The sequence below is a fragment of the Exiguobacterium antarcticum DSM 14480 genome, from assembly GCF_000685865.1.
GTDB lineage: Bacteria > Bacillota > Bacilli > Exiguobacteriales > Exiguobacteriaceae > Exiguobacterium_A > Exiguobacterium_A antarcticum.
This window is the reverse complement of record NZ_JMKS01000006.1, coordinates 167839-225509: the sequence shown is the minus strand read 5'-3', so window position 1 is coordinate 225509 and position 57671 is coordinate 167839. Positions and strand designations below refer to the sequence as shown.

Here is a 57671-nt window from a genome sequence, read left to right as displayed (position 1 = left end):
TCCGCTATTTGGGTCTGATTTTATTTTTGTTCCTGCCGCTGTATTACATCCTTGCCCGGTCCGGGTACAAAAATACACGGTATGGGTATCAGAACGATTTATTTGTCTTACGGAAGGAACTCGTCAATCGGGAAACGATTTATGCGCCACGTCTGAAAATCGAAGCCTTTTCGAGTCAAGTGTCGCGGTTTCTGGAAGAGAAGGATATTTTGAAGTTCCAGATCACGCTTCGTGGATCAAGTGTATTCCAGGCGGGGTATTTCACTCAGGCCGAATTCGTCGAAGTTTTAGGTTGGTATCAACAGACGTTTCTTAAACCGATTCCGCCGTCAGCAGGGACAGATCGATCAGACGGCGAATATGTTGAAGAAACTTAGGGACGGAAGGAAGTGTACGTCGTGCGCAGATGGTTAGTCGTCATCTTGATAATCGTACTTGGTGTCGTTGGTCTGATTCTGTATGACGGATACCGGATGCAACAGACTTTAACCGGACAATCGGGTGCCTCCGGCCTGGTATCCGGATTCGAAACAGAGAAGACAAATGATGAAACATCCGATGGACGGTGGTTCGCACGTCAGGACGTCGAGCAAAAGAACTGGACGACGGATGGTCTGACACGTGTCGGGCAGTACCTACCCGCCGTGAAGGCTTCGGAAAAAACGGTCATCGTCGTCCCGGACGACACACGATTTGGATCAACGCTTACGTATCCGCTGATCCGTTTATATCACGAACAACTGGGATATAACGTCTTCGTCCCCGCACGACAGGGAATTGCACCGAGTACAGGGACGTTGAACTACGGATGGATCGATCGATTGGATTTGATCAATTGGACAAATCAGTTGATCGAAGAAACAGGAACACAGCATGTCCTCTATCACGGAGTGGGTGTTGGAGGTGCGACGGCTCTGCTGGCAGCGGGTGAAACGACCGTCCCGAAACAAGTGAAGGTCGTCATTGCGGAAGGGTCCTATGCGCGTCTCGATGACTGGTTCCATGCGCTAGCGAAAGCAAACCTATCCTATCCGGCGGGCCCCTCCCTTGCGGCTGCCAGTATCTTTAATAAGATGCAACAAGATTTCTTTTACGGCGACGTCTCCGTCACCCGTCAGACGAGTCAAATCCGGATACCGGCCCTGTTCATTCATGGCACTGACGATACGATTGTCCCTTCGCGGATGGTTTATGAACTGTACCAAGCGAAACCGGGCATCAAACAATTGTATCCGGTCCGGGGAGCAGGACATGGAGAAACATACTCGACCAATCCGGAAAATTATGAGAAGCGGCTCCGGTTGTTTGTTCAACCGTTTTTAGAAGCACCTTAAGGAACGTGTCACGCCTCGCTGCTTTGATTGCAGTCAGGTGTGGCACGTTTTGGCATTGACCTTATTTTAAGTAGGGGAAATATACCAATTCCGCTTGCGTATGCTACGCTAGTCGCATCTTTCACAAAAAATAACGGGACAGGTGATACTTATGAACGATTTGAGGTGGATCGGGTCGGAAAATACGTTCGTCGACGATATCTCGATCGAATCCATTGGTCCGATCACCGTCGGACGGTTTGGCGGGTGCAGTCGTTCCGGACAAAGTAAAAATGAAGATGGCTGTCTGATTTGGATCGGACAGGACTGGGAGTGGACGATGCTGCTGGATGCACACGATACGGCAGAAAGTGCTTCGTTAGTAGTCGATCAGTTTACAAAACATCGGATCGTAATCGAACAGATTCTGGGGGAGGAACCGGCGACCATGTTTTTTTCATTGGAACGTCTAGTCCTCGACTTACTACAAGAAGAGAGCTTTCGGACAGCGTGTCACGACGTACAAGGAGAGACGGCATGTCTGTTTCTCGTCCGAAAAGGAAAATACGTCTGGTGGTTATCGGTCGGCGATGTCGTCGCCTATCTGTTCCATCCGGATTTAAGGAAACACCGTCAGTTCAAACTGAATGAACGACAATTCTTCGAATGGATCGGTCGCGTCAATACGTTTGACTTGCCTGTCCCGTGTTATACACGAGGCATACGGGAGTTGCGACGAGGGGGCAACCGGATTCTCTTGACGACGGATGGGTTGATCGAATGCCCGGGCACACCGTTCCAAGACTCGGCAAAAGTCGAAGTCGTATTTGAGAGACCTGAGACGGCAGTCGAGAGCCTACTGACGACGATTGAACAACACGGGGTTCGGGATAGTACGACGCTGTTGACATGGGAAGTCGTCATCGATGAGACCGTTACAGAACCAGGCAACGCTAAATAAAAGCATGACCCGTCTTTTCCGTCCGTACTGGAAAGGGGGTCATGCTTTTATTGTGAGTCGGGAAGTTCGTCGGTAGCATGTAGATGGGTCGGTTCCAGTTGAAGCGGATCAGGATCCGCTTCTTTTTCTGAATGCGTCAACGGGAGAGCGATCCCGACGCTGGTTAATAAGGCAATCAACGTGGCATTGGTCAACGTGTGGTGCATCTGACTTCACTCCTTTTTTTAAAAAGAAACCAACCTTTTTCACTATTCTGAATATTCATTTGTGATTCGTCAAGTAATCGTCATCTTCCGAGTATTACTTTTTCCCGTTAAACCGGTATACTTAAACATGAAAAAGGGGGATCTCGCTTGAAACTTACTAAAGCCAACACACGTATTTTAGAATCGCTGTTACCTCGACTGAATCTGAATGTCGAAGAACCGGAACGGACCGACATCGAACGCCGTCTTCAGGCAGACTTGTACGAAGCCCAACGGTCCCAAAAGCCGTTTGAAACCGTCCATGGCCAATCGCCGGAAGAACGTCTGGATCAGATGATTGCAGAAATCCCGGAACTTAAACGGGTAGAAACACAAAAACGATGGACCCGGAACTATGTTTCAACGATTCTGATGTTCATCTTCATTGAAGGGATTGATGGTGTCTTTCAATTCGCGCTTGCGGATTACATCCTCTTTTCGATCATCGCCTTGTTCTTGATCGATGCGATGTCCATCCTGATCACCTCATCCAAAATCCGACTCGTCAAAAAACGGGTCTGGGTCCAATTTCTTGTCAGCTTCCTGTTATTTGCGACCTATAAAGCGGTCCTGATTACGTTCGTGCCGAATCCTGATGTATTGATTCAAGTCAGCGGTCCCGCATCTTATCTGATCGGAGTAAGTGGTTTAGTCGGATTGTATCTGTACTGGTCTAAAAATCCACTTCGAAAACGCGCTTAAGCACTACAAGGAGGGAATCAGATGGAGTTCACGCACTGGAAACGACGGTTGCAAGATCATTTTGAACAGATGGGTTTTGATTTACGGATCGAGCGACTCGCCATGCAAGATATCCTGAAGTTGGAGGCGACACATGGTGCCTTCTTATTTTTCCCGATCACCATCCATTTATATGAGCGAATGGGGTGGCAGATGATTGCGATTGAATCGCATCATCCGGCAGAAGTCGACGATCTGTTTGCGGAAGCCCAAGTCCAGTCCTTATTTCAGATGACGATGATGACGTTTGAGGAAGAAGAACGTGAGCTGATTTTAGGATTTTATAGTAACACCGGCCGGTACTTAACGGACCCTGCATCACCGACAGGACAGCTCGTACGTGTCATCGAAGAGGAGTGGAATGAAGGGGATGCTTTACGGATCCAAACGTTCGAACCATTCCCCGGTCTGTTCGTCGCGCCGTCCTTTGCCCATCAAACCTATGCATTTGCGGCTGATGGGGACAAGTGGCAGGTCTTAGTCGGTCGGACAGGTCGTCCGGCAAGTGATTACCGGTTTGACGGTACGGTGTTAACCCCACACCGCGTGCCGGAAGGGGAACTGTTCACCCGAATCCCGATTGCCGTTCCTCTCGAGCAATACGAGGAGATGAGGAAACAACTGCAGCTGGAACAAACAGAAATTTCGACGTTTTTGGAACAGGCGATGAGAACGATTCGCGAGTACGATCCATCGTTTGGATTCGCTTGGCGGGGGACGGTGACGTTTTTCCATGGCGTGCCCGTCAATCCGTTTGCTCAACGCCTTTGGCTCGAGAATGGACAAAAACGATTCCGGATCATGCAGCAAGGTTCGAGCCGAATTTTGGCCATTGGTGAGACGTCGGCAGAAGCGATCCATTTACTTGATCAAGCCGTCGGAGCCGGTGAACCGGAGGGGACACCTGTCAGTGCCATCGGTCAGTTCATCTTAGGGATTTGGAAACAATTCGAGTCGGATGAAGCGACGTACATGACGGACGTTGACTGCGACGGAATTTCCCAGCAGCAAGTCGAAAATCGGATCCGGCACAGTCTTGCTCGGCGCGAACCGATCGAGTGGCTTACTCAAACGCAAAACAGTAACGATGTCTGTCAGTTTGCCGGGTTGACGTTTACGTTTCCGCACCGACCACCGGGAATCGTCCACATCAAACGGGCTGATGATGTCTCGTCCAGCTAAACCACAAAACGGATACCGTAACGGGTGTCCGTTTTGTGCTGTTTATATCCCAAGCGAAGCAATCAGCTGTCGGATCCGTTCTTCGGATTGTTTAGGTGTCAAAATCAATAACTGATCGCCGCCGATCAGCCGGGTCTGACCACGCGGTGTCAGAATGGCGTCGTCTCTTATGACGGCGACGACCAACAAATCTTGTGGCATCTCAATCTCTTGAAGTGTTTTGCCGTCGATTCGACAAAACGAAGGGACACTGACTTCGACGATTTCAGCATTCGGATTCGCGACGGTCATGAATTGAATCAACGGTTCGATGTCGATCGTCGGTTTGGCGTCGAGCTTCATCAGCTTGACGATCCACGGTAAGGCCGTCCCTTGCAGAAGAGCGGATGTCATGACGGTAAAAAAGACGATGTTGAATAAGGGATAGGCATCCGGTAACCCACTGGATAACGGATAGGTCGCTAATATGATCGGAACGGCACCCCGTAGACCGGCTGCCGTGATGACACTTTGTTCGCGGAAATTGTACCGAAACGGCAACAACGACAACCAAACGGCGAGCGGCCGGGCGATGAGAATCAGCGTCAGGACGATGATTCCGGACACGACTAACATAGAGGGATCAAGTAACTGTTTCGGGAAAACGAGTAAACCAAGCATGATGAACATCCCGACCTCGGCTAAGTGAGACAGACTGCCACTGAAACGGACGAGGATGTCCCGGTAAATCAAATCGTGGTTGCTGAGCCAGATCCCGGTCACGTAGACCGCTAAAAACCCGCTGGCATGAAGACTCGTCGCGACACCGTAAGAGAGCAAGGCACCGCTGATCAAGAGTGTCGGGTACAGGGCCGACGATTGAAGTTGGATCCGGTTCATCAAGGTCGTCAACACCCAACCGATGAGGAGTCCGATCGCTAGTCCGAGTCCCATTTCATAAAACAAGGACAGAACGCCTTGGATCAGGGAAAAAGAAGCCGGGTCTAACGCAAATTCCGTGAAGAGGATCGTCAAGAAGACGGCCATCGGATCATTGGTTCCGGATTCCGCTTCGAGCGTATGTTTGACCTTCTGATCGATCGGTCGACCATTGAGTAAGGAAAAGACGGCGGCGGCATCGGTCGACCCGATCAACGCGCCGATCAACAAGGCGAAGGGCCAACTGAAGTCGAGGAGATAATGGGCGACCAGGGCGATGATTCCGGTCGTCACGAGAACCCCGACCGTCGCCAGCGACAAGGCGGCTGGGAGGACCGTCTTGAAATTCGGCCATTTCGTATTTAATCCCCCATCAAACAGGATGATGACGAGGGCGATCGTACCGAACAACCGGGCTTGTTCAAAGTCAGCAAAATCAATCAGACCGGTGACGTCGGTTCCGGCGAGCATACCGATGAACACAAACAGGATCAGTGTCGGAACATTGAGACGAACAGAAAATTTCGTCGTGACGATGGCAAGTAACAGTAAGATGCCGGCAAGTAACAGGACCGTCCCTTCGTTCACATGCACTCACTTCCTTCTTAGAAAGTTGTCTTTTTCTTAGTATACGTCATTGTTTTGCACCACTTCAGGAAAAAGAATTTGCCGGAATATGTGTACAAATCCGTAAAAAAAGGAAAACAGGTAGCATATGGTTTGATTGATCTAAAATGAGGAGGCACTTTACATGAATATTTGTGTGGTCACAGGAGCAAACTCCGGTATGGGGATGGTGACGATTCAAGCGCTACTGGAACGAGGGGACCGCGTCATCGCGACGGTCCGTTCGGAGAAAAAGGCGACTTTGCTTGTTCAATTATTACGGGAACATGCGGTCTCCCACACGAATCTTGAAATTGAAATCGTTCAACTGGACCAACTCGATTCCGTCCGGCGGTTCGCAGATTTGTTGTATGATCGGATCGGCCGGATTGACCGGCTGATCTTAAACGCAGGAATCATGGTTCCACCGTATCATGTGACACAGGACGGATTCGAATCGCAGTTCCAAGTCAATTATCTCAGTCACTTTTATTTGATTGAACGTCTGTTGCCTTTGATTGAACAAGGACATGACCCTCGCGTCATCTCGATTTCCTCGCTTGCGGGAGAAGGGGGCTTGATTCGGACGGACATCGAACTGGAAACAATCGCACATATCAAAAAAGAACAATACAATCCGATGCGGTCGTACCGGGAATCCAAACTGTTACAGATGGTCCACATGCGGGAGCTGGCCGAGCAATATGGAAATCGTGCGACATTCGTCAGTGTCCATCCAGGTATCGTCAATACAGACTTGTTCTACCGGGGAAAATACGGAAAAGTCTTGAAAACGGTCTTAAAACCCATTGCACAAGTCGGTTACTGGACGGGGAAACTGTATACGCCGGAATATGGTGCGAAGACCGCGCTGTATCTAGCGACGACGGATGATGCGTTAGAAAATGGGGGGTATTACGCCGACTCGGCACCGCGGCTCAGTAACCCGGTCGTAGAAGACGAAATCTATCGCAAACAGACCCGGGACCTGTCCAAACAGTGGGTTGGCTTGACGTAAACCAAAAAAATCTACCGACTCGTGGGAAGTCGGTAGATGAATGGTGTGCAGACTGGGGGTCTGATCACCCTTTGACTATACGATATGCAACTATACAATTTTAAAATATGAAAAAAATCACAAACTGTTGCGTTTTTGTGATTTTTTGGGTCGTTTTGTGCAAATCGGTTTTCTTCTTGTGTCACGTTCGTTAGGATGAAAGAGAATTTTCAATCACAGGAGGAAAACAATGATTCGACAAGCCACCGTAGAAGACGTCCCGCAGATTGCGGTGTTACTGAAAGAAAAGGCCGAATTGCTGAAGGAACGGGGAAGTCGGCAATGGTCCGCGTATCTTGAGGCGGATTTGCCGGCACTCGTGCAACGCGATTTAGCCGCCGGAAGACTGTTTGTATTTGAGCAGGACACGGCATTGATGGGTTCCGTTGCGTTATTACCTTCACTCGAATGGGATCAAACGTTATGGGATGATCGGGAAGGGTTATACATCCACCGGCTCGTCGTCCGAGATGCCGCCAAAGGACGTGGCGTCGGAAAACAACTGTTGCGACACGTCATGGCCGTGGCGACAGCAGAAGAGGAGCGGCTGCGCCTGGATTGTCTGGCGACAAACGAATTTTTGAATGCGTATTACGCTTCGTTTGGATTTACGGCAAAAGGAATCCGTGACGGTTTTTCGACATATGAGCATGAGCAGCTTGCTGTCGCGGATGAAAGGGTCATTTAGATAAGACAAGTGATAGATGCTTTGGTATGGTTAGAGAAAGAATTATTCGAGGAGTGATCAGATGCGACTTCAGATTGGTTTTATCGGTTTCGGAAAAAGTACGACCCGTTATCATCTGCCTTATGTCATGATCGAGGACACCTTTGACGTGACTTGGATCTATAACAGAAAATCAAAACCAGACTTAGAAACAACCTATGCCAAGAAACTTCCGGACGTTCAGTTCACGACGGATCTCGATCAGATGCTAAACGACCAAAATCTGCAAGTCGTCGTCATCAATACACCTCCGGCGACACATTTCAGCTATGCCCTGCGAGCGTTACAGCACGGAAAACATGTCCTTGTCGAAAAACCGTTCACGGTGACAGAACAGGAGACGATTCAATTGTTTGAAGAAGCGCATCAGCAGGGTGTGAAATTATTAGCGTACCAAAATCGCCGTTTTGATAGCGATTTCCAGGTCATCGAACAAGTCATCCGTTCGGGGAAGCTGGGTCGACTCGTCGAGGTCGTTTCCCATTTTGACCTCTACCGACCCGAAGTGGCTCCGGCGATCGCGCAAAAAGAAAATGGGGCACTGTATGGTCTTGGCGTGCACACGATTGATCAGATCGTCGCATTGTTCGGGAAACCGGAACGTGTCGCTTATGACATTCGAACGGTTCGCTTGGCAGGGAACCCAGACGATGCCTTTGCACTTGATTTTTATTACCCTGACCTGAAAGTCAGTGTCCGGACGAGTTACGTCGCTTTAGCCGGTGCACCACGTTGGATGGTCCACGGGACGAATGGAACGTTCATCAAGCAGCATATCGATCGGCAAGAACTTGATCTCAAAGCCAATTATTTCCCTGGAGAAGAAGGGTTTGGTGAAGACTCCGAAGATGATTACGGTCGTTTGTTGTACCATGATCGGCATGGTCACTTGCAGGATGTCCGCATTCCAAGTCCGGTCGGGGATTACGGTAAACTGTATCGTGCTTTTTACGACAGCATCGTAAACGATACCCCATTGCCCGTTTCGGAAGAAGAAACAAAACTGGTCGCTCATTTGATGGAACAAGGGTTTTCTCACCCGTCTCCGTTTATTTTGGAGATTAAAAAATGAATTTTTTTCGATATCAATATAATTACATCTCAGTAATCTGTCTATACAGAGCTGAGATTTTTTGTTATAAAGGAAAAGATATCACAATTTTTCAGAATTTTCTTATGAAGTATTGATTATTATTTCAAAAAGATGGGAAAAAATGTGTATACTAATAGAAATAAGGGGGTTCATCATGAAAAAAATCATTACGTCCTTCATCATCGCGGGTGTGTTGATCGGCTTATTCAGTCCATCACTCATCGCAGAAGCCGCCACGAAGTTGACGGTGACGACGGATGTCTTGCGTGTTCGTGAAAAACCATCGACGACAAGCAAGATTCTTGGAAACATCACGAAAGGTGCCGTCTACACGTCAAACGGAACGTCAGGCAGTTGGTATAAAATCACTTATAAATCAACAACCGGTTACATACACAAAGATTATGTCCGGACATCGACGACATCGAAATATACATCGACAGGAACGCGGTATACGACCGTCGGGACGCTGAACGTCAGAACCGGTCCAAGCACGACATCCAAAACGGTCACACAACTGAATAAAGGCATCAAAGTGGCTTCGTACGGAACAAGCGGCAGCTGGACACGTATTTTATACAACGGCAGCTACCGCTATGTATCGACACAGTATTTGACGAAAACCGCTCCAAGCAGTACGACGAAACAATTAAACGTGCCGTATTACAATCAGTACACATTGGGATATCCATCTGGTTGCGAGTTCGTTTCCTTGAAAATGGCACTCGAATACAAGAAACAAGCAGTCTCTGCCTCTTCTTTATATAACCAGATGCCAAAAAGCATGAAAAACGCGACTTACAAAAACGGAAAATATTACTGGGCAGATCCGGAAAAAATGTTCACGGGAAATCCTGCTGGAACACTGGATTACTACAAAAACTGGGGAATCTATCCAAAAGGAATCTTACCGTTGGCGAAAAAATATCGCAGTGGTGCAGCTGACATCTCCAAACAAGGCGTCAGCAAAATCGAAAGCGAAATCCGCAACGGGAACCCCGTCATCGTTTGGGCGACGGTTGATTTCAAAAACCCATACGGCTACTTCTCATGGATCAAGCCGGACGGTAAAACGTTTACCGGTTACCGGAACTACCACGTCATGTTAGTGACGGGTGTCTCGAGTAGTGCGTTTACTGTGTCGGATCCATACCGTGGCAAATACACGGTCAGCCGTTCACAATTTACATCGGTCTACAACACGACAGGACAATATGCATTATCCGTCCGTTGATCCATCAACAGGCGCAACCACCGGTGAAGCGGCATGCTTCACCGGTTTTTTTCATTGGACATCGACGTTACAGATTTTCCGAAAATGGGAATCAGTTAAAAATGGTGTAAAATAATGACAAGGTTTCAATTCCTTTTGAAAGGACCGGTGAGAAGATGGATGAAACACGTTTGGAACAGCTCGAACAAGAAGTCGAACGGTTAAAGGCGCGTCTCGATCAGTTGGAACAACGATCAGCAGCCGTCCCTGAACCCGCTTCTTCCGTCACCCGTCCGAAAGTCCGACCCGCGTTCGTTAAAAAAGGACGGTCGACGGCCGTTCAGCCAAAGCGGACGCGCGACGAGTGGGAGCAACTGTTGGCGACGGTCTGGTTACCACGGATTGGTGCGATTTTTGCTGCAATCGGAGCGATCTTTCTTTTTTCCTATGCATCACTCGCTGGATGGATCAGTCCCGCGGTCCGGGTCGGAAGCGGTCTCGTGATCGGCTTACTTGTCATGGCATTAGGTGAGTTTCAGTACGAGAAGAAACGGCGGGAGCTTGGAATCGGACTTGTCGCGACCGGAACGATCGTGTCGTTGTCGGCCTTGTTCGCCGGGATGGCACTGTATGCCTTTTATCCACCACTCCTGGCCTTTTTCCTCGAACTGATTGTCCTTGCCGTCGCCTATGGATTGATGCTGTGGATGCGTTCGAGCGCTTTATTGATCCTTGTATCGATTACGGGATTTTTATTACCTTTTCTGCAATTATCCGACGAACCGGATGTATTTTTATTTTTAGTCTATGAAGTCGTGTTGTTTACGGCCTTGTTCGTCGCGGTCGTGCGATTAAAGGCGGTTAAAGCCTATCCCTTTTCGGCGGGAATGTTGTTCCTTGCGTTGTTGTTTAGTTGCATCACCGTCAGCGTAGAAGTACGCCCGGTGCTCGACGAGGTCAGTTTAGTTTGTGCCGCACTTATCGCCTATCTCGGAACGGCCTATGTCGGGCGACGTCTCGCCCTTTCCAAAAATTATCCGAGTTGGCTTGCCGGACTATTCGTCCTGATCAGTCTGTATGTTGTCGAGTGGTCGTTCGTCTATGGTCTGTCGCTCGTATTTGCGGTTGTCGCGTATGTTGTCGCCAACGGGACGAAGGATGCCTGGCAAAACGGAGTGGGGCACCTTGCCCTCGTGTTTACGATTCATCAGCTTCCCGTTGCGGCAGACAGCCTGTCCGATCAATTCCGTTCCATCCTGTATGCCCTTGTCTTAATCGGACTCTGGTTCGTCAAACGTCAGCAAGTGCCATATCAACGATGGATCGGCATCGCCGTCTATCTTCTCTTTATTCTGAAGACACTGGCCGATTACGAAGTCGACCCATGGAATGGCCGATCGTATGCCGTGATGGTGTTTGGTCTTGCTTTGGCGACGGCGGGATTGGTTTATCTCCTCGTTCGGACGCATCAGGAGCACGAATGGACAAAGTATTGGAAAATCGTGTTGACTTGTGCAGCTGCAGGGGTTTTCATCACCTACACGTTAATCGTGATGGAACTGCCGTTTTATGCGAACCTCGATCAGACCGATCGAAGTACAACCTTGTCCGTCGCCTATATCCTGCTTGCATTTGTCCTGGTTGCGATTGGTCGCATCCGGACGTCTGCTGCCTGGCGTTTGTCCGGACTGTTGTTATTATCCGTCAGTGCGCTCAAACTGCTTTTGTTTGATTTATCGTTTTTGTCCTTGATTCAAAAAGCCTTTGTCTTCATCGGTTTTGGAATCGTCGCCTTCATCATTTCGCGAACCTACTTCAAGAAACGTCCATCTTGATGAGATCTAACTTCTTCGCCTCTGACCATGTCCGGTTTGTTGGCGAAGATTTTTTTATTGAAAAACATTGATAACGATTATCATTATCGACTATACTGTGTAATGAACTTACTTAATTATCAGGGGGAACTACTTGTGACACATAAAAAAACACTCGCCATCAGCCTATTATCCTTAACAGCGTTACTTGCTGCTTGTAACGAACAACCGACGAAGACGGCATCACCCGCGACAAAGACGGAGGCAGACCCGTTTGAGCAAGTCGTCGCCGATTACCGGACGTATGCGATCGCTGAACTCGATCAGTTCACGGAAAAAACAGAAGCGTTCACGACAGCGGTCAAAGACGGGGACCTCGAACAGGCAAAAGCACTGTATGCACCGGCACGGATGTATTATGAACGGGCGGAACCGATTGCAGAAGTATTCGGAGATCTTGATCCGAAAATCGATGCACGGGAAGGAGACGTCAAGGCATCGGAGTGGGGCGGGTACCACCGGATCGAACAAGGCCTGTTCGAAAAAGGGACAACAAAAGGATACGAAGCCTATGCCGACCAATTGATGAAAGATGTCCATCTCCTGCGAGCAAAAGTCGAGACGGTCGAGGTGACACCGGAACTGCTCGTCACGGGGGCAACCGACTTGCTGAACGAAGTGTCGACGTCAAAGGTCACGGGGGAAGAAGACCGGTATTCGCATACCGACTTGTATGACTTCGCAGCGAACGTCCAAGGGGCAGAAAAAATCTATCAATTGCTCAACCCGTCCTTAACGAAACAAGATGAAGCTCTCTCAGAGGAAATTGCTGCCCGTTTCAAGGATGTCAATGCCTTATTGGAAGCAAAAAAGAAGGGTGACGGGTATGTCCTTTATACCGAATTATCCAAAGCAGATGTCAAACAATTAAGTCAAGCCATCAACGAGCTAGCAGAACCACTCTCGAAGATGGGCATCGTATTGGAGGGATAAGGATGACTCGAACGGGTTTAGAGGAAGGTGTTACCCGGCGTGACGTTCTGAAAGTCGCTGGCTTAACAGGGATTGGCGCGGCGCTCTACGCAAGCGGGATCGAACGGTTTTTACCACGCGCCTTGACGGCACAAGCGACGGATCAAGTCCCCTTCTACGGAAAGTACCAGGCAGGGATCCTGACGCCTGTTCAGAATCATGTCCAGGTGGTGGCCTTTGATATCCAAACGACGCGGCGTGATGAACTGATCGATCTGTTGCAGCGTTGGACACGGGCCTGTGCCCGGCTGACGGCCGGATTGTCGCTTGGCGAGTCAGACAGCCGGTATGTCCCGCCGGAAGACACAGGAGAAGCAGACGGTCTCTCGGCGAGCCATCTGACCTTTACGTTTGGGTGCGGGATCAGTTTGTTTGCAGACAACCGGTTCGGAATCGCCCATAAACGGCCGGACGCTTTGCGTGAACTGCCCGTGTTTGATTTAGATCAACTCGATGAACGGTGGTCCGGCGGTGATTTGGTCGTGCAGATTTGTGCCGATGACCAACAAGTCGTCTTTCATGCGTTACGGAACTTGACCAGGATCGGTCGGGGGGTCGTCAAGATTCGCTGGACCCAATCCGGATTCCAACGTTCAAAAGCAGCGGATGCGACAGGTGGCACCCCACGAAATCTGTTTGGATTTAAGGACGGGACGGGAAATCCGGATCTGTCTCAAGCAACGGTTCGGGACAAACATTTGTTTTACCAGTGGCGGGATGGATCACCTTGGCTGACAAACGGCAGTTTTCTTGTCGTTCGCCGGATCCAGATGCATCTTGAAGTCTGGGACCGGACGATTTTAAAGGAACAGGAACGGACTTTCGGACGGGAACGGTCGTCTGGTGCACCGCTCGGCTCCAAAAAAGAGTTTGACTCCGTCACACCGAAACAACGTACGGCACACGGAGAAGCCCAACTGCCCAGTGATTCGCATACGGCGGTCGCCCATGGAACAGGCAAAGAACACCTGTTGCGGCGTTCCTATTCCTATCAGGCGGGCATCAATGAGACGACCGGCGCGCTGGATGCCGGTTTGTTATTTCTTTCGTTCCAACGCTCACCGGAACAGTTCAACACGATTCAGAAACGGCTTGCGACATCGGATCGATTGAACGAATACATCACACATCGTGGCAGTGCCTTGTTTGCCTGTTTCGGCGGGATTCAAAAAGGAGGGTATATCGGCGATGCGTTATTTGCTTAACTTTCTGATCGTGTTGCTCTGTTTAGCGGGTACGATGCCGTTTGTCCACGCGGATACGAAAACGGATGACTTGTATGTGTCGATCGGTCAGGCACTGGCTGCGGTCAATGCAAAAGACCGCTCCGCTCTTGATACGTCGATCGCGACGCTTGCGAAACAAGTCGAACAACTGGCTCCCTCTGCCGAAAAAAAGACAATCGAGCAACAACTGGCTCCTTTGCGGCAGGAACAGTCCTTTATGACTGCGGGACAAGCGTTGACAAAGGTGTCGACGGCAGTCCGGGCATTGGAAGAAACCGGACAACCAACAGCTGATCCGACAGCCGAGCAACGCCTGCGTGATTTGTTCAAATGGACGGAACGTTTACGCGAAGCGACGACCGAAACGGAACGGAATCAGCTTCAGTCGGAACTGCTTGCTGCCTGGACGGACCGTGAAGTCGTCGTCCGCGAAAAGAGTATCGGGCATTACGGACAAGTCGAAATGGGACTTTCCGCCATCCGGATTGCTTTAGCGCGCGAGACCGTTGAACAAACGGAACTGAATGGGGCCCTCGAGCAGTTCGATACGAGCATCCGCTCCTTTTTAAAAGGGGATCCGGTGAAAGCAACGAAAAAGACCGGACTGACGGAATTGACCGCATTGTTAGAACAAGCCGATCAAGAGCTCGGCGCACAGGACATCCCGGCGGCGAAACAGACGTTAACGACGTTCATCGAACGCTGGCCAAGCGGGGAAGGGGAAGTCCGGACGCGGAGTAGTGCGCTCTATTCGGCGATCGAAACGGACATCCCGGTGATCGTGTCACGCCTGAGTGAGGAGACGAGTGTCCCAGCTCAAAAACAACTGCGGCAGATCATCGCCTCCTTACAGGTGTTGGAGCAGAAAACGACCTATTCCTTTGTCGACGCGATGTTCGTCATGCTACGAGAAGGGCTGGAAGCATTACTGATCATCAGTGCCCTTGTCGCCTTTACGAGAAAAGCAAAGCTGAACGGAGAACGCTTGATTTGGAGCGGTGCCGTGTTTGGTTTACTGGCAAGCGGGGCACTCGCGATCATCATCCAACACTTCTTTTCGACGGCGTTTGCCGGCATCGGTCGTGAACAAATCGAAGGCTGGACGGGACTTGTCGCTGTCTTGATGATGCTGATCGTCGGTTCATGGTTACATTCGAAGGCGGTCGTCACTTCTCGTCAAAGCCAGCTGGCGACGAGTCTCGCAGGTCGGTCGTTGTTCGCCGTCAGCTTTTTGACGATTTTCCGCGAAGGGGCCGAGACGCTTCTGTTTTATGTCGGAATGGCGCCGGCGATGACAGCCGTTTCCCTGGCGAGTGGCATCCTCTTAGCCATCGGATTGATTGCCCTGGTTTCTGTCGCCGTGATTTATCTCGGGGTCCGCCTCCCGATCAATCGACTGTTCCTGGCGGCAACCTGCCTAATTTATATCATGGCCTTTAAAATCCTGGGGGCAAGCATACATGCCTTGCAATTGACGGGAATCGTCCCGATGCATGTCGTCACCTTCTTGCCGTCAGTTCCGTGGATCGGTTTTTATCCGACTTATGAGACGATGATCCCGCAGATCGGATTGTGTCTCATCATCGGTCTGACCGTCTTTTGGAAACGGCAGGCATCAACCCGGTTACGCAAGGCGGTCTGAACGGTTTTTCAGATTCATGTTTTATTCATTATGTTTCGGGAATAACTTTATATCGAGAGTAGACAGTTGGCTCGCATGAAGGAGAGGAAACAACATGATTGAAACACGAATCGTACGTAACATGACGGCCGTTGATGCCGAAGTGACGAGCTTGAAATCAAGCGGTTATTCGAATAAACAAATTTACATTTTTGCAAAAGACGAAGAGTTAGCGGAACGGATTGCGAATGACACCCAGACGCTTGCTTACCGCGTGACGAAAAAATCATTTTTTGAGACCTTGATGTCGACCGTCCGGAGTAACCGGAAAGACCGGATCGCCCAGTTATCGGAACTCGGGATGACAAAAGATGTCGCGGAAGATCTGGAAGAGGAAGTCCGTCATGGTCGCATCGTCATCGTCGGTTCGAAGTCGGACTTGCTCAACCCGGCATTCGCTGCCTCTTACGTGACGGATGAAGCAACGGATTACGGGGCGGGTGTTCCGAAGCTTGAAGAGGAAGAAACGACGACGACGCTTCCGGCGGATCAAAACGTGAAATTGAATAAAAAATGATTAAAAAAACCGGGGGATTAGACTGACCTAGCAATATGAGACACATATAAAACACCTTGATTAGGCTGCCAGTACACCGTATTTTTTAGGTGTCAGGTAGCCTGATTTTTCTTGGATTCGTTCTTCGTTATAGTAATTTAAGTAATTCATAACTCGTTCATAGACCTCGTGGTCTCTTAGCGAATTGAATTTGACGTACTGGAACTCCTCGGACTTCAAATTTGAGTGGAACGATTCGATGACTGCGTTGTCCCAACAGTTTCCTCTACGAGACATGCTGCTTGTTAGATGGTTCTTCTGGACGAAATCTTGAAAGGCATATGACGTATAGACACTTCCTTGGTCTGAATGAATGATGACCCCCTCGGGGTGGTTTCGATTCTCAAGCGCTATCTTTAACGTATCGATAACGAGAGGCGTCTGTTGGTGCTCGTATAATTTGTAGGCGATGATCTCGTTATTGAATAAGTCCATGATGGTTGAAAGATATTTCGTCGTGCTGCCGTATTGGATATAGGTGATATCCGTCACCCACTTCTGATTCGGTTTACTTGCTGTGAAGTCACGCTCGAGAAGATCAGGTGCCGTTATGATGCGCTCACCTTGAGACTTCCATCTTCGCTTGGGCTTGATCCGACATTGAAGATGGTGTTTTTGCATGATTTTCTGTACGGTATTCCGATTGGCTTTTAATCGATAGATTTGCTGTAATAATGCCTTTATTTTCCGATGTCCATTCCGATACTTCGTCTGTTTACTTAGTTCGATGATGGCATTTTCTAGCACCGAAGGTGCTTCCACAGATCCTTTAATCCAACGGTAATAGTTTGCTCTTGGTACATTCAAAGCGCTAAGAATGGCGGTGATTGTATACTTTCCCCGAAGAAACTCTACAATTTTTATGACTATTTCTTTTTCAACTCTCTTTCGATCTCCATGTACTTTTTTAAGATTTCGTTTTCCATCTTCAGATGAGACAGTTGTCGCTCTCTCTTGTCATCCTCACTCACAGAATCAGGACCATGCCCATAGCTATATTGTTTTCCAATCGGCTGATCAAATCGATAATGTTGGTTAGAACGATACCATTTCATCCATGTTTTGATTTGAGATTCATTTTTGATTCCGTACTTCTCCATGATCTCTTTCGTTGTTAACTCACCACTCAGCTTATCTTTGACTACTGCCCATTTCACTTCACTTGAATATACGTTTTTGCCCATGCAAAAACACCTCCGATGTTAGTACTTTTTAAAAGTGTACCACTCCGAAGGTGTTTTATATTGTCTCAAAATTTTAGGTTAGCCCATTAGGCTGCCAGTACACCGTATTTTTTAGGTGTCAGGTAGCCTGATTTTTCTTGGATTCGTTCTTCGTTATAGTAATTTAAGTAATTCATAACTCGTTCATAGACCTCGTGGTCTCTTAGCGAATTGAATTTGACGTACTGGAACTCCTCGGACTTCAAATTTGAGTGGAACGATTCGATGACTGCGTTGTCCCAACAGTTTCCTCTACGAGACATGCTGCTTGTTAGATGGTTCTTCTGGACGAAATCTTGAAAGGCATATGACGTATAGACACTTCCTTGGTCTGAATGAATGATGACCCCCTCGGGGTGGTTTCGATTCTCAAGCGCTACCTTTAACGTATCGATAACGAGAGGCGTTTGTTGGTGCTCGTATAATTTGTAGGCAATGATCTCGTTATTGAATAAGTCCATGATGGTTGAAAGATATTTCGTCGTGCTGCCGTATTGGATATAGGTGATATCCGTCACCCACTTCTGATTCGGTTTACTTGCTGTGAAGTCACGCTTGAGAAGATCAGGTGCCGTTATGATGCGCTCACCTTGAGACTTCCATCTTCGCTTGGGCTTGATCCGACATTGAAGATGGTGTTTTTGCATGATTTTCTGTACGGTATTCCGATTGACTTTTAATCGATAGATTTGCTGTAATAATGCCTTTATTTTCCGATGGCCATTCCGATACTTCGTCTGTTTACTTAGTTCGATGATGGCTTTTTCTAGCACCGAAGGTGCTTCCACAGATCCTTTAATCCAACGGTAATAGTTTGCTCTTGGTACATTCAAAGCGTTAAGAATGGCGGTGATTGTATACTTTTCCCGAAGAAACTCTACAATTTTTATGACTACTTCTTTTTCAACTCTCTTTCGATCTCCATGTACTTTTTTAAGATTTCGTTTTCCATCTTCAGATGAGACAGTTGTCGTTCTCTCTTGTCATCCTCACTCACAGAATCAGAACCATGCCCATAGGTATATTGTTTTCCAATCGGCTGATCAAATCGATAATGTTGGTTAGAACGATACCATTTCATCCATGTTTTGATTTGAGATTCATTTTTGATTCCGTACTTCTCCATGATCTCTTCGTTGTTAACTCACCACTCAGCTTATCTTTGACTACTGCCCATTTCACTTCACTTGAATATACGTTTTTGCCCATGCAAAAACACCTCCGATGTTAGTACTTTTTAAAAGTGTACCACTCCGAAGGTGTTTTATATTGTCTCAAAATTTTAGGTTAGCCCAGATTGCATGATGCGTCCTCCGGTTTTTACGTGTTTATTCGGATGTCGCACAATTCCTTAAAACGAATTTTTTGATGTAAGCCCGTTGATGTCTGCACTTCGACCATCTCACGTTGATGCAACAAGGCGGAAATGGTTCCAGTCAAGACGGTGGACTTCCCATGGCGCACATACTCGATCGTCATCTGTCGTCCACTACGGATCGCTTCTTCTAATGTCTTCCATAAAGTAACTTTTTGAAAGGGCAGTGATGAAGCCGATTCTCTTTGGTACAGATGTTCCAACTGCAAAATATGATGTCGCGTCGTTCGTTGCCGCCATTTTCGGACGGTTCTTTTTTTCGACTGTAACACGGTCAGGCCTCCTCCGATGGAATCGTCGTCTACTAAACCGTTGCTCCAAAAATATTCCCTGTTTGATTTGGGAATAAACACTGTTTTTACGAAGGGAAAAGCAGCGGAACGAACAGGATGATCCGAGTGGTTTTGAATGTGTCATTTGCGGAAAAAGACTAGAAGTACGCCAGGAACAGAGGAGGAAATGTCTGATGGAACGAAGTACATTAATCGCACTTGAAAAACATATATATGCCATTCACGTCGAGTTGGATGGTCTTGCCCGCATAATCACGAAACAACTGTTGCATCTGAGTCAAGTCGCAGGGTCGGTCGAACACTTTCGACGCATGAGCTTTGACCTCTATAAAAAGCGCGAAACCTTGGACCGGGTTTCTCCCCAAACGTTGTATGAGACGGCCCTCGATTATGAAGATTTTTTAGACGAAGAATTTGACGATGTCCCCGCATCATGGGCACTGTCACAAGATGAAGCGGAAGCCCTGGATCAGTTATGGTGGTTCGAATTTTTCCGGATTCAAGCCGAGATGGAAGACTGGTTAAGTTTATACCTGATTCGCCGGATTCGTGAGGACATTCGGTATGTCCCGCCGGTCATTGAAAAAAATGCCTATGCACTCTCCGATGATGCCCGACAAGTCTTTTGGCGTCTGTTGCAACGCTCTGTCGCGAAACCCTCTTCCAAAATCAAGGCGAACCAGCTGTCTTGCCGGATGGGAATCGCCGAGATTGCGCGTTACGCACGTTTTAACTTGGAGCGGACACGCCTAGCCATCGAGGAACTGACGGCGCGCGGCATCATCTCGATCGAGGAAGAGGATGAAAAGTTGAAGCTTCGTGTCCGCTTACAAGTGATTTAATGATTTAAGGAAATGAACCGTTCGATCATCCGTTCGTCCCGACGAGCGGATGGTCCGATCCAAATCAAATGCCCTGGACTTTTGGACTCCAGGAACTGGGCATGGGCAATCGCACGACGTGCATACAGGGCGTGTTCAAACGGAACGGCCCGGTCGGATTTCGAATGGACGATCAAGACGGGGCACGTGACGGTCTGTAAGATTTGGCGATCGATGTGTTGGGTCAAATCAAACAGGACACCGCGACCGGGACCATTTTGAAGTCCGACTTGATACAACAGTTCTTGATCGGTCCCATTCAATTGGCTTCTTATATCGTCACGTCGGAGCAGGCTGGTCATCTCGACCATCCGGACGGACGCCTCCTCAGGGAATTTGACCAGCTTGTCCTTGACGTAGTTCCACAAGACCCACTGGATGAGTTGCAGGGGTCGTTGGAGTGCCGGCTGAATGAGCCAGGTCTGGTATGGAAGTGAGATTTGATGTGTCATCGCACAGGCCAGGACAAGGGAACGGACGGCGGGATTGTTGCCCGCTAACGCGATTGCCGTCGGTCCTCCAGCCGAGATGCCGTAAACGGTGTAACGGGTGATCTGACGTGACGCCATCCAGCCTCGATAAAACGTAGCCAGTTCTGTTGGAGACGCCGCTAGTTGGAGCGGCGTTTTCCCATATCCGGGTCGGGACGGAACGATGACGCGATACCCTGCCTCGATCAATCGTTCGACGTGATAAACTTCCCGGTAATCGGACTGTGTTCCGTGAATCAGCAGGATGACGGGACCCGTCCCGCTATCGCGGTAATCAAATTGTTGGTCGTTCCAATCGGCGATCTGTCGCATCCAAATTCTCCTATCTCTTAAATATTTCCAAATTATTGTTAATATTGTTTCCTATTTAAGGTATAATCCAATTATAATCAAACATCTTAGAGATAGGAAATGAGGATGCCCCGTGCCAAATGGAAAATTATCCAATCGTGATCGGTTATTGGCGGTTCGAGACATTTTTGAACAACACTCGGACGAAGAAAAGACATTGACCTTAGAAGCATTGAGTACGGAACTTTCAAAACGTGGTTTGATTGAAAAGCTATCCCGAAAATCCTTAAAAGAGGATATCGCCGCTCTCGCTAAATCAGGATTCGACATCATTGCGGAAGAGACTAAAAATGGATTGGCGATTCCGTACCATCTTGTCAGTCGTCCATTTGAGTACCACCATCTCCGTTTGCTCGTCGACGCGATCGCCAGTGCCAAGTTCATTTCTGAAAGTGAGACGGAGACGCTCGTTCGGAATATCCACTCCTTGACGAGCAGACGTCTGGCAGAAACGTTGAAACCCGTCATCCATACGGTCAAGAAACCAAAAGGTGTGATTCCGTTTTCGATTGATACGATTCAAAAAGCCATCATCGAACAGGACATCATCCGTTTTCAGTACCAAGGAAAGTTCAACGAACGGACACGGAAGTTTGAGCTGCGTAAAGACGGCGATTATTATTTCGTGACCCCGGCTCATCTGATTGTCGACAATGGGAACTACTATTTGATTGGCCGTGATGAACGGGTCGATCAAATCCGGACGTACCGGGTCGACCGGATCGTCAACTGCAGTGTATTTGAACCTGCGCAGACACCGGTCGAGGTGGAAGCGACTTACTTAAGCAGTATGTTCAATATGTATGGAGGCGAACAGGAACAATTGACGCTGAAGTTTCATGAACGGGTCATGCCGACCGTAGTGGATCGTTTCGGGACGGATATCCGTTGTCGTCGCCTCGAGGACGACTGGTTCGAAGTGAAGGTCAGTGCACTGTTCTCGCAAGGGTTCATGATGTGGTTGATTCAGTTCGCAGAACAAGCGGAAATCCTTGAACCGGTCGCTTGTCGGGAAGCGTTCAAGAACAAAGTCTTGGAGCTGTCGAAAGTCTACCAGGCACCGGCCGCCGTCAATGGATGAAGGCACAAAAACGTTTGATACGACAAAAAGAGATCTTGTCCGAGACAGGATAAGATCTCTTTTTGTCGTTTTTTGTCGTATATTCATATTTGAATATTTTTAGCGCGTTTTTCCGACTACCATTAAGGATATCTTATTCTTCTCGTAGGAGGGACCTCATGCAACATATGGAAAAACCACGGATGGGAAGCGTGATTGCGGGGTTATCATACCTCTTCTTTATCTGTCTGTCCTATACATCTTGGTATTTATTATCGATTTTTGCCTTTAATTTCATTTTTAGTGCCGAGTTATTAATGTCAATGGATCTTGTCGTGTTCGGTTTCAGTCCGTTGTTTGCGTTAGCTATCACGATGTTTTCGTTGAAGCTGCTCAAACGTCACAGTCGACCAAAATTCGCGCCGTACATATTGATCGTGTATAGCATCTCGACGAGTGTGTTGATTTATTATTCCGTTCTCTATTCGATCCTGCCCCGGATTTAACGATGCTTGCATGGTCCCGTCTTTTGGAATATGCTACGTGTATAGTATTAGCATGCATTGGAGGAGGGATACGATGAATACACAGTATATCCTGGACTGGATGCCACTTGTGCTTCCGGTCGCTGCCATCGTCTTTATTGTCATCATTGCGCGAAAAGCGTCCAAGATTGATTCCAAATAAAACAAGAAGGTGTTCCTTTATGGGAGCACCTTCTTGTTTGTTCAGCGTTCGATTTGTTCACGGACGTATTTTCGAAACAGTTGAATGTCGTAAGCCGGTTCACTGCGGCTGAATTCGATTCCATCAAGAAGCCGCGCATGATACATTGCTTCCGGAAACTCGATGCGGATCAGCCACTCGACTGTTGTTTCGTCGGGGCGTCGTGGAAAGGCTTGTTCGAGTTGCGAGGCGATTTTCAGAAGCGGATGGTGGCTGTGTTTTTTGACCGGCGCGGGCCGGATCTGTGCCGGTACACGCACTGTCTGTTCCGATTCCAGTGCGACGACGCGTCGTTTTCGGATCAGATAAAACGTCAGACAGACGGCGACGAGCGCAAGGATCGCACCGATGAGATTTAGATAAAACCACGTATCCGGATTGACAGTCGCAGGCTGAAGCGCTTGTTGCGGCGCTACATTGGACAAGTCGGTCGGATTACTTTGCGTTTTTTGATCGATTTGTTCTGCGAGCGGTAAGGTCCAGGTGAAGAACGAACCAAAGGCTTCAAGTGCAGGACGTGTCAGATTGGCGACAGAACCAAACAGTGCTTCTTTGATCAAGCGGACAAAAACGACCAACAGCCAGCTCACACCTATAAAAAGGGACAGTCCGGATACGATTCGTCGCCATTCGACGAGATGTTGTTTCAAGAACGGAATCGTCCATAAAAGCCCCAGTACGAGATAGGCACCGATGGGCGGGGTGATGCCGGGCAACAGAAGACACAGCCCTACGAGGACACTGCCGCTGATCGCATACCGGTATGGATGATCGATGGTCTCTAGCCAAGCGCCAAGTGCGGTCACGAGTACTAACAGAATACTGATGGTAGGAGACACTAGGAAAAGACTAATGGCTGCTACGAGTTGGAGAATGATTCGAATCGTTCGCGCCGGGATTGCGGCAAGTAACGGAAACATCAGGACGGCCAACAGCGGTGCGTGTAACAGGCTGACCACGAGAAGCCACCAGAGAATCATCATGCACTCACCCCCTTAGGGCGATGACCGAGATGAATTTCGGCAGTCGTCGAAGGAACGGTCCGCTGAAGACGTTTCGTGAAGTAGCGGCGTTCAAGCGGCAGATCGTATTCTGATATCCGCGCCAAACATTCCATCGTCCGGAGAAATTGTGCTTTTCCTTTACCGGACGGGACATGGTACCATTGTCCATCGCGGTTGACCATCGAAATCCACAGGCTGTACGACGCCCCTTGTTTTTCGAGTTCGCGGATGATCATGGCAGCACGGGACAACAATTTTTCGAAGTCTCCCCGTAAGGCACGTCCGTCGGCAGACAACCCATCGATGATGACGGCATAATCATGGTTACGCATCCGGTCATACTGATAAGAATACAGTTCGCCCGTCTTAGCATACGCAGACCAATAAATGGTTTTGGCGTCTCCTGCATAAGGGACGACGGAATGAAAACTTGACCGGTCGGTAAACGGGCTCGACCGATCAATCGTCTCCCCCGGGATCTGACGTTCATTCCATTCGACGGATGCGGGAGCAAAGTCCGGGAACACATGACCAAGTTGTTGGATCGGAAGCGTGATGTAGAGCGTCATCAGATGAAACGGGTCCGAAATCATGACGTCAAACGATTGAATCCGGATCGTTCCACGCCGTGCCGCCGTAACGTCGATGTGGAAGGGGATCCGGGCATGACGCGGGACGTAGACATGTTGACGCCAAAATTGACTGCTCGCATCCTCGATTCGAACTTGTTCGCCAAGAAGCCCGGAAACCGTCACTTTCCCAAGCGAGAAACGGGTCGGATTGTCCATCTCAAATGGAATGACGAACACGTCATCGCGAAATGCCCGGACCGTTTCGACCAGTCGGACGCTCAAGCGTGCACCGAGGTACTCGAGATACTTGGGGAAAAGGTAACCATAAAGCGTATAGGCGACTAAGAGGCTCGCCAGTAAGATCGAGCCGTATAACGTACAGAGGACAGCGGCGACGCCGGTCCAAAACAACAACATCGGGTGAAAGGATTTAGGTGTGATCAGCTGCATGGTTACACCTCGGTCGGAACGGTCAAGGATTCCAAGGTTTGTTGGACCAGTCGGCCATTGGTCATCTTCAAAGTCGCTTCGAGCGTCAGGACAAGGCGGTGTGCCAGTAACGGCGATGCCAGTTGCTTGATATCTTCGGGGGTGACATAGGTCCGGTCCTGCATCCAGGCACGTGCTTTCGCCGCTTTAAGAAGCGCAAGCGTCGCCCGTGGGCTTGGACCGATTTCAACGTCGCGATGCGCACGGAGGGCATCACAGACGTCGAGAAGGTAATCTTCCACGGTCTCCTCGATCGTGACGGCTAAAACTTCCTCCTTCCACGTGTTGAGTTGTTCAAGCGGGATTTGGAGTGACGTTGGTTGCAGATGTGCACCTTGTAGCAAGGCTTTTTCACTCCGTCGATCGAGCGGGGCAAACGATAATTTAAACAAAAAGCGATCGAGTTGAGCATGGGGAAGAGGGAACGTCCCTTGCCCGTCAAACGGATTTTGTGTCGCAATCACCAAAAAGTGTTGCGGTAACGTATACGAAGTGTCTCCAATCGTCACTTGGGCTTCCCCCATCGCTTCAAGTAAGGCGGACTGTGTCCGCGGCGTCGTCCGGTTGATCTCATCGACGAGAACGATGTTTGCAAACAGGGGACCAAACCGTTGTTCGAACGACCCGGTCAACGGATTGAACAATTCCATTCCGAGCAGATCGGTCGGTAATGTATCGGCTGTGCATTGGACACGTGAAAACTTGGCATCGAGCGTGTTGGCAAGTGATTTGGCAAGGGTCGTCTTTCCGGTACCGGGCCGGTCTTCCAGCAAGACATGACCTTCTGACAATAAACCAATCAAAAGATGATCTATGACATGTTCTTGTCCGAGGACCGATTGCTTTAAGTTCGTTCGTAATTGTTGGAACATGGATAAATCCCCCTTTTTGTTTCGTATTCCTAAAGTTTACGAAAATTCAGATAAAATCGCCAGTAATTTGAGTCGTTTTTTAAATAATTACCATTTCCTGATCGGTGCAAGCAAAATCGATTCAATCGCTCCAATCAAAACGCCCCTGACGATGGATACCGGCAGGGGCGTTCAAATCAATCTTCAAATAATTCATCCATTAAGCCGTCAATTTCTTGTCGGCGGTTGTTCGTTTCATCCCGCAGAATCCGAATTGAGCGGCCACGCCATTCTAACCAGTCCCCGATCGCCGCAGCTTGCGGTAACCGGTCGCGTGCGATTTGGATCGTTTCACGTGTATCGGTTTCACAAATCGCAAGTTCGCCGTCAAACTCTGTCAATGTCATCTTCATAGTGTGTTTCTCCCTTTACTCCGGGCGTAAGTCCGGCCGACTCTTGACGTCAATCTGCATCCCGTTTGAGGTGTACTGGACGGTGCCCATCCGGTCCGTCCGGTCAACCGTGATGCTCTCTGCTGCCAGTGCATTCATGACGGTTGGTCGCGGATGGCGGTAAGCATTGCCTTCGCCAACCGAAATCAAGGCACGTTTAGGATGGACGGCTTGCAGAAAAGGAATCGAAGACGAAGTATCTGCCCCGTGGTGACCAATCTTCAAGATATCTGCCTTTACATCGATTCCGGACGCCAGCAAATCCTGTTCCGTCCGAACCGGTGCGTCTCCCATGAAGAGAAACGTGTTGTCGACGTGGCTCATGCGAACGACGGCACTCCAACTGTTTAAATCACTTGTCCCGTCCTGAAGCGGGGCAAGTATGGCAAGGTTAACCGATTGACTCGGTATCGTCACACCGGCTTTTGCCGTCTTGATCGTCACGCCTTCTCGTTTGACCGCGAGTAAAAAGTCCCGGTAGGTCTCCGTCGTATGATTAATACGGGGCGCGTAGACCTGTTCGACTTCAAACGCATCGAGGACGGTATCGAGCCCGCCGATATGATCGGCATCGGGATGGGTCGCGATGAGCGCGGTCAGACGGGTAACACCCAGTGTTCTCAAGTAGCGGACGACATCATCTCCTTTGCCGTTGTTGCCGCCATCAATCAAAATCGTCTCTGTTTTCGTCTGAATGAACGTGCTGTCGCCCTGACCGACATCAAATCCGTAGACGATCACCTCGCTTGTTGGTGCTGTCTGGTTGCGCTGTTCTTCGTCGCGTGTCATATAAAAAACAACGATCAACCCAAGAACAAGCAGGAGGGTAGCCCCCCATTTCATGACCGCACCTCCCGTTTCTCGAACAGGTATAGCATGCCGTTGCGCGGATGACCGAAACGTGGTCCGACATAACCGCGTTTTTTCAGAGCCGTCCGCATTAAAATCATCATACCGCCGTGTCCGACAAGTAAAACCCGGTCGTGTTCGCCTTGCTCGAACGTCAATTGATTCAGCAGGACGGTAATCCGTTGATTGGCATCTTTGATTTCTGCCTGAATCCGTTTACTGAAGGGGGCGACCAGCCGTCCAATCAAGGCCCACGCGAGAAACGGCAGACGAATCCGGGAGCGGATCGTCGGAAAAGGGACCTCGCGTAATAGGTCGGTTACGATGATGTCTTCCGAATAGACGCTTTTCGCCGTCTGGACGGCGCGCGGCATGCTACTGACATAACAGAGTGTCCAATCGATGTTACCGAGCTCGACCGGTTGGACGTCGATGGTCGAGACATCATATCGTTCAATCCAGGCCTCGATGTCGGCTGCGCTGATCCAACCTTTTGTCGGATAACCTTCCGTTACCCGGTGGTGTCTGACTAATCCAATCTGTTTCATAGCTTGCGACGGTTTCTTGTTTCAAGCAACCGTTCCACCTCTCTTTCTATCTCTCGTCATCATAAAGCGATGCGGATCGCCATGCCACATAGCAAGGCGCCAAGAATACTAAGTAAACTGCCGATGATATAATATTCCGCAAATCGGCGGTCGTCAAACTGTTTGAAGCGGGCGAGTGCCTTCAAGGCGATGATGAAGCCGATTGCTCCCGTCGCATTGACGGCGACGAGACAGACGATGATGGCTCGTTCGACCAGTCCGATGTACCGTCCGACCCCATTGATTTCCGTCGTGTAACTGCGGGCGGAGTCTTCGACCTCATGGGTGACGGAACGCTTCAGACCATCCAATTGTTCCTTCCGGGTGACTTTCCGTTCAAAATGTGATTCGATCAAGCGGGGGGCAAACGGCGCAAGGAGTGGGGCGATTCCTCGTCCAATCAGTTCCGTCGCGACCAGTCCCCAGACCACGATCCATAATATTTGATCCAGTAACGTAAATGATGTGGGCCAGTCGATACCTGTCACATAGAGTACGAGTCCGGTCACGATACCGATATGGAGCAATTGATCGATCCAGAACGCAAGTGCCGGATGCAGGATTCGCTTCAGTGGCGAGCCGTCGAGGAACAGATGTGTCAAAACGATTCCACCGCCGATCAGTGCGGCATCCGTTCCAGTGAGGTGCCCGAGCGCATACAACAGACCAAGAACGATACTGTTACCGATGCTATGTATGCTGATGTGTGCCAGTAATACGCGGAATTGGCGCTGTTTCGACTTGGCCATTCGTTTGCTTTGAAGGGGAAAATCGGCTAACAGATGAACGAGCAGTAAACTTAATAATAAGGTCATCCGATGGCCTCCCAGACTTGCAGTTGTTTCAGGGCATCGACCAGTGCCTTTTCTAAACGTTTACGCTGTTTACGTTGCGAACGGGCAACAAGTTTCGCGACATTCATCCGGGCATCTTTTTCCTGAAAGCCCATCTTCAAGCCAATTTCCTCATAAGTTGCGTCCGGATATTGATCCATCAGCCGATGGAGCTCGATTTGCCGGTCCGTTTTTCCGAAGTACGCGGGATACAACATCTCGATATAACCGTTCAGCAGGGCGGTCGGCAAATACGGGGGGCCGCTGAACGCAATCTGATTGGGGGTCTGTTTGGCGGCTTCCTGGGCTTCGAAAGCAAAAATAACGGCACTCCCGTTGGCTTCATCGGCTTGCGTCGTCGATAATGTCTCGTATTGACCAAAACCAATTCCGATGTAACCTGTAAGCGGTTGATGCAAAAGCATCAGCGCAAGCGGATAACTGACCTGGTATTCGTTGAAGACACCAAGCAAACTGTCACCGGACTTGACCTGAAATGGGACAAGCGCTTCAGGAAATGCTTGATTCAATTGATCTGCCAGCATGCGCAAATCCGTTAATAATTGCTCTTTACTCGGATAGGCCCGTGAATTTTGAATATCGAATGAGACGGCGACCGCTTGCATAAACATCCTCCTTTGTTACCGTTAATACGGTTACTTATTCGATGTTACTGATTTAAAGGTAACAAATCAATTGTTACTGTATATAGAGTAACAGGGGAGCAAACCAAAAACCAAGAACAATCCAAAAAATTTTATTTTTTTCTTTAAGTTGACATAACATATATTATCAATAGTTATTAATTCCTGTCTCATAATCAAGGTAAACTTAAGATAGTGAGACAAAACAAAAAAACACGGGGATTATCCGTGTTTTCGACAATCATAATGATGTGTCCGCTCTAAGCGATGAATCAATCGATCTAAGAAAATATGATGCCGGCGTTCGAGTTGCGTGATTCGTTCAAGCGGCAACCACGCGAAATGGAAAAAATCACCGCAATCCTGACCGTCGCCCGCAACACAATGCGTCCATCTGTTTTCCTGACATTCGATATGGGCATGGTAGAAATACGTGTAATGTACCCGCATCCGTTCAGGATACCGCATTTCTTCTTCACCGACGTATTGAACGGTCGCCAGTGACAAGCCGCTTTCCTCGAGTGTCTCCCGAACAGCCGCTTCTTTCGCGATTTCAGCATCTTCGATCGTCCCAGCAGGAATTTGCCAATCACTTTCTGGAGCTGATTGCGGATGAAAAACAAGGAGTTCCCATCCCTCTGGTTGTTCCCGTGTGATATAGATTGCTACTTTTTCGCGTCTTCTGAATTTCATCGTCATCACCTCTCCAGTTCGGCAGATTGCACAAAAGCAGCCGAGGACATGTCCGTAGCTGCTTGATGAATCTTAAAATATAAGCTAAAGCTCCGAACTGCCCGCTCCACGTCTTTTGTGGTGATCTTGCCTTGACCATTTTCTTTTATTGTAGCGGTTCTTGGCGGTTGTTTCAATTTGTAAACGACTGTTTTCTCGATAATTCGAAGAAAAGTCTGAAAAAGAGACCCGAACAGAGTATGGAGAAAGCTACAAACTTGTAGGAATCAACGACTTTTGACACCGTATGATAAAAAAAGACACCCCTCTTTTAAAATGAGGGGCATCTGACCATCAAATCGTATACCAATCGGTAAGTGAACCAAATTTCTCTTCGTCATACGCAAACGATCCGTTCGACAAGCGGTCCAGATAAGATAAGGATTGGACTTGAATCGTCTTTTCCTGATCTTTTCCGATTAAGACCAACTCTTTTGCTTGGGTGACATCAATCAGAGCCGTGACCTGGTGCGGTTTTGATTTTAAGTCACGTAATAATTGAGCGCCGCGTAATGCACGATTCGAGACTTGGAACTGATCGGCGAGACGCATCTTCTTCAACGCCCCGCGTTGTGTCAACAAGACGATGTTTGGTGCTTGTTTGAAGCCGATCGCACCCGCAACGACATCTTGATCCCGTAAATTGATTGCTTTGACACCCGCTGCCCGGACGCCGACGACGGGGACATCGTCTTCTGTGAACCAAAGCCCGAAACCATGTTGTGTCGTCAGGAAAAGCTGTTCCTGCCCGGTCGAGACTTTGGCATACAAGACTTCATCATCTGCGCGCAAACGGACTCCTTGGAGCGGTTTAGACTTCCGTTGGGCATTGTAATCACTCAGCTTGGAGCGTTTGACCATTCCTTGACGGGTGACGAACAGACAATGCGACGTCTCGTCAAACGTCCGGACGAGATCGACCGATAAGATCCGATCGCCGGGATCAAGCGGGACGAGGTTTGCGACATGTTGCCCGCCGTCTTTCCACTTCGTATCCGGTAACTGGTGAACAGGCAGCAAGAGATAGTTCCCTTGAATCGTCCAGACGATGACATGATCCGTCGTCATCGCTTGCCCTTGATACAACAGGCGATCCTGTTCCTTCATCTCCGGTAAATCATTGGTCGCGCCGAATGACCGCATGGAAGACCGCTTGATATAACCGTTTTTCGAAACGAAGACCATCGTTTCTTCGACGGCGATCATGACTTCCGTCTTCAGTTTCAGTTCTTCGACTTCCGCTTCGACCGTCGAACGTCGGGCGTCGGACACTTGTTCCTTTAAGACCGTCAGTTCCTTGATGATGAGGCGGTTCCGTGTTTTTTCGTCATTGAGGATTTTCTCGAGACGAGCGATTTCTTTTTCAAGTTTTGCCGCTTCTTCCTGTAATTCGACGATGTCGGTGTTCGTCAACCGGTACAGCTGCAACATGACGACCGCTTCTGCCTGCCGATCCGTAAAGTTAAACCGGGCAATCAGATTGTCTTTGGCTTCGGATTTATTCGATGCCGATCGAATCAAAGAAAGGGTCTCGTCGAGGACGGAAATCGCTGTCATCAAGGCGGAAACGACTTCTTGGCGGCGTTTCGCCTGTTCGAGGTCAAACGATGTCCGGCGGATGACGACATCCTTGACGTGACTGAGATAGGCATCGAGAAGTGCTAACACGCCCATCTGACGGGGTGTCCGCTCGTGAATCGCCACCATATTGTAGTTATACGCGACTTGCAGATCGGTTTGCTTCAAATAAAAGTGAAGCACCCCTTCCGCATCCGCCTCTTTTTTCAGTTCGATGACGACACGAAGCCCATCGCGGTCCGTCTCATCGCGGACTTCAGCGACCCCTTCGACTTTTCGATCGAGTCGGAGTTCTTCCATCCGTTTGACGAGATTGGCTTTGTTGACTTCAAATGGCAACTCGGTAATCAGGATCTGTTGGCGACCGCCACGTAACGTCTCGATCGTTGCCCGTGAGCGGATGATGACCTTCCCGCGCCCGGTTTCAAATGCTTTTTTGATGCCGTCCAGTCCTTGGACGACACCACCTGTCGGGAAATCCGGTCCTTGCATATGGGTCAACAAGTCATCGACCGTATGGACCCGTCCTTCGATCCGGCCGATTGCCGCGTCAAGTACCTCTCCTGCATGGTGCGGCGGGATTTCCGTCGCATATCCGGCTGAGATGCCGGTCGACCCGTTCATCAGCAGGTTGGGTAACAACGATGGCAAAACAAGTGGTTCTTCCGTCGTGTCATCAAAGTTGAGCGTATAATCAACGGTTTGTTTGTTGATGCCTTCTAAAATCAGGCTCGAGACTTTTGACAGGCGTGCTTCCGTGTACCGCATGGCAGCCGCGCTGTCGCCGTCGATTGATCCGTTGTTTCCTTGCATATCGACTAACGGATAACGCAATTTCCACTCCTGGCTCAACCGGACCATCGCTTCGTACACCGATGAGTCACCGTGGGGGTGATAGTTACCGATGACGACGCCGACCGTTTTGGCCGATTTCCGGTAAGCACGGTCAAACAGGTTACCTTCCGTATGCATTGCATACAGAATCCGGCGTTGGACTGGCTTTAAGCCGTCACGTGCGTCCGGTAAGGCCCGGTCTTGGATGATATATTTCGAATAACGTCCAAACCGGTCCCCGACGACTTGCTCGAGGGACAGGTTGAGGATGTTTTGCAGGTTAGACATATCAGTTCACACTCTCTTTCGTCACATGTTCATTTTCAATGATCGAGAGGTCTTCCGTCAGCCCAAACGCTACATTGTCTTCAATCCAGCTTCGGCGGTGTCCGACGTTATCGCCCATCAGGACAGATACACGTTTTTCAGCGACAGCTGCATCATCGATCGTGACACGAATCAACGTCCGTGTATCGGGATCCATCGTCGTTTCCCATAATTGCGGAGCGTTCATCTCCCCAAGTCCTTTATACCGCTGGATCATATAGCCTTTACCGAACTTTTTCGTTGTTTTGGCAAGGGTTTCTTCATCCCAGACGTATTCAAACTTCTCTGACTTGCCCTTCCCTTTTGAGACGCGGTAGAGCGGCGGCAAGGCGACGAAGACTTTCCCAGCATCAATCAACGGGCGCATGTAGCGGAAGAAAAACGTCAGTAATAAAACTTGAATATGCGCGCCGTCGGTATCGGCATCGGTCATGATAATGACTTTATCGAAATTGCAGTCCGACAAATCGAAGTCGGCTCCGACGCCACTTCCGATTGCGTGGATGATCATATTGATTTCTTCGTTTTTCATGATGTCGGCAAGCTTCGCTTTTTCCGTGTTCAAGACTTTTCCGCGTAACGGTAAAATCGCCTGGAACGTCCGGTTGCGGCCTTGTTTTGCTGAACCGCCGGCCGAATCTCCCTCGACGAGGAACAATTCATTTTTCTCGGCATTTTTTGACGCGGCTGGCGTCAATTTTCCGTTCAAGATACTCGAACGTTTCTTTTTCTTGCCGTTCCGGGCCTCTTCACGTGCTTTACGTGCCGCTTCCCGGGCCTGTGCGGCGCGGATCGCCTTCTTGATCAAGAGCGTCGCTGTCTGCGGATTCTCCTCGAGGTAGGTCGACAGGCGACGTGTGATGACGGCGTCACAACTCGTCCGCGCTTCCGGCGAACCGAGTTTGGATTTCGTTTGCCCTTCGAATTGCAGGAATTCTTCCGGGATCCGGATCGAGACGATCATCGTCAGCCCTTCGCGGATATCGTTCCCGTCGAGGTTTTTATCTTTTTCTTTCAGGAGCGTGTTTTTCCGAGCGTACTCGTTCATCACCCGGGTCATCGCCGTTTTAGCGCCGACTTCGTGTGTTCCGCCGTCCCGTGTCCGGACGTTGTTGACGAACGACAAGACGTTTTCCGAATAGGCATCCGTGAACTGGAAGGCGATATCGACTTCGATTTCGTTTTCTGTCCCTTCGAACGCAACCGTCGGATGTAATGTGTCTTTGTCGTCATTCAAATAGCCGACGAACTCACTGACCCCTTCTTGGTATTGGAAAGTATCCACTTTTTCCGACCGTTCGTCGGTCAGCGTGATTTTCAATCCTTTTAGAAGGAACGCCGATTCCCGCAAGCGTTCGGCTAGTGTATCGTAATTGTATGTCAGTGTACTGAAAATTTTGGCGTCCGGCTTAAAATAGACGCTCGTTCCTTTTTGACGGGTCGTCCCCGTTTCGAGCAAGGTCGTTTTCGGAATCCCGCCGTCTTCGAATGTCTGCTCAAACTGTTTGCCGTCCCGGAAAATCGTGACTTTCAACTGTGTCGACAGCGCGTTGACGACGGATGCGCCGACACCGTGCAATCCACCGGATGTTTTGTAGCCGCCTTGACCAAATTTCCCGCCGGCATGAAGCACCGTGAAGATGACTTCCGCCGTCGGTTTCCCGGAAGCGTGCATCCCGGTCGGCATGCCGCGTCCGTGGTCACGCACGGTAATTGCATTATCTTTATGGATGATGACATCAATCTGTTCCCCGAATCCAGCCAGTGCCTCATCAATCGCATTATCGACGATCTCATACACCAAATGGTGGAGTCCGCGATGATCGGTCGAGCCGATATACATACCTGGGCGTTTCCGGACTGCTTCGAGTCCTTCTAACACCTGAATGGCATCATCATTATAATTGTTTAAATCTGTCGCCATGTTTTTCACCTCAAATAGAAAAACGCCGATTATTCCAAACGTTCGTTCGTTTTTCTAGTAGTCTGTATCTAATTGTAGGCATCTTCTTGCTATCTGACAAGGATAATCTAACAAACAAGAAAAAAAGACACCTGCCGCAATTGCGTAGATGTCCCCGTTATTTCCCTTTATAAGTATTGATGTTCGATCTTGATGCAACGATTTTCGATATATGGGATGCCGGCACCAAGCGCTAAACTTTCCGCTTCGACACTCGATAGACCCAGTTGGTTCCAAATCATTCCGACGTCTCCATGGGCGACAGCGTCCCTTGCGGCGTCCGCTAAAAATTCCGACCGGCGGAAGACGTCGACGATGTCGATGTGCCCCGGGATGCTGGCGACACTTGGATAGACCTTTTGACCATTCCATTCGTTTAAGGTCGGATTAACGGGAATGACTTCGTATCCGTGCTGAACCAAATAATCTGCGATCCAGTTGGCTGTTTTGCCCGAGTCGCTCGAAATCCCGACGACAGCAATCCGTTTTGCGTCTTTTAATAGTTGACGAGCTTGTTGATCAGAAATCATATCGTATCCCCCTTAGATGTAAATACAAGAATCTCTTAGTCTATATACCCCATTCAAACCGGATTAAGCATAACAAGTGCCGACTTGTAGGTCTAAAAAACGTTTTTTTCAAAAACGTGCTGTACGTCGATGAGACGACCAACTACCTGTCGAAGGAATGTTCACTGCAACTGAGAGCGATTTTGGTTTTCGGACTAAGTTAACATAATATAATTATAGTTTTTTCACCCTAAAAATCCTGATTCGAGTTGAATTGCATCGAGACGTACGATGTCCTATCTAAACAAAATTCGTTGCAACTGAGCGCTCCCTGTCTGACAATTTAACGTTGCGTGAAATAACTATTTCACGCAAACTAGTGTACCGTCTACCAACGTTTGGTATAGTAGTAACAGAGAGGGGATAGAATGATGAGTTTGTTTAAAAACCTGGGAAAAACCGTGAAAACGGCACCCCTTCCCGCCCATACGATTGATCTTCCGGGATATGTCCGAATGCCGGATTTCATACGGTCCTATATCGACCATTTGGCGTCGAAAAATTTCTCGAAGGCGACGATGCGGCGGTATGTCTACGATTTTGATTCATTTTTCCATTTCGTCGCGGAAGCGTCGGGAGAAGCGATTCAGGCGCGGGATATCACGCAGGAAGCGTTTCTTGAAATTGACGGGTCCGGGATTGCCGCTTATGCGGAATACTTAGCTTTAACGAAGCAGAACGCTCCGAGCGTCATCAACCGGAAGCTGTCAGCTTTGCAGTCGTTGTTCCGCCATTTGATCGACATCGGTGTTTTGTCTGACAATCCGGTCGCGAAAATCAATCGTCCGAAACAGGCGAAGCGGGAGCCGGTCTACTTAACGAAACGGGAATGGGACGAACTGATGCAGCTGTTGCCGTCGAACGTCGAAATGAATGCCCGGGAAGCCGCGCATTATGAGCGGGATCGTGTCCGAGATATCACGTTGTTCCAGGTGCTCGGTTACAGCGGGATGCGGCTCAGTGAAATGACGCAATTGACGTGGAGTGCCGTTGATTTTCACGAAGGAACGATTCGGGTCATCGGGAAAGGAAACAAGGAACGGGTCATTCCGCTTGCGAAACCAGTCCGTGTCGCCTTGCGGAAATATGTCGCCCACTACGGCTTGGCGATCCGCGGGGGAGATCCGATTTTTCAAAAGCAAGGGAAAGCGCTCAGTCCGCGGACTGTCCAACATATCTTAAAACGGCACGTCGATCGTTTGCGTCCTGTTTTACCGTTTTTGGAACGGAAACAAATTACGCCCCATAAATTGCGGCATACATTTGCGACCCGTCTTGCAACAGGTGGTGTGGATGTCTTGACGATCCAGCAATTACTCGGGCATGAATCGGTCGCGACGACGCAAGTCTATGCCCATATCGGTGATCAAGAGAAAAAACGGGCGATTGAATTATTTGATGGTGAACGATAATTATATTATGTCACCTATATCCTATTGAAAGGAGTATCCGGATGAATTATGGATTAAGTGAACGAAAAATCAAACAAATGTCGGATACGTATGCTTTCCGTCGCGGCAAACGGTATGTCGCCTCTAAAAAAGTCACGTTGCGAAACTACCAATCCGGTGACTTGCTCGTCGAAGCCGCCGTTCAGGGAGAATCGGTCTTCACTGTCACCGTCCGCGTCAAGGAACACGGCGTCGATGCCGGCTGCAACTGTCCGTCGCTTGCGATGGATCAATCGTTTTGCGGGCATATCGTCGCCGTCTTACTGGCGATGCATCATGTTCAAGTCTACGGTACACCTGCCGGGAATCAATCGGTGCTCCGTCCATTCGCGACGACGCGGCAGACGGAAGACGAGACGGCCGGGGCTTATCTGAATCAGTTGAGTCAAGAACAGCGGGCGACACTCCGATTTGATGTCAGCGGTCCAGCGATTGTGATGGAAAGTATCACAGCGCAACAACGTTTTATCATCAGTTCCGAGTATTTCGACCGCCTCCTGCAAACGCGTGACCGGTTACGGAAGCTTGCCGACGTCTGGCTCAGTCCCCCGCTCAAACAACGACTCGTCAGCGGTTCGCCGACGGTCGAGCTGGCACTGGACCGGGAGCAAGGTGGACTTGAACTGATCGTGACGTTTATCTACCAAGGGGTCCGCATCAATCCGTTACAAGAGACGGACTGGCTCGGACGCGATGTGTCAATCGAAGGAGCGGTCCTCCGCTACGTGAAGGAGAGTGGTTTCTTGGAGCGGAACGGTCGCTATCGGTTAGAGGAAGAAACGGCGGAATATCAATTTCTGAAAGGTTTGCTCGACCCCCGTATCGTTTACGGGGAACTCGTCGTTCAGGTGACGGAAAGTATCCGTCAATCCTTACCAAACGGACCGTTTCATCCGCGGATCGACGTCGAGACGACGGACCGTCTGGATTGGTTGACCTTCCGCTTTTCCATGGACGGGATACCGGAAGTGGAACTGAAACAGGTCTTGCAGTCCCTCACCACCCGTAAGACCTATCACCGATTGCGGAGCGGTCAGTTTGTCTCGTTTGAGACCCGGGCGTTTGAACAGTTGCAACGTGTGTTCCGGCAACTCGAAGCAGCGGAACAAGACAAGCTTGAAGCGATTCTCCGGACGCCGGCCCTGCCGAACCTCAAACATTTGGTCGGAGCCTCCTTCTTGCACGTCCATAAACAATTGACAGAACGGTGGCTCGAACTGAAAAACGGAACAGGTGTTTATCTGACATTCCCGGAGACGCTCGACCACTCCTTGTATCCGTATCAACGGGCAGGGATTCAGTTCATGGCGAATCTCGCCGGACATGACGGACACGGGATTTTAGCCGATGAGATGGGGCTCGGGAAGACGATCCAAGCGATCGGGTATCTCGAGACGCTTCCGCCGGGCCGGATGTTGATTGTCGCACCTGCCTCCCTGCTCCATAATTGGCAGGCGGAACTGGCACGATTTGCACCGGCAAGAACGGTTCACCTGTTGAACGGAGCACGGAAACAACGGTTGACCCGACTCGAGACGTTACCAGCAGACGGGATTTTTCTAATTTCCTACCCGTCCTTACGGGCAGATATCGAGGCCCACCAAACCGTCGAATATGACGTCGCTATTTTTGATGAGGCACAACAGATGAAAAATCCGACGTCCGAGACAGCTGTCCGATTGCGCAAGCTCCGGGCGAAACGCCGCTTTGCGTTGACCGGCACACCGCTCGAAAACCGGACCGATGATCTCTGGTCGATTTTCCGGGTCATCTTCCCCTCCTTGCTGCCGGACTTACAGACGTTTCAAACGTGGTCGCACGACGAGATCAAACGATTCGTTCGACCATTTTTGATGCGACGGACAAAAGCCGAAGTCTTGCAGGATTTACCGCAAAAACAGATTGTCCACCATTATACAGAGCTCGGTCCGACGCAGAAAAAACTTTATGCTTCCTACTTGGCGAAACTGCAACTAGAAACGTTGAGTCATCTTGATGAAACGAAACGCGAGGACCGGATCAAGCTGCTTGCCGGTTTGACCCGGTTGCGGCAGATTTGCTGTGATCCGGCGTTATTTATCGACGGGTATACCGGTGAATCGACGAAACTGGAACGATTGTTGATGTTGATTGAAGAAAAACTAGCAGCCGGACATCGGCTGTTGATTTTTTCCCAGTATACGAAGATGCTCGGACGAATCCAAGAACGGCTGGCGGAGAGGCAGCTTAAGCACTTTTTGCTGACGGGTGAGACGCCGGTGGAAGACCGGGTATTGATGTGTGACCGGTTCAATGCCGGCGAAGTCGACTTATTTTTGATTTCCTTAAAGGCCGGCGGAACCGGTCTGAACCTGGCGACAGCGGATACCGTGATTTTATATGACAGTTGGTGGAATCCGGCCGTCGAACAACAAGCGGCTGACCGGGCCCACCGCTTGGGACAGCAATCGCCGGTTGAAGTAATCAAGTTATTGATGACCGGGACGATCGAGGAAAAGATGGCGGAATTGCAGGACCGAAAGGCAACGATGATCGATGCCGTCTTGTCGGACCAAAAGCCGGATATTTTAACGATTCGTGAACTCGTCCGTCTGCTCGATTCCCCTGTTTCAGTCGATCCATCAGCCGATTAACAACGGAAACAGAAGAAAATCTCAAAAAAATGAAAGACCTTCAAGCCGTTGCCTATCAACAGGTTTGAAGGTCTTTCGACAATCAAATTCATAAAAAGAGGTTTTAACTTTTGAAAAACGGGGGTATATCTACATTAGCACCGTACAACACGGTCGCTTTTCAACATTTTTTCTCAATATCAGCGTAATGACCTGGGAGAGAAATGCTACTTGTTCACTTAGATCTTCATTATCGATGAAATCAATTTGAAATAGCATTCGTAGATTATCTGTACCGGAACATCTTGTTCCACTCCTACATTCATTACCTTTTGAGAGCTATACCAAATTCAAGGGGGAAATGAACATGTCAGTAACATTAAAAGTAGAAGAACGCGAAGTACGCCCACGCTCACTTAGAAAGCAATTACGTCATGAAGGAAAAGCTCTTGGTGTCGTGTATGGTTACAAAGTGGAAAGCACACCGATTTCATTCGATGAAAAAGAATTGGTCAAAGTCGTCCGCGATCACGGTGAAAACGTCTTGGTTGCCCTTCAAATCGGCGGCAAAAAAGTCAACACGTTGATCAACAAGCTCGATATGGACATCTTTACACCAACAATCAAACACGTGGAATTCATCGCAGTTAAAATGGATGAAGAAACAGAAGTCGAAACGGATATCGTCCTTGTCGGCGAATCGGCTGGCGCGAAACTTGGCGGATTCCTTTCACAAACACTCTTTAAAGTAACAGTTGCAGCAACACCAGATAAATTACCGGAACGCATCGAAGTTGATGTAACGGATCTTGCAATCGGAGATTCAATTACAGTTGCTGATCTTCCGGAAGAAAAAGATTTCCGCGTTGTCACAGAAGGTGACATTCAAGTCGCAGCTGTCGTCGAATCGACACTTGAAGCTGACCTTGAAGAAATCGAAGAAGCTGAGGCACAAGCAGCTGAAGCGGATACAGCAGATGATTCAGAAAAAACTTCTGAAGAGCAAGCTGAAGAAAACAAAGAAGACAAAGAGTAATCTTTTCTCCCCTCCCCTCGTGGAGGGTTTTTTTATGTATATTGACAAGTCCGGGCGACAGCCGTACAGTGAAGAAGGTACACATCATTTACACATCCACTAGGGGAGCCCATTTGGCTGAGACGATTTACTTCGGACCCTTTGAACCTGATCTAGTTCATACTAGCGTAGGAAAGTGGAGCGGAATCATCGTGCTCTTTTTCTGCGCCTAGCAGGTTACACGACCGCTCTCTTTTCATAGAGGGCGGTCTTTTTGTGGTTTCTTTGTGGGTGTGCATTCAAAGGAGAAGTGATTATGAACAGTTGGAAAATGAAAGAAATCATCGTCATGATGATGCTTGCGGTCGCCTGTGGTGTCCTTTACTTAGGATGGTCGACGTTATGGTTGCCGATCTCGGCCATCTTCGGACCGGTCGGATCAAACTGGATGTTCGGCATCTGGGTCATCGCCAGTCCCCTAGTCGCCTACATCATTCAAAAACCGGGCGCGGCGTTGATTGCGGAAGTCGTCGCCGCTGCCGTCGAATTGTTTACCGGTAGTCATTTCGGCTTGTCCGCTTTATTAATCGGACTGGCGCAAGGGATTGGAGCGGAAGTTGCCTTTGCCATATTCGGCTACCGGACGTTTAATACGTTCACCTTGATGTTGTCCGGTGTTTTTGCCGCCGTCGGAAGTATGGTCTACAGCATCATCGTGAATGGATTTGCCTACTATACGACGACGACCCTGCTGTTGACGTTTTCCTTACAACTTGTCAGCGGTGCTCTGCTTGGCGGCTTACTCGCGAAAATCATCGTCGACGCCCTCGTCAAGACAGGGACACTGAACGGCTATGCGGTCGGACGGCAACGGAAGCAGAGTGCCGCATGATGCAGTGCGAGCACCTGTCAGTCCACTATCCCGACCAGGATTCACCGGTCTTACACGACTTGTCGATCACGATAGATAAAGGAGAAACGACCTTGCTCGTCGGTCCAAGCGGCAGTGGCAAAACGACCTTTTTACACGTCCTTGCCGGTCTGTTGCCGGACACGATTGAAGCAGATGTCACCGGTCACTGGTTGACCGAGGGAACGATCGGAATTTTGTTCCAACAACCGGACGATCAGTTTTGTATGCAGACGGTCGGGGCAGAAATCGCCTTTAGTCTCGAGAATCGGCAGATTGCCCGCAGTGAGATGGAGGGACGGATCCAGTTGCTGTTAGCGCGGGTCGGACTTGATCTCGCCTTGACGACACCGATTGCCGAACTTTCCGGCGGGATGAAGCAACGGCTCGCTTTGGCCTGTGTCCTTGCCCTTGAACCGGACATCTTATTGCTGGATGAACCGACGGCGCAACTGGACCCGAGTGGTCAACGGACGATGATGCACCTGATTGAAGAATTGCATCATGACCCCGACTTGACGCTCGTTTTGATCGAACATCAGCTCGATCAGTGCGTGACGTTTGCCGACCGGGTACTCGTCTTTGGGGGCGGTCGCTTGTTGCTCGACGGAACGCCGTATGACGTGTTTCATCAACAGCGGGAAGTGATGTTGGCGCTTGGTATCGCGATGCCACTCCTCTATCCATATGGGCTCGAGACATTACCGGAACTGTCCGGACAAGCCTGTCATCTGAAGAAACGTCCGGTTGAACGTCGAGCGGTTGTAACGGAGCGGACATTTGAGCTGACGCGGGTCCGTGTCAAACGGGGGAAACGGACGATTCTTAACGATTTTTCATGGACGACCTTTTCCGGTCAATGGATCATGCTCGTCGGACGCAACGGGGCTGGAAAAAGCACGGTCCTTGAGACACTGGCGAAATTGCTTCCGTCCCAAGGCGATATCCGTTTGTTCGACACCCCGCTTCGGAAATGGGCGGACCGGACGTATTACCAACAAGTTGGATTTGTTTTTCAGCAACCGGACTTCCAGTTCCTCAAACAGACAGTCGCGGACGAACTTGCCATCAGCTGTGCCGCCTTTGATCCGGAACGGGTCCAGACCGCCTTGCGTCATTATCGACTGACCGATGTCGCGGATCAGTCTCCCCTCGCGCTCAGTCTCGGACAAAAAAGACGGTTGAGTGTCGCGACGATGTTACTCGAACGAAAAGCAGTCTTGTTGCTCGATGAACCGACCTTTGGACAAGACGCTGAGACGACGGCACACATCATCGACGTGCTGCATCAAGCCCGGGAGGCAGGAACGACCGTGATCATGGTGACGCACGATATGGAGCTGGTCCAACGTTACGCCGACCGTGTTGTCGTCATCGGCGAGGAGCGTGTCCAGTTTGACGGGACGCCGCTGGAATTGTTTCAGGAAGAAGAACTTTTGGAACGAAACCAACTGTTCCGTCCGGTATCGTTTCTCTATCAACAACTCGAGGAGGTGAAGCACCGTGCAGGAAAACGACACACCGCTCACGCGTATTAATCCGGCAGTCAAGCTCGGAACGCTCCTCTATGTGATGGTGTTGCTGATTACGACGTCGAGTCTGCAAGTGACGCTTGCCTTATCGGTACTTGCTGCCGTCGGGGTCTGCAGTTCCGGTTGGCGTTTGCCGACGCTTCTTCTGCGTTTGGCTCCCTACGGTCTCTTGTTTTTGTTGACGTTTTGGATGATGGCGGCGTTTGGCAAAGGCAGCACCGAACTTTGGACGTTCGGCTGGTTTCGGATTACGGAAGAAAGTCTCGATCATGCCTGGTTGATTGCGACCCGGATGCTCGCTTTTGTCTTCCTGAGCTTGACGTTCGTTGCGACGACCGATCCGACACGGTTCGTCATGAGTCTGATTCATCAGTGTCGCCTGCCGGTTCGTCTGGCCTACGGATTTTTAGCCGGTCTTCGCTTTATTCCGATTTTTCGGCAAGCGATCCGGGCCATTCGTCAAGCCCGACGTGTCCGCCGGCAACGGTCGATCTGGCCCTGGCAAACATTTTTTGATATCAGTCTGCCGCTCTTTACGACGAGCATCATCCGGTCGGAACAGATTGCGATTGCGATGGAAGCGCGTCAGTTCCAAACGAACCGGACGTATTATGTCCGACCAATCGTCACCCGCTTCGATCTGTTATTTTTCGGTCTCGTCAGCAGCATCGCGACGTCGCTTCGTCTTTTTGCCTGATGTAGCGGAAGATTACATCCCGCTACATCAGGGAAATACAATCACAGACGCAAAGAATTCAAAAAAGTAGGTGAACGTCGTGAAACGAATCGTCTTAGTAGGTGCGGGTCATGCGCATTTAGAATGTATCAAACAAGGCAGTCATCCGGATGTCGACTGGATTGTCATCAATCCTTCGCGCTATCAGTATTATTCCGGGATGTTTTCGGGGTTAGCCGACGGAACCTATACGCTCGATGAAACCCGGATTGATGTCAAAGCTTTGTGTGAGCGCTACGGTAAGACGTGGATCGAGGACCGGGTCACTCGGATTGACTCGGCGAATAAACAGGTGATTTGCCAGTCCGGACAGTTCCTGTCGTATGATATCGTGTCGTGCAACATCGGCTCGCGCGACTGGGATGTTGCCGGTGCACCGGCACGGGTGACGATCAAACCGAATTATCAGATTGATCAAGCACTCGAGACGTTCAGGAAAGCGGTCTCCCCTGTCATCATCGGTAGCGGTGCCGCGGCAGTCGAGATGGCGGCGTCGTTTCAGTCGAACGGTACCCCGGTCACCTTGATCCACGAAGAACCGTTGCTCAGTGGTCATCCGGCAGGTATGAAAATTGCGAAACGACTCGATCAACTGGGGGTCAAACGAATCGTCGATCGGTTTGACACGCTGGACGATCAAACGGCTCGCTTGCGGTCCGGTCAGTCGCTCCAGACGGATGCCCTTTTATTTTTAGGCGGTGCCCGTGCGAGCAAACTGTTTCAAGAATCGGATTTGTACTGTGACGCGCGTGGTTTCCTGCTCGTCCATGAGACGTTGCAGGCACTAGAGAATCCGTCGATTTTTGCCGTCGGTGACTGTGCGACGCTGACTGCGTATCCGGACACACCTAAAAACGGGGTGACGGCCGTTCGTCAGGCACCGGTCTTATTGACAAACCTACTTCGGTTCGTGAATCAAGAGCGTCTGGTGACGTTTCGGCCACAACGGCGTTATTTGACGATACTTGCCCTCGGCGGTGAACAAGCGACATTGCTGTACGGGCGTCACCATCAGACCAACCATCTCAGCTGGTGCCTCAAACAATGGATTGACCAGCGATTTATCAAGAAGTATACAAACTAAATCTTGCTGATGAAACGAACAAAACCCCATCTGCTTCTCCCGGAGGAAAAGCAGATGGGGTTTTGTGTCTTTTACAGTTAGACCGTTTGGCTTGATTTGACGTATGAAACAAGTGTTTCCGTGAATTTTTCACGTTCGTCGAGGAACATCCCATGTCCGCTCTCTTCGAATACTTCGAGACGTGAACCCGCGATGTTTTCATGCATGACTTCCGCGAATTCAAACGGGCAGACTTGGTCTTTTTTACCGTGCATGATGAGCGTATCAACCGTAATCTTCGGCAGACCGTCGCGTAAATCTTCATCACGTAAGGCAATCGCCGATTGGATCGTTCCGTGAGATGAAGCGACGACACTCAAGTTATGGAACCATTGTTGAAGCGGTTCCGGATGTTCTTTCGCAAAGAAGATTTCCCCGAATCCTTTCAGCATCGACGGGCGATCTTGTTTCGTATCTCCGATCAATGCATCGACTTCGTCTTTTGTCATCCCGTACGGGTAACCATCGCGTTGTGTGAAGACCGGTGCGGCTGCTCCCGCTAAAATCAGTTTCGAGACGTTGGATTCACCGTGATTCAAGAGGTATTTCAAAGCGATGCCGCCTCCCATCGAGAAACCAAGCAACGTGACATTCGTCAATTTTAATTGCTGAATGACTTCGTTGATGTCGGAAGCCATCGTCGTATAATCATATCCAGTGGCCGGTGCATCTGATTTTCCGTAGCCCCGGTAATCGACGCCGATATAGCGGTATCCTTCTTCAAGAAGGCGGTTTTTTTGGTATTCGAACATGTTATTGTTTGCTGGCCATCCGTGAAGCATGACGACCGGTTGTCCTGAACCGATATCTTCTACATAAATCTTCGTTCCGTCGACTGCCTGAATAAATGTACCCATCTGTAAAAACCCCCGTTGTTTTAATTGATGTAACTTCCGTGCACAATTAGAAGATACCCGGTTATAACAGGAAACTAACATCTTAATTTTAAACTGTTTTCGCAAAGTCTGTCGTTTTTGAAAGGGTTATTGATTTATTTTTAAAATAACACATAATGGAAATAGGTATTATTCAACTAACAGGGCAGGATTGATGAATGGAAATATGCAGAAAAGGCGGTAGGTTCTATGGAGATAAAAACTAAACGATGTACTGTACGTCGGTTTGAAAAAGAAAATCTTGATGATTTTATGCAATATAGAAATGATGAAAACTGGATGCAGTTTCAAGGATTCAAAGGATTGACCAAGCAAATGTATGCTAAAGAATTACTTAGCGAACCCTCTCTTTTAAAAGGTGTACAACTTGCTATAATCAACAATACAACTAATCGATTGATTGGTGATATTTATTTAAAAAGGGATCATTGCACTTTTTGGGTTGGATACACTATAAGTCCTTTTCACGCTAAGCAAGGCTATGCATATGAAGTACTTGCCGCAATTGTAGCCTGGGTCAAGCAAAAAGGTTGTGTCAGAATAAATGCGAGTGTGTCACCTGAAAATCTTCCTTCAATCAACTTACTTAAAAAGCTTAAATTTACTTTTCTATCTTCAGATGAAGGAGAACATATATATATATTGGATTTACAAAAGATGTGAACTAATTCTCAATAATCAATTCGCATAAAAGAAAATAATAATATTTGTGAAGTGATTCACTTAAACTATCGCGGGCTTTAAGTAAAGAAGGACCATCAATAGGTGATCCTTCTTTACTATCCTTAAGAACTCCACTGTGGTTTTATTCGATTTTTGACAGGCTCAACTTCGCAAATTTCTTATAGTTCTTAACTGTGTCCGTACAAAGCAAAAATTTCAGGTTATTTTAGGTCAATTTACTTTCCGATTACGGCATCAATTTCCTCTGCTCTTACCCGACCTGTTCCCACTCTCAGTGCAATGCGTACAAAACTTTATGCCTCCAATAAAACACGGTAGATATATGTATGCCGCTCCTTTTAGCGATTTTAGACAATGTATAACCTCCTACCATCATCTCCATAAATATCAGGATATCTGGACCCTGAAAATGGCGTTTTGGTCATTTCATTGAAGGTTTTATTGCAACCCTTACAGAGACAGCGTTGACGCGTTTTATATTTTCCGTTTCTTTTGGCCGCTGTGCTGCCGCAATGGACGCAAGCCATCCCGCTATTAAACCGGCTTTCACGAATGTGATTTAACAGCTTTGTTATCTTATCTGGTTCTGATATGCTCCCACAAAAGTAGACAGTTGAAATAACAAAACTGTCTACTTTTGAAGGGAGCTTTTTCTATGGCCACATCTAAATTTTTGCTTGATGAAAAAATACACATCATACAGATGTACGATAACGGAACATATACGTTAAAGGAGATTGCGTCGCTCTTCGAGCTTTCACTCGATACGTTGAATACTTGGCGAAGACGATACCGTCACGGTGGTGCCTCAGCTCTAAGTAATAGAACGGGATGGACACGCTATTCAGAAGAACTGAAAACACAGGCCGTACGCGCAGTGCTAGACCGTGAGGAATCACTCAGGAGTGCCACGCTAAGATTCGGCATCTCGAGTAAGAGCGTGCTTCAAAGATGGATTAGCCAGTATACTGGTCATAGTACTCAAGGGAAACCGTTGAAGGAGCGATTCACTATGACCAAAGCAAGAAAAACAACATTCGAAGAGCGCGTCGAGGCAGTTATGGACTGCATACAGAACGGGAAAGACTATCAACACACCATGAAGACCCATCGGGTCTCGTATCAACAAATCTACAGCTGGGTAAGGAAGTTCGAGAAAGACGGGATAGACGCACTGTTGGACCGCCGGGGACGTCGGAAACCGAAGGAAGAATTGACCGCTGGAGAACGTTTCACTATTGAAATGAAACAACTCGAGAAAGAAAATGAGCGTCTGCGAATGGAGAACGCTTTCCTAAAAAAGTTAGAGGAGATCGAGAGGAGGTCACGTTAAGCCAAGTTCGTAATCGAGATAAATACGAGGCGATCCAGTCATTCGCAGCGCAATTCGGTTATCCCATCGTAGCCTTATGTGACCTTGCGGGTATCTCGCGTGCAGCTTACTATAAATGGTTACATCGTGTACCGACGGTACGGGAGACCGAGAACACACGGATCATCGAAGAGATGTGCCAGATTCACTATTCGGTGAACGGAATTTACGGATACCGCCGAATGACACTGAACCTGAAACGTCGCTTTGGCAGAAACGTCAACTCGAAGCGAATCCGTCGCTTGATGGGCGTTGCCCGAATCTACTGTGTCATCCGTCGAAAGCGTCCCAAATATATGCGCCACCTTCCTCAACAGACGACAGAGAATATCCTGAATCGTGATTTCCATGCGGCGGGACCGAATCAGAAATGGGTAACGGATGTCACGGAACTGAAGTATGGCGCATCCCAAAAGGCGTATCTAAGTGCCATTCTAGACCTGTACGACGGATCCATTCGTTCGTTTGTCATCGGTCATTCGAATAACAATCAACTCGTGTTCGATACGCTTGAACGCGCCCTTCAGGGCGCACCAGAAAGCCAACCACTTCTACATAGCGATCGTGGGTTTCAATATACGTCGCATGCTTTCCGTCGAATGACGAAAGCAGCAGGCATTACACAAAGTATGTCTCGTGTCGGTAAATGCATCGATAATGGTCCGATGGAATCGTTCTGGGGCGCATTGAAGTGTGAGAGTTATTATCTACATAAGTTTGAGGAGTTCGACGAACTCTGTCATGCGATTCAGCAATACATTCGATTCTATAACGAAGAACGATACCAAGAACGACTAAACGGCTTGAGTCCGCTGGAATTCAGGGCTCAAGCCGTTTAAAAGATTTTTATTATTTCGCCTGTCTACTTGACGGGGAGCAGTTCATTCTTCGGGGAATAGGTCTTTTTTAAGTGCGTTAAAGGGCTCTATTTGGTCTTTATTTGACAGTTCATATGCCTGTTTATATAGCTTGGTCCATATTGTCCAACGCCTCACTGGATTGGATTATACCAACTTTCTATTTTCAAATTTGAATTTTATTGGAAGTGAAAGGGTGTCCTCATGGTAAAATATTGTTAAAAGAAGGAAGGGGCGATTACCATCAAGAAATCTGTACTCGCAATCAGTTTTGCCAGCAGCCTGTTCCTGACGGGATGCGGGACAGAATCCTTATTACAGTTAGAACGCAATCCGAATTACTGGGAAGCTGTAAACTTTTCGGATGAATTATTTGAACCGGTACCAAAACAACAGTCAGCCTACCTCTTAAAAACATGCGAAAACACAAAAAAGACGGCTCCCCTGCCGAAGCGATACCGAACGCTTGGTGAATATGGACTTTACTTTAACTTACAACAAATCGGCACCTATACCCCGCCGGTTGAATTGCAATACATCGCAACAGGAGATACGTACTACTTAACGTGTCGTTCACCGAAAACGAATCGGCTGACGGCGCACCTGATTCAATTAAAAAAGCATCCTTGGCTGAAACCAACTTCAGGTCAAGAACGTACACCGATCACAGAACCGGCTTTAACCGTCCGTACATATAACAAGGCAGCAAAACGGAAGGAAGAGGTTCTAGGTGTATCAAAGAACGTGCAGCGTCTGTCAATCGAGTTTCCGGTGACAGGGCAGATCGTGTTCTTGGAAAAAGAAGAAGACGGACAACAGAAGCCCCTTTTTGGCTTACCGGCATCGTTTTCCTATCCGGAAATTGAACTGTCATTTGAAAAGACGACGGATGGGCTGCCGTCTATGACCTATGCACTTGTGATCAAGTCAGACCAGTACTTTAATCAAGAAGACATCGTAAACAGGATGGGCAAACAATCCATTGAGTTGACCTATCACCCGCTTCCTGACGTCTTACCGGTGAACAAGACGATTCCGTACGTGACCTTCCAATCAAAAGACACGGAAAAGCCGCTGAATAAGACGATTTCTCTGCGTTATGAGACAACAGTAAAAGATATTCGTGTCCGCGGCTTTAACGGGATTGGAAATGATAACAAGGAAATCCATGGATTTCTGCATCCGAACGACGCTGCACTCAAAGACGGAAACTTCCGGCAATTATCTCTGTTACCGGACAAGCTTGCCAAGCAGGTTTCGAACGATTTAAAGGAAGTAACGCTTGAAAAAACCCAAGGGAAACAGGCGGGCATCCGGTATATGACGTTGATTCAAAACGGGAAAAGCCAATCGTTTGAACTGTACGTAAAAGCACGCGCCAACAAGACCGATATCTATGTCAAAGATACGAAAACGAAAAAAACAGCGAAACTGTCCGGTGAAGTCGCAGCCGACCTCCTGACAGAAGTGGAGGAATAACCATGCGTCAACTGATTCCAATAGTGCTTGGAGCCGTCCTGTTGAGCGGATGCAGTCCGGAGGCAAAACCGATCCAATACACCTACTTACCGGAAGTGTATGATACGTTGAACCTGACTGACTTCAAGAAAGATGATCCGAAGCTTGGTGTTCTCATTAAACAGGTGTGCGCGACGAAACCGGTTGCCGCACCGAAAGAGTATGCAATCGGCAAACAGTATTTCGTTAATCTCGTCAGTCAGTTTCCGGAATCGATGGGCGAGCAGGCCGTCTATCTGAAAACCAAACAGGGTCGTTTTTTGTATTGCCATGATTATGTGTCAAAACCGGGTTATCACAAATTGACACGAAAACAGGACCGTTTTTCATCCAAACACCTGGTCACTCCTAAAAATCAGGTGGAGTTTCAGAAGTTATCTTCCAACATCGAAGAAAGTGTCCGTCTCTCCGGCAGATCCTTGATGAAATCCGCGCGACAGCTGACGGTCCCGACAACCGGCTATCTCGTCGTCCGGGCAACAAATGAACAAACGAAGCAGACGGTCGTCACGAACATCATGGAACTGACACCGTTTGTCGGACCCGTCCCGCTTGTCCTCGAATCAAATATTCAGATTCAAGAACCGTATGAGGTCCAGCTGAACCTGATGGGACAAATCCGTTATCGCGCGTCGATCCATTCGTCGAAAGAGCGAAGTACGATCCAGTTCAAGCAGGCACCGCATACAGACGGCACTTACGGTACGGTCACGGTCAAAGAAAAAACCGGAAAGACTACCCGCTACAAGCTGACCGTCAAGCACGAACAACAACTTCCGCCTAATCTTGACGTGCCGCCGGACGAACTGTACGACGCGGACTATTCTTTACCGCGTTTCGCGCTATTCCATGACCGGCCGCTCGGAAAGTTGAAATTTGTGAAGGGCGATTTAGACATGGCGGAGCCGCTCTCACCCGAAGCCTACATCGAGACGTCACTCGAAGAATCAAAACAGTTGGTCCGACTGATTGAGGACAGTGAAGAGGCAGAGCCAAAAGGACGATTGGCCGAGCGGCAGTATTTGACGTTACTGAATAAAGGGAAAGCACAACAGTTCAAGATTTATCTCGACCGGCGAATCAAAAAAACCGATGTCTATCTCGAAGATGTCCACCGGAAGATCAGCTTTAAGCTGTCTGCTGCAGGACGCGACGTATTGCTTGATACGTACCACATCAAATGATTTAAAATACCAGATGTTCGACAGCGAAGATGACACCGCAAAATAAGATGAAGGCGATCCCTTCGTGTAACCACTCTTCGCGGGTCAACTGTTCCCGCAAAAAAGATGCACAGGCAATCAGCAGTGCAAAAAAATACAGGTAGACAAAACCGCCGGACAGGAAAAAACCGATGATGAAAATCATGCCGAACCAGACCGTTAATCCTGAAACGATGCCTTTACGTGTCGTCATCTTCCCTCACCTCTCGAGGTTCAGTTTTAATCCTTTTACCCGCTTTCCGGTTAATCCATTCTAGACGAAAAAACCGTCTATTCCCCACTCATGGGAAAAGACGGTTTTGTTTAGGCATGCGTATGATCGGCGACGACGGCATATTCCGTCACGGCGTTTGACAGGACCAGCGGTTTGACTTCCGATGTCCCCTCGTCCCGTTTCTTATGGACGCCTTTATAGGCTTGGCTCGCTTGCCAGGCATGGAAATTCGCTTGTTTTTCCCACGTCGTCATGATCGTGACGATATCATGCTCGTCCTGACTAAGATCCATTAAGACCTGCATCCGGATAAATCCTTCCATCTGCTCAATTCCTTTAGTCGTCTGAAAACGTGCCGCGACTTGATCGGCTTTCCCGTTTTGTACACGCAATTGGTTCATCACAATCCACATACTAGATCCCCCTCTTTCTTGACTATATTCAGTATACCGAACGACTAGATCATCTTCCCACTGAGAGGACTTCAATCGAGCGTATTCGACAACCGGCGCAACTGTTCGTTGCCTTGTCGGTCGACAGCCTGAATATCAAAAAAGAGCGAACGGGGAAAGGCTTTCGGCAACGCTTGAATCGTATGGAAATGATCCTTTCGCCCGATATCAAGCGTCCGCTTGATATCTTTTAGTGGCAAAGTTCGCTCATGTTTCCCGACGGACGTGACTTTATACGGATCGAACACTAAGCGTCGCATCGTGTTCGATTTATTTTCACCATAGACGACAAAATAACGTTTTTGATCGACTTCCAGTAACCGTCCCTCAAACCAGTCGATCGGTTGCGGTGCTTGGCGAATCAGATGGACGACACGATAAGTGGAATCCGTTTGTTTTAAGATAAGCAAAAACTGCGCTTCCGACGTCTTGACGAAAGCGATCGTATGCGTGTTACCAAGCGGTTCGATCCAGTAGACTTGTCTGGTCGAGAACGGAATCTTTTCCGGTTGCTGCTCCATGACTTCGACCAGCGCTTGAGGGGTCACGCCGTAAACGACGGGCTGTGCCGTCTGTTTCAATGGTGAGACCAGCACACCAACGAGAAAGGTGACGGTTAAGAACAACCCAATTCGTTTTTTCATGCTGATCCTGAAGACGGAACAAGTTGTTTGACGAGTTTGTACTGCGAGGAACCTGGTGGATAGTCCGCAATCACACCGACCGTCTCGTATCCGTGTTTTTTATAAAAGGCATAGGCCTGAAAAGAAAAGGTCGTCACAAGAACACGGTCGACCCCGGATTGACTCGCCAATGTTTCAATTCGGTGCAACAGTTGGCTGCCAAGACCTTGTGTGCGTAAGGAGTCCGGGAGATAAAGAAATTCTACCTCGAGCCAATCCCAATAGATTTCTCCGTAGATTCCTCCGACAATGTGCTCTTCCTCGAATACCATCACATGAACAGGACGTACTGCAGTATGGCGCTTTTTGGCATGGTGCGGGGATTGTTCATCATTATACGCCCGGATTTTTTCTTGCAGAAATGTTTTGTAGGGAGCGGATTCTTCCGTCCCTTCCCGAATTGTCAGCATCCGCGTTTCCCCCTTTCTCATTTTCCGATTGAAAAACCTTCGAAGTAACGACCGCCTTGCGCATCGAGCCACTGTTCGAGCAAACCGATGACGGCTTGTTTTTCATCCAACCGGAAATACGCTTCAAAGGCGTCTGTCAATCGTTTGGCCTCCACCGGATCGACGATTGACAGACTGCGAATCAGCCATTTGCCCTGCCCTGTCCAGTGACCGGACGTCCGCAAACGGAAATCCGTCGCCTGCTCGAGCAAGCGGGCAGCGATTCCGAGTCCTTCCGACCGCTCCGTCACACCGATGAAATCATCCAGCAGATCGGTCAGGAAGTAACGCGCACGGTCCGTTTCGGCAGCCGACAGAACCGGTGGACCGGCGAGCAGCTCCGTTTCCGCTTGTGCTTTCAGCGGTGCAAGCAGTGCGTGATTCCTCAGGACGAGTCCTTCGGTGACCATCCGTTGTATCGAAGGACGTCCACGTTCCCAGTCCTGCCGGAAGAACTCCCGGATGGTCGTACTTGAATGGATGAACGCTTCAACCGGATACCCATCACTGGTGAACGATTCCCGGTAAGAGTCCGCAACGGATTCGTTGAAGACGATCAGATCTAAATCGGACGTCACGGTCGCTTGTCCCCGGACAAAACTCCCGGCAAGTAACGCAGCGTCACAATCCGGATAGCGGGTCTCGATAACCAAACGGGCACTCTGCTTGGCACGTGACACTTGATCATTCATGGGGCTGGTTGTGTAACATCGTGTTATCGGAAGCAAAAACAGCCAATTCATCGCCCGGTACGGCGACGATCGAGACAAGACCTTTATCCGGTAACGTCATGTCGATGGCCCAGGATTCGTAATATGTATCCGACCCGTTGATGACCAGCGTTTTCCCTGAACTGAACGTAATGAACAGATGCGGAGCAGCTTTTCCGATCCGGACGGCAATGATTCGTTCTGTATGTAATGTCACAATCAGGTGAAGCATCTCTTCTTTTGGCATATGGCGAACGACCCAGTCCTTCGACGATTCGACATTTCCGTAATACAAACGGTCAGTCTCGATCCGGATTGAGATATCTGGAATCGTCGCATCATAGAGATTGATCAGTTCAATGCTGATGAAGCCGGTCAGATGAATCGTCGAAATTTGAGTCCCGGTCAAATAAGTAGAAACGAGCTTACGGGCGATTTGATGATCTTCTTTATTCATAAGTTCCACCTCTTCACGAAATAGTTGACGGTGATGCCGACCTTGGTGTCATGTTTCTTTCTTTTAAATTTACCACATATTAGCAGACGACGGGAGAGGCAACAAAAAAACAGATGACCGTCCCATGAACGTCATCTGTCTTAAAAGGTCAATTCGCTTTTTTCAGGATGTTCAGCAACCACTTCTGCAAGTCTTTGCCGCCTTCATAAAACGAACAATCGCGGAGCTCAATCGTATGTCCGCCTGCTTGAATCAATTCGTTGAACGTATCTCCCAGATCGCGGTTTTCCCACTGGCGTTCATCGTTGAGATACTTGAAACCGAAGTTGCATTCGACATTGAAGATGATATGAAACGGTTCCTTAAACGATTGGACGGCGCGGATCATTTCAACTAAAATCATCCGTTTTGGTGTTGATTTTTTAAATGTATCGATGACAGTCGTCCGGCGTCCGTGAAATTCGACGACCCGGACCGCACGTCCTTCATCGGCTTTGAAATCATAACTCGTCCGGATGGAGACGATGATTTCGCGTTGATCAGTTTGTTGCATATTCTACCACTGCCTTTCTCTCGCTTGAGTATACATCACTCGTGGCATGTCTTGAAGGGTTATTTCACAATCCGTCCCAAGAACGATTGAAACCTCCTATTATTTGGCTTATAATGAAAAATATGATGAAAGGAGCCCGATTGTGAAACCGTTATTTTCCATTATCCTGACGATTTGTTTAATTTTTACGGGCTGTTACTGTACACTCGACGAGCAAACGGAAGGTCCCCACTTCAAGTCTCGTGCCCGAACGATCTCGAAGTACCATACGTTTGACATCGAATTTTCAAAAGGCTTACGACCGGACCAGGTCTCGAACCGGACCGTCACGATCACGGATTCGACCGGGGAACGGATGCAGACGGAACTCGAAGTCATCGATGGCAAGGAACTGCGGATCAAACCGCCCCGCTCCGGTTACCAAAAGGGTCGCCGGTACATCATACATATCCGGGACTCGATCGATGCACGAAAACAAATCAAAAGTAATACGATAAAAGAACGAATCTTCACTGTTGACCGCTGACAGGAAGGTTCGTTCTTTTATCGTTAAGTACGAAACGGGGTCCGGCGCGTGCCCCGTTCAGACCGCCAATCGAAATGTTATTGAGGATAATGCTATGTCCTTGTTCCCGGTATTGTTGATGAGAACATCCAGTTTTCCGTACGTGGTAATCGTTTCGTCAATCAGCTGACGGACTGCCGCTTATCCGTCTTGATGGCATGGGCTGTTTCCCCGCGTCATGTGATTGCCTCAGCGACCTGATTTGCTCCGTCACCATGAATATTAGAAATAACGACTTTGGCCCCTTCGGCCGAAAATATTTCTGCCATTGCCTTGCCCATACCGGAAGCTGCTCCCGTGACGATAATGACTTTTCCTTCTAAACGCATGAATAACTCACCCTTTCCGTTTGAGTTTGTCTTTTCCCTTTTTTTGACTAAACAGTCGACAAGTCAAGACGACTGGACAAAAAAACAGGAACTTTAATAGAAATGGACGACTCAATTTTTCCCAAGACATGGATAGTCCTCTGTCAATGTCATTTTACTTCGATTAAAAAAGCGACGTTCCCGTCTCCTTTTCCCCACCAAGCCGACACATGATACGTGTAGAGACCTTTCTCCGTTGGAACGGTCAGCTGGTTATCTTTCAATCGCACCTTTTTTCGGGTGCCGTCCTGTTGCCACTCCTCAACTTTAATTCGTTTTGGCGTCGGACCATCGTTGTAAGTGACATCGATGATCGCACCCGGTTTGATGACGGTCGGTGTTTGTTTTGCCGTCATTTCGAGTGGCGTCGTATAGATGTAGTCGACGCATTGTCCCCGCAAAAGACTATGCCAACAATAGGAACCACTTGTCGTCTCGAGAGAGGTTCCTTTAACAGTGACCTCCGGTTCCGGTGGTGCACCGCGGAACGGTTCAAAAAATAAAATCAATCCGCCGACTAATAAAAGAATAAGCCAAAATCCTTTTCGCATCGTTTTTGTCCTTTCTGCCTTTGAACTGTCCGTCCGAGGTTTGCTTATGCTTAAAAGAGGTTAATACTTCTAGGGTTGAGTTAAAAAATATGTAGGAGGTTTTTTGAATGATCGAAAACAAAGTCGTCATCATTACAGGAGCATCAAGTGGCATCGGGGAAGCCACTGCCAAGTTACTGGCTAAACAAGGCGCGCAACTGGTCCTCGCAGCACGCCGGGAAGATCGTTTGAAAACCTTGCAACAGGAAATCGAACAACTGGGCGGTAAAGCCGTCTATCAAGTAACGGACGTAACGGATTCAGCACAAGTCGAGCAACTGGCAAAGCTTGCGCAAGACACGTTTGGTGCGGTCGATGTTCTCGTCAACAATGCGGGCTTGATGCCGTTATCGAAACTGAACAAAAATAAACAGGATGAATGGAACAAGATGGTCGACGTCAACATCAAAGGCGTTCTCTATGGCATCGGTGCCGTCTTGCCGTACATGCGCGAGCAGAAACGCGGACACATCATCAATATCTCCTCGATTGCCGGACACGATGTCATGCCATCGAGTGCCGTCTACAGCGGGACGAAGTTTGCGGTCCGTGCCATCACGGAAGGTCTTAGAAAAGAAGAATCGGTTGAGAATAACATCCGGGCGACAATCATTTCACCGGGAGCGGTCGATACCGAATTGAAAGATCACATCACGGACGAAGAAATTAAACAAGGCATCGGTAACTTAAAAGCGATGGACGCAGGTGCGATTGCTCGGGCGATTGCCTACGCCGTCAATGAACCGGACGACGTAGCCGTCAACGAAATCTTAATCCGTCCGACAGCACAACAATAAGTCAAAACGAACACCGCCTGATTCAGGCGGTGTTTTTTTTATGGAGTAATCGTTCCGCAATCAGCTGATAGGACCGGAGCCGTTTGTCCTGATCAAAGGCGTTGTTGATCAACAGAAACTGATCGGTCTGATACCGGTCGGACAAGTCCTGCAGTTCTTTAGCGACGGTCTCCGGTGTTCCGACGATCGACCGCCGGCGGTCGTTTTGAATACGCCGTTGCTGTTCTTCGTTCCACTGTTTCGTTTCAGTCGTCGCAAACGACGGGACAATCGAATGGCCAAGCCGGATTCCTTGAATCCAGGCATCTTGCGTCCGTGCCAATGCTTCCGCCTCGTCCATCGTCTCGGCACAGATGACGAAGACACAGACGATGACGTTGGGTGTCCGTCCGTCGACCGGAACGAATTCATCCCGGTAGGTCTGTAACGTCTCTTTCCACTTGTCCGGATTGATGAAGTGACCAAAGACCAGTCCGTGTCCCCGTTCAGCGGCCAGTGAGGCACTGCGCGGCGACAGTCCGAGCACGGATAACGGGATCCGTTCCTCGACACGCGGCGTCGTCTTGACGATCCGGTACGGATGACGCGACGACAAGGAATCTGTCAAAAAACCTTCAACCTCGTCGAGTAACCGCGGAAATTCAGCAGCCGCGTTATCTGCTCCGTCTGTCAACGCACGCCGGGTCCGTTCACTGCCGCCCGGTGAATTGCCGATTCCGAGTTCAATCCGGTTCGGATAAAACGCAGCCAGTGTCGAAAACGTCTCAGCGATTTTTAACGGACGGTACTGAGGTAATAACACCCCGCCGGACCCGAGTTTGATCCGGGAGGTTGCATCCCCCATCCGGGCGATGA

At 49.0% G+C, this 57671-nt stretch carries 58 protein-coding genes, 2 pseudogenes and 1 riboswitch (2 of these 61 only partly in view); of the genes and pseudogenes, 30 read left to right on the top strand and 30 right to left on the bottom strand.

What is annotated here, in order from left to right:
* From P404_RS0116845 to P404_RS0116835, 3 genes are all read left to right on the top strand, one after another.
* Positions 1-377 carry the end of a PH domain-containing protein gene (locus P404_RS0116845; protein ID WP_026831450.1) on the top strand. It extends 1093 nt beyond the left edge of the window, so the window shows 377 of its 1470 coding nt (coding positions 1094-1470); its start codon lies beyond the left edge, outside the window; its stop codon occupies positions 375-377.
* 21 nt (positions 378-398) lie between these two features.
* A complete protein-coding gene (locus P404_RS0116840; protein ID WP_026831449.1) occupies positions 399-1334 on the top strand; it encodes an alpha/beta hydrolase in 936 nt (311 codons plus the stop codon).
* 151 nt (positions 1335-1485) lie between these two features.
* Positions 1486-2274: a PP2C family serine/threonine-protein phosphatase gene (locus P404_RS0116835; protein WP_014970470.1), complete on the top strand. Its 789-nt coding sequence runs from the start codon at positions 1486-1488 to the stop codon at positions 2272-2274.
* A gap of 47 nt (positions 2275-2321) precedes the next feature.
* Here the strand turns inward: P404_RS0116835 and P404_RS18635 are convergent, their stop codons facing one another.
* Positions 2322-2480 carry a hypothetical protein gene (locus tag P404_RS18635; RefSeq protein ID WP_162833766.1) on the bottom strand — a complete coding sequence of 53 codons (159 nt, stop codon included), beginning with the start codon at positions 2478-2480 and terminating at the stop codon, positions 2322-2324.
* Between the two features lie 147 nt (positions 2481-2627).
* Here P404_RS18635 and P404_RS0116825 point away from each other — a divergent pair, with 147 nt between their 5' ends.
* Together P404_RS0116825 and P404_RS0116820 are read left to right on the top strand one after the other, a co-directional pair.
* On the top strand, positions 2628-3221 hold the full coding sequence (locus P404_RS0116825; RefSeq protein ID WP_026831448.1) for a hypothetical protein: 594 nt from the start codon (positions 2628-2630) through the stop codon (positions 3219-3221).
* Between the two features lie 21 nt (positions 3222-3242).
* Entirely contained in the window at positions 3243-4442 is a 1200-nt protein-coding gene (locus P404_RS0116820; protein WP_026831447.1) for a hypothetical protein, read from the top strand.
* Positions 4443-4484: 42 nt separating this feature from the next.
* Here P404_RS0116820 and P404_RS0116815 read toward each other — a convergent pair whose 3' ends face one another.
* Entirely contained in the window at positions 4485-5948 is a 1464-nt protein-coding gene (locus tag P404_RS0116815) for a potassium/proton antiporter (RefSeq protein WP_026831446.1), read from the bottom strand.
* A gap of 163 nt (positions 5949-6111) precedes the next feature.
* On the opposite strand from P404_RS0116815, the gene P404_RS0116810 reads away from it, so the two are divergent.
* The 9 genes from P404_RS0116810 (at position 6112) to P404_RS0116765 (ending at position 16326) form a co-directional block, all read left to right on the top strand.
* Positions 6112-6984 carry an SDR family NAD(P)-dependent oxidoreductase gene (locus P404_RS0116810; protein WP_014970464.1) on the top strand — a complete coding sequence of 291 codons (873 nt, stop codon included), beginning with the start codon at positions 6112-6114 and terminating at the stop codon, positions 6982-6984.
* Between the two features lie 229 nt (positions 6985-7213).
* Positions 7214-7711 (top strand): GNAT family N-acetyltransferase, encoded by a 498-nt coding sequence (locus P404_RS0116805; RefSeq protein ID WP_026831445.1) that lies wholly within the window; start codon positions 7214-7216, stop codon positions 7709-7711.
* A gap of 61 nt (positions 7712-7772) precedes the next feature.
* Complete coding sequence (locus tag P404_RS0116800; RefSeq protein WP_014970462.1) at positions 7773-8822, top strand: oxidoreductase; 1050 nt, start codon at positions 7773-7775, stop codon at positions 8820-8822.
* A gap of 175 nt (positions 8823-8997) precedes the next feature.
* A complete protein-coding gene (locus P404_RS0116790) occupies positions 8998-10077 on the top strand; it encodes an SH3 domain-containing protein (protein ID WP_026831444.1) in 1080 nt (359 codons plus the stop codon).
* 155 nt (positions 10078-10232) lie between these two features.
* Positions 10233-11891: a DUF2339 domain-containing protein gene (locus P404_RS0116785; RefSeq protein ID WP_026831443.1), complete on the top strand. Its 1659-nt coding sequence runs from the start codon at positions 10233-10235 to the stop codon at positions 11889-11891.
* A gap of 135 nt (positions 11892-12026) precedes the next feature.
* On the top strand, positions 12027-12863 hold the full coding sequence (gene efeO / locus P404_RS0116780) for an iron uptake system protein EfeO (protein WP_026831442.1): 837 nt from the start codon (positions 12027-12029) through the stop codon (positions 12861-12863).
* 2 nt (positions 12864-12865) lie between these two features.
* Positions 12866-14107, top strand: coding sequence for an iron uptake transporter deferrochelatase/peroxidase subunit (gene efeB, locus P404_RS0116775; protein ID WP_014970458.1), 1242 nt, complete (start codon positions 12866-12868; stop codon positions 14105-14107).
* Positions 14091-15770, top strand: coding sequence for an FTR1 family iron permease (locus tag P404_RS0116770; protein ID WP_026831441.1), 1680 nt, complete (start codon positions 14091-14093; stop codon positions 15768-15770). The genes efeB and P404_RS0116770 overlap by 17 nt, the downstream gene beginning before the upstream one ends.
* 94 nt (positions 15771-15864) lie before the next feature.
* On the top strand, positions 15865-16326 hold the full coding sequence (locus P404_RS0116765; protein ID WP_026831440.1) for a YflT domain-containing protein: 462 nt from the start codon (positions 15865-15867) through the stop codon (positions 16324-16326).
* A gap of 60 nt (positions 16327-16386) precedes the next feature.
* On the opposite strand, the gene P404_RS0116760 is transcribed toward P404_RS0116765, so the two are convergent.
* The 3 genes and pseudogenes from P404_RS0116760 to P404_RS0116740 form a co-directional block, all read right to left on the bottom strand.
* Positions 16387-17549, bottom strand: a protein-coding gene (locus tag P404_RS0116760; protein WP_420864603.1) for an IS3 family transposase whose coding sequence is annotated in 2 segments (ribosomal slippage) — positions 16387-17273 and positions 17273-17549 — 1164 coding nt in all. Because the reading frame shifts where the segments join, the coding sequence is not laid out codon by codon here.
* Positions 17550-17635: 86 nt separating this feature from the next.
* Positions 17636-18797: pseudogene (locus tag P404_RS18445) on the bottom strand (IS3 family transposase).
* Positions 18798-18908: 111 nt separating this feature from the next.
* Entirely contained in the window at positions 18909-19235 is a 327-nt protein-coding gene (locus tag P404_RS0116740; RefSeq protein WP_014970455.1) for a YolD-like family protein, read from the bottom strand.
* Between the two features lie 194 nt (positions 19236-19429).
* On the opposite strand from P404_RS0116740, the gene P404_RS0116735 reads away from it, so the two are divergent.
* Complete coding sequence (locus tag P404_RS0116735) at positions 19430-20098, top strand: hypothetical protein (RefSeq protein WP_014970454.1); 669 nt, start codon at positions 19430-19432, stop codon at positions 20096-20098.
* Here the strand turns inward: P404_RS0116735 and P404_RS0116730 are convergent.
* On the bottom strand, positions 20095-20940 hold the full coding sequence (locus tag P404_RS0116730) for an alpha/beta fold hydrolase (protein ID WP_026831436.1): 846 nt from the start codon (positions 20938-20940) through the stop codon (positions 20095-20097). The genes P404_RS0116735 and P404_RS0116730 overlap by 4 nt on opposite strands.
* Before the next feature lie 112 nt (positions 20941-21052).
* Between P404_RS0116730 and P404_RS0116725 the strand changes: the two genes are divergently transcribed.
* Positions 21053-22060: a helix-turn-helix transcriptional regulator gene (locus tag P404_RS0116725; protein ID WP_026831435.1), complete on the top strand. Its 1008-nt coding sequence runs from the start codon at positions 21053-21055 to the stop codon at positions 22058-22060.
* Positions 22061-22218: 158 nt separating this feature from the next.
* Entirely contained in the window at positions 22219-22545 is a 327-nt protein-coding gene (locus P404_RS0116720; RefSeq protein ID WP_014970451.1) for a hypothetical protein, read from the top strand.
* Between the two features lie 222 nt (positions 22546-22767).
* On the opposite strand, the gene P404_RS0116710 is transcribed toward P404_RS0116720, so the two are convergent.
* The 12 genes from P404_RS0116710 to P404_RS0116655 all read right to left on the bottom strand — a co-directional run bounded on the left by P404_RS0116710 (position 22768) and on the right by P404_RS0116655 (position 35010).
* Positions 22768-23748 (bottom strand): hypothetical protein, encoded by a 981-nt coding sequence (locus P404_RS0116710; RefSeq protein ID WP_236624452.1) that lies wholly within the window; start codon positions 23746-23748, stop codon positions 22768-22770.
* Positions 23745-24791: a DUF58 domain-containing protein gene (locus tag P404_RS0116705; RefSeq protein ID WP_026831433.1), complete on the bottom strand. Its 1047-nt coding sequence runs from the start codon at positions 24789-24791 to the stop codon at positions 23745-23747. The genes P404_RS0116710 and P404_RS0116705 overlap by 4 nt, the downstream gene beginning before the upstream one ends.
* Positions 24792-24793: 2 nt before the next feature.
* The gene (locus tag P404_RS0116700; protein WP_026831432.1) at positions 24794-25702 is read right to left on the bottom strand and encodes an AAA family ATPase; all 909 of its coding nucleotides are present in this window, start codon (positions 25700-25702) and stop codon (positions 24794-24796) included.
* A gap of 176 nt (positions 25703-25878) precedes the next feature.
* Positions 25879-26094, bottom strand: coding sequence for a DUF3006 domain-containing protein (locus tag P404_RS0116695; RefSeq protein WP_026831431.1), 216 nt, complete (start codon positions 26092-26094; stop codon positions 25879-25881).
* 15 nt (positions 26095-26109) lie between these two features.
* Positions 26110-26976, bottom strand: coding sequence for a ComEC/Rec2 family competence protein (locus P404_RS0116690; RefSeq protein WP_026831430.1), 867 nt, complete (start codon positions 26974-26976; stop codon positions 26110-26112).
* A complete protein-coding gene (locus P404_RS0116685) occupies positions 26973-27530 on the bottom strand; it encodes a histidine phosphatase family protein (RefSeq protein WP_026831429.1) in 558 nt (185 codons plus the stop codon). The genes P404_RS0116690 and P404_RS0116685 overlap by 4 nt, the downstream gene beginning before the upstream one ends.
* 59 nt (positions 27531-27589) lie before the next feature.
* Positions 27590-28384, bottom strand: coding sequence for a DUF3307 domain-containing protein (locus tag P404_RS0116680; RefSeq protein ID WP_014970444.1), 795 nt, complete (start codon positions 28382-28384; stop codon positions 27590-27592).
* Positions 28381-29028: a hypothetical protein gene (locus P404_RS0116675; RefSeq protein ID WP_026831428.1), complete on the bottom strand. Its 648-nt coding sequence runs from the start codon at positions 29026-29028 to the stop codon at positions 28381-28383. Before P404_RS0116675 ends, P404_RS0116680 begins: the two co-directional genes overlap by 4 nt.
* A 240-nt stretch (positions 29029-29268) precedes the next feature.
* A complete protein-coding gene (locus tag P404_RS0116670) occupies positions 29269-29739 on the bottom strand; it encodes an NUDIX domain-containing protein (RefSeq protein ID WP_236624451.1) in 471 nt (156 codons plus the stop codon).
* 333 nt (positions 29740-30072) lie between these two features.
* Positions 30073-32478: a DNA topoisomerase IV subunit A gene (parC, locus tag P404_RS0116665; RefSeq protein WP_026831426.1), complete on the bottom strand. Its 2406-nt coding sequence runs from the start codon at positions 32476-32478 to the stop codon at positions 30073-30075.
* 1 nt (position 32479) lies between these two features.
* Complete coding sequence (gene parE, locus P404_RS0116660; RefSeq protein ID WP_014970440.1) at positions 32480-34441, bottom strand: DNA topoisomerase IV subunit B; 1962 nt, start codon at positions 34439-34441, stop codon at positions 32480-32482.
* Positions 34442-34608: 167 nt separating this feature from the next.
* Entirely contained in the window at positions 34609-35010 is a 402-nt protein-coding gene (locus P404_RS0116655) for a CoA-binding protein (RefSeq protein WP_026831425.1), read from the bottom strand.
* 410 nt (positions 35011-35420) lie between these two features.
* Between P404_RS0116655 and P404_RS0116650 the strand changes: the two genes are divergently transcribed.
* From P404_RS0116650 to P404_RS0116620, 7 genes are all read left to right on the top strand, one after another.
* Complete coding sequence (locus P404_RS0116650; protein WP_236624450.1) at positions 35421-36461, top strand: tyrosine-type recombinase/integrase; 1041 nt, start codon at positions 35421-35423, stop codon at positions 36459-36461.
* 41 nt (positions 36462-36502) lie between these two features.
* Positions 36503-39133: a DEAD/DEAH box helicase gene (locus P404_RS0116645; RefSeq protein WP_026831423.1), complete on the top strand. Its 2631-nt coding sequence runs from the start codon at positions 36503-36505 to the stop codon at positions 39131-39133.
* Positions 39134-39479: 346 nt separating this feature from the next.
* Positions 39480-40148: a 50S ribosomal protein L25/general stress protein Ctc gene (locus tag P404_RS0116640; protein WP_026831422.1), complete on the top strand. Its 669-nt coding sequence runs from the start codon at positions 39480-39482 to the stop codon at positions 40146-40148.
* 91 nt (positions 40149-40239) lie between these two features.
* Positions 40240-40339: riboswitch (TPP riboswitch) on the top strand.
* 104 nt (positions 40340-40443) lie between these two features.
* Positions 40444-41019, top strand: a complete 576-nt coding sequence (locus P404_RS0116635; protein ID WP_026831421.1) for an ECF transporter S component — start codon at positions 40444-40446, stop codon at positions 41017-41019.
* A complete protein-coding gene (locus P404_RS0116630) occupies positions 41016-42575 on the top strand; it encodes an ABC transporter ATP-binding protein (protein WP_236624449.1) in 1560 nt (519 codons plus the stop codon). The genes P404_RS0116635 and P404_RS0116630 overlap by 4 nt, the downstream gene beginning before the upstream one ends.
* Positions 42541-43266 (top strand): energy-coupling factor transporter transmembrane component T family protein, encoded by a 726-nt coding sequence (locus tag P404_RS0116625; RefSeq protein WP_026831419.1) that lies wholly within the window; start codon positions 42541-42543, stop codon positions 43264-43266. The genes P404_RS0116630 and P404_RS0116625 overlap by 35 nt, the downstream gene beginning before the upstream one ends.
* 79 nt (positions 43267-43345) lie before the next feature.
* A complete protein-coding gene (locus tag P404_RS0116620; RefSeq protein ID WP_026831418.1) occupies positions 43346-44389 on the top strand; it encodes an FAD-dependent oxidoreductase in 1044 nt (347 codons plus the stop codon).
* Between the two features lie 77 nt (positions 44390-44466).
* On the opposite strand, the gene P404_RS0116615 is transcribed toward P404_RS0116620, so the two are convergent.
* On the bottom strand, positions 44467-45285 hold the full coding sequence (locus P404_RS0116615) for an alpha/beta fold hydrolase (RefSeq protein ID WP_026831417.1): 819 nt from the start codon (positions 45283-45285) through the stop codon (positions 44467-44469).
* A gap of 228 nt (positions 45286-45513) precedes the next feature.
* On the opposite strand from P404_RS0116615, the gene P404_RS0116610 reads away from it, so the two are divergent.
* Positions 45514-45987, top strand: coding sequence for a GNAT family N-acetyltransferase (locus P404_RS0116610; protein WP_026828276.1), 474 nt, complete (start codon positions 45514-45516; stop codon positions 45985-45987).
* A 298-nt stretch (positions 45988-46285) separates the two neighbouring features.
* Here P404_RS0116610 and P404_RS18345 read toward each other — a convergent pair.
* Positions 46286-46562: pseudogene (locus P404_RS18345) on the bottom strand (transposase); the annotation flags it as partial.
* A gap of 101 nt (positions 46563-46663) precedes the next feature.
* Here P404_RS18345 and P404_RS18340 point away from each other — a divergent pair.
* The 3 genes from P404_RS18340 to P404_RS0116590 all read left to right on the top strand — a co-directional run bounded on the left by P404_RS18340 (position 46664) and on the right by P404_RS0116590 (position 50939).
* Positions 46664-48219 (top strand): IS3 family transposase gene (locus tag P404_RS18340; protein ID WP_236624308.1). Its coding sequence is split into 2 segments (ribosomal slippage): positions 46664-47303 and positions 47303-48219, totalling 1557 coding nucleotides; the frame shifts between segments, so codons are not numbered across the junction.
* A 546-nt stretch (positions 48220-48765) separates the two neighbouring features.
* Positions 48766-49716: a hypothetical protein gene (locus P404_RS0116595; protein WP_236624448.1), complete on the top strand. Its 951-nt coding sequence runs from the start codon at positions 48766-48768 to the stop codon at positions 49714-49716.
* Positions 49717-49718: 2 nt separating this feature from the next.
* Positions 49719-50939, top strand: a complete 1221-nt coding sequence (locus P404_RS0116590) for a hypothetical protein (protein ID WP_026831415.1) — start codon at positions 49719-49721, stop codon at positions 50937-50939.
* 1 nt (position 50940) lies between these two features.
* Here P404_RS0116590 and P404_RS0116585 read toward each other — a convergent pair whose 3' ends face one another.
* The 7 genes from P404_RS0116585 to P404_RS0116555 form a co-directional block, all read right to left on the bottom strand.
* Positions 50941-51171, bottom strand: coding sequence for a hypothetical protein (locus tag P404_RS0116585; RefSeq protein WP_026831414.1), 231 nt, complete (start codon positions 51169-51171; stop codon positions 50941-50943).
* 110 nt (positions 51172-51281) lie between these two features.
* Positions 51282-51605, bottom strand: a complete 324-nt coding sequence (locus P404_RS0116580) for an antibiotic biosynthesis monooxygenase (RefSeq protein WP_026831413.1) — start codon at positions 51603-51605, stop codon at positions 51282-51284.
* Between the two features lie 71 nt (positions 51606-51676).
* Positions 51677-52288 carry a hypothetical protein gene (locus P404_RS0116575; RefSeq protein ID WP_026831412.1) on the bottom strand — a complete coding sequence of 204 codons (612 nt, stop codon included), beginning with the start codon at positions 52286-52288 and terminating at the stop codon, positions 51677-51679.
* The gene (locus P404_RS0116570) at positions 52285-52737 is read right to left on the bottom strand and encodes a GNAT family N-acetyltransferase (RefSeq protein ID WP_026831411.1); all 453 of its coding nucleotides are present in this window, start codon (positions 52735-52737) and stop codon (positions 52285-52287) included. The genes P404_RS0116575 and P404_RS0116570 overlap by 4 nt, the downstream gene beginning before the upstream one ends.
* A 17-nt stretch (positions 52738-52754) precedes the next feature.
* On the bottom strand, positions 52755-53468 hold the full coding sequence (locus tag P404_RS0116565) for a nucleotidyltransferase domain-containing protein (RefSeq protein WP_026831410.1): 714 nt from the start codon (positions 53466-53468) through the stop codon (positions 52755-52757).
* On the bottom strand, positions 53461-53943 hold the full coding sequence (locus P404_RS0116560; RefSeq protein ID WP_026831409.1) for a hypothetical protein: 483 nt from the start codon (positions 53941-53943) through the stop codon (positions 53461-53463). Before P404_RS0116560 ends, P404_RS0116565 begins: the two co-directional genes overlap by 8 nt.
* Positions 53944-54091: 148 nt before the next feature.
* Positions 54092-54496 carry a hypothetical protein gene (locus tag P404_RS0116555; RefSeq protein WP_026831408.1) on the bottom strand — a complete coding sequence of 135 codons (405 nt, stop codon included), beginning with the start codon at positions 54494-54496 and terminating at the stop codon, positions 54092-54094.
* Between the two features lie 142 nt (positions 54497-54638).
* Between P404_RS0116555 and P404_RS0116550 the strand changes: the two genes are divergently transcribed.
* The gene (locus P404_RS0116550; protein WP_014970421.1) at positions 54639-55022 is read left to right on the top strand and encodes a hypothetical protein; all 384 of its coding nucleotides are present in this window, start codon (positions 54639-54641) and stop codon (positions 55020-55022) included.
* Between the two features lie 215 nt (positions 55023-55237).
* Here the strand turns inward: P404_RS0116550 and P404_RS18880 are convergent, their stop codons facing one another.
* The gene (locus tag P404_RS18880) at positions 55238-55390 is read right to left on the bottom strand and encodes an SDR family NAD(P)-dependent oxidoreductase (RefSeq protein ID WP_236624447.1); all 153 of its coding nucleotides are present in this window, start codon (positions 55388-55390) and stop codon (positions 55238-55240) included.
* A 149-nt stretch (positions 55391-55539) separates the two neighbouring features.
* A complete protein-coding gene (locus P404_RS0116535) occupies positions 55540-55980 on the bottom strand; it encodes a hypothetical protein (RefSeq protein WP_026831407.1) in 441 nt (146 codons plus the stop codon).
* Between the two features lie 107 nt (positions 55981-56087).
* Between P404_RS0116535 and P404_RS0116530 the strand changes: the two genes are divergently transcribed.
* Positions 56088-56816, top strand: coding sequence for an SDR family oxidoreductase (locus tag P404_RS0116530; RefSeq protein WP_014970419.1), 729 nt, complete (start codon positions 56088-56090; stop codon positions 56814-56816).
* Positions 56817-56838: 22 nt separating this feature from the next.
* Here P404_RS0116530 and P404_RS0116525 read toward each other — a convergent pair whose 3' ends face one another.
* Positions 56839-57671, bottom strand: the 3' portion of a protein-coding gene (locus P404_RS0116525; protein ID WP_026831406.1) for an LLM class flavin-dependent oxidoreductase. It continues 172 nt past the right edge of the window; 833 of the gene's 1005 nt are visible here — the last part of the coding sequence; the start codon falls outside the window, past its right edge; the stop codon is at positions 56839-56841.

What these genes read in the sequence shown, in the direction of transcription:
- P404_RS0116835 (WP_014970470.1), top strand. Translation starts at nt 1,486, where the DNA reads ATGAACGATTTGAGGTGGATCGGGTCGGAAAATACGTTCGTCGACGAT.
- P404_RS18635 (WP_162833766.1), bottom strand. Translation starts at nt 2,480, where the DNA reads ATGCACCACACGTTGACCAATGCCACGTTGATTGCCTTATTAACCAGC.
- P404_RS0116820 (WP_026831447.1), top strand. Translation starts at nt 3,243, where the DNA reads ATGGAGTTCACGCACTGGAAACGACGGTTGCAAGATCATTTTGAACAG.
- P404_RS0116810 (WP_014970464.1), top strand. Translation starts at nt 6,112, where the DNA reads ATGAATATTTGTGTGGTCACAGGAGCAAACTCCGGTATGGGGATGGTG.
- P404_RS0116805 (WP_026831445.1), top strand. Translation starts at nt 7,214, where the DNA reads ATGATTCGACAAGCCACCGTAGAAGACGTCCCGCAGATTGCGGTGTTA.
- P404_RS0116800 (WP_014970462.1), top strand. Translation starts at nt 7,773, where the DNA reads ATGCGACTTCAGATTGGTTTTATCGGTTTCGGAAAAAGTACGACCCGT.
- P404_RS0116790 (WP_026831444.1), top strand. Translation starts at nt 8,998, where the DNA reads ATGAAAAAAATCATTACGTCCTTCATCATCGCGGGTGTGTTGATCGGC.
- P404_RS0116785 (WP_026831443.1), top strand. Translation starts at nt 10,233, where the DNA reads ATGGATGAAACACGTTTGGAACAGCTCGAACAAGAAGTCGAACGGTTA.
- efeB (WP_014970458.1), top strand. Translation starts at nt 12,866, where the DNA reads ATGACTCGAACGGGTTTAGAGGAAGGTGTTACCCGGCGTGACGTTCTG.
- P404_RS0116770 (WP_026831441.1), top strand. Translation starts at nt 14,091, where the DNA reads ATGCGTTATTTGCTTAACTTTCTGATCGTGTTGCTCTGTTTAGCGGGT.
- P404_RS0116765 (WP_026831440.1), top strand. Translation starts at nt 15,865, where the DNA reads ATGATTGAAACACGAATCGTACGTAACATGACGGCCGTTGATGCCGAA.
- P404_RS0116735 (WP_014970454.1), top strand. Translation starts at nt 19,430, where the DNA reads ATGGAACGAAGTACATTAATCGCACTTGAAAAACATATATATGCCATT.
- P404_RS0116730 (WP_026831436.1), bottom strand. Translation starts at nt 20,940, where the DNA reads ATGCGACAGATCGCCGATTGGAACGACCAACAATTTGATTACCGCGAT.
- P404_RS0116720 (WP_014970451.1), top strand. Translation starts at nt 22,219, where the DNA reads ATGCAACATATGGAAAAACCACGGATGGGAAGCGTGATTGCGGGGTTA.
- P404_RS0116710 (WP_236624452.1), bottom strand. Translation starts at nt 23,748, where the DNA reads ATGATGATTCTCTGGTGGCTTCTCGTGGTCAGCCTGTTACACGCACCG.
- P404_RS0116705 (WP_026831433.1), bottom strand. Translation starts at nt 24,791, where the DNA reads ATGCAGCTGATCACACCTAAATCCTTTCACCCGATGTTGTTGTTTTGG.
- P404_RS0116700 (WP_026831432.1), bottom strand. Translation starts at nt 25,702, where the DNA reads ATGTTCCAACAATTACGAACGAACTTAAAGCAATCGGTCCTCGGACAA.
- P404_RS0116695 (WP_026831431.1), bottom strand. Translation starts at nt 26,094, where the DNA reads ATGAAGATGACATTGACAGAGTTTGACGGCGAACTTGCGATTTGTGAA.
- P404_RS0116690 (WP_026831430.1), bottom strand. Translation starts at nt 26,976, where the DNA reads ATGAAATGGGGGGCTACCCTCCTGCTTGTTCTTGGGTTGATCGTTGTT.
- P404_RS0116685 (WP_026831429.1), bottom strand. Translation starts at nt 27,530, where the DNA reads ATGAAACAGATTGGATTAGTCAGACACCACCGGGTAACGGAAGGTTAT.
- P404_RS0116680 (WP_014970444.1), bottom strand. Translation starts at nt 28,384, where the DNA reads ATGACCTTATTATTAAGTTTACTGCTCGTTCATCTGTTAGCCGATTTT.
- P404_RS0116675 (WP_026831428.1), bottom strand. Translation starts at nt 29,028, where the DNA reads ATGCAAGCGGTCGCCGTCTCATTCGATATTCAAAATTCACGGGCCTAT.
- P404_RS0116670 (WP_236624451.1), bottom strand. Translation starts at nt 29,739, where the DNA reads ATGAAATTCAGAAGACGCGAAAAAGTAGCAATCTATATCACACGGGAA.
- parC (WP_026831426.1), bottom strand. Translation starts at nt 32,478, where the DNA reads ATGTCTAACCTGCAAAACATCCTCAACCTGTCCCTCGAGCAAGTCGTC.
- parE (WP_014970440.1), bottom strand. Translation starts at nt 34,441, where the DNA reads ATGGCGACAGATTTAAACAATTATAATGATGATGCCATTCAGGTGTTA.
- P404_RS0116655 (WP_026831425.1), bottom strand. Translation starts at nt 35,010, where the DNA reads ATGATTTCTGATCAACAAGCTCGTCAACTATTAAAAGACGCAAAACGG.
- P404_RS0116650 (WP_236624450.1), top strand. Translation starts at nt 35,421, where the DNA reads ATGAGTTTGTTTAAAAACCTGGGAAAAACCGTGAAAACGGCACCCCTT.
- P404_RS0116645 (WP_026831423.1), top strand. Translation starts at nt 36,503, where the DNA reads ATGAATTATGGATTAAGTGAACGAAAAATCAAACAAATGTCGGATACG.
- P404_RS0116640 (WP_026831422.1), top strand. Translation starts at nt 39,480, where the DNA reads ATGTCAGTAACATTAAAAGTAGAAGAACGCGAAGTACGCCCACGCTCA.
- P404_RS0116635 (WP_026831421.1), top strand. Translation starts at nt 40,444, where the DNA reads ATGAACAGTTGGAAAATGAAAGAAATCATCGTCATGATGATGCTTGCG.
- P404_RS0116630 (WP_236624449.1), top strand. Translation starts at nt 41,016, where the DNA reads ATGATGCAGTGCGAGCACCTGTCAGTCCACTATCCCGACCAGGATTCA.
- P404_RS0116615 (WP_026831417.1), bottom strand. Translation starts at nt 45,285, where the DNA reads ATGGGTACATTTATTCAGGCAGTCGACGGAACGAAGATTTATGTAGAA.
- P404_RS0116610 (WP_026828276.1), top strand. Translation starts at nt 45,514, where the DNA reads ATGGAGATAAAAACTAAACGATGTACTGTACGTCGGTTTGAAAAAGAA.
- P404_RS0116590 (WP_026831415.1), top strand. Translation starts at nt 49,719, where the DNA reads ATGCGTCAACTGATTCCAATAGTGCTTGGAGCCGTCCTGTTGAGCGGA.
- P404_RS0116585 (WP_026831414.1), bottom strand. Translation starts at nt 51,171, where the DNA reads ATGACGACACGTAAAGGCATCGTTTCAGGATTAACGGTCTGGTTCGGC.
- P404_RS0116580 (WP_026831413.1), bottom strand. Translation starts at nt 51,605, where the DNA reads ATGTGGATTGTGATGAACCAATTGCGTGTACAAAACGGGAAAGCCGAT.
- P404_RS0116575 (WP_026831412.1), bottom strand. Translation starts at nt 52,288, where the DNA reads ATGAAAAAACGAATTGGGTTGTTCTTAACCGTCACCTTTCTCGTTGGT.
- P404_RS0116570 (WP_026831411.1), bottom strand. Translation starts at nt 52,737, where the DNA reads ATGCTGACAATTCGGGAAGGGACGGAAGAATCCGCTCCCTACAAAACA.
- P404_RS0116565 (WP_026831410.1), bottom strand. Translation starts at nt 53,468, where the DNA reads ATGAATGATCAAGTGTCACGTGCCAAGCAGAGTGCCCGTTTGGTTATC.
- P404_RS0116560 (WP_026831409.1), bottom strand. Translation starts at nt 53,943, where the DNA reads ATGAATAAAGAAGATCATCAAATCGCCCGTAAGCTCGTTTCTACTTAT.
- P404_RS0116555 (WP_026831408.1), bottom strand. Translation starts at nt 54,496, where the DNA reads ATGCAACAAACTGATCAACGCGAAATCATCGTCTCCATCCGGACGAGT.
- P404_RS18880 (WP_236624447.1), bottom strand. Translation starts at nt 55,390, where the DNA reads ATGCGTTTAGAAGGAAAAGTCATTATCGTCACGGGAGCAGCTTCCGGT.
- P404_RS0116535 (WP_026831407.1), bottom strand. Translation starts at nt 55,980, where the DNA reads ATGCGAAAAGGATTTTGGCTTATTCTTTTATTAGTCGGCGGATTGATT.
- P404_RS0116530 (WP_014970419.1), top strand. Translation starts at nt 56,088, where the DNA reads ATGATCGAAAACAAAGTCGTCATCATTACAGGAGCATCAAGTGGCATC.